The sequence below is a fragment of the Paraconexibacter sp. genome, assembly GCF_059438195.1.
Genome location: NZ_JBLKKY010000032.1, coordinates 1 through 49,693 on the forward strand (window position 1 = coordinate 1; position 49,693 = coordinate 49,693).

Sequence of the window (49,693 nt, forward strand, 5' to 3'; positions counted from 1 at the left end):
TCAGCGGCCCCGGTCCCCGGGGCCGCTACTGCTTCATGCAAGATCCGGGCTAGCCGCGCTGTGCCTCGAGATCCGCGCGGGCCTGCAGATGCCCTTGATGGGCGTCCTGGGCCGCGCACGGAACTCGGCGAGATCGAGCTCGTCGACGACATCGAGCACCAACCACGCCAAGTGATCGACCGGCAGCCACTCGCGCAGGCTCGGCGGGAGCAGCAGCTCCTGCTCGCGATCACACGCCAAGAAATTCTGCGGCATCAACCGATCGTCGTGACCGAGCCGGACGCATTCCGACCGGCCAAGCCACGGCTTTGCGCGACAGCCTCGGAGGGGGCGTCAGTTTTCACGAGGTTGTCCCGTGGGCTCGTGGAACTTTGTAGGCGGCGGTTCTCCCGCCTCGTCCGCTCGTTGCGCGAGCGTGACGGGTGCTTGAAGTCCATCCGAGACGAGGAGAACCGCCATGAAGAACGTAGAGCAGGATCCCGACGACCGCGAGCTCGCGCTGCCGCCCGTGGTGCAGGAGGCGCTCGGCGAGCTGGTGAATGCCGCCAAGGACGGGCTGCTGGCGTTGAGCGTCGGTGTCGGCCTCGGGGTGCTGGACACGCTGATGGAGGAGGAGGTCTGCGAGGTCGTCGGGCCGAAGGGCCGACGTGACCCGGACCGTGTCGCGGTCCGTCACGGCCACGAAGCCGGGGAGGTCACGCTCGGCGGGCGTCGTGTCGGTGTCCGGCGTCCGCGGGTGCGTGCCGCGGACGGCAGCGGCGAGATCGGCCTTCAGACGTACGCGCATTTCGCTGACCGCGACCCGCTCACCCGCGTGGTGCTCGAGCAGATGCTCGCCGGCGTTTCGACGAGGCGGTTCGCCAGGACGCGCGAGCCGGTCGGTGACGATGTCGCCGCGTCTGAGCGGTCGACCTCGAAGTCGGCCGTCAGCCGCCAGTTCGTCGGCCGCACGACCGAGCACCTGCGCGCCCTGATGAGCCGAGACCTCGCAGACGTCCGCCTGGCGGCGTTGATGCTCGACGGGATCGAGCTCAAAGGGCGCTGCTGCGTCGTCGCGCTCGGCGTCACGACCGACGGGGTGAAGGTCCCGCTCGGGCTCTGGGACGGCTCGACGGAGAACCAGACGGTCGCTCGGCACCTGCTCGCCGATCTCGTCGACCGCGGCCTCGATGTCGACCAAGGTGTTCTGGTCGTCCTGGACGGCGGCAAGGCGCTGCGCGCCGCGGTCGACCAAGTGTTCGGCGCCGTCCCGGTGCAGCGGTGCATCCGCCACAAGGAGAGAAACGTCCTGGATCATCTTCCCGAGCACGACCGGCCGGTCGTCAGACGCCGGCTTCGCGCCGCGTGGAAGACGGGTGATCACCAGCTCGCGCTCGACGAGCTGATCATGCTCGCCGACAAGCTCGCACGCTCGCATCCGGGCGCCGCGGCATCGCTGCGCAAAGGTCTCGAAGAGACGCTCACGCTGCAGCGCCTGGGCTGTCCGGAGCAGCTGCGCCGCACCCTCTCATCGACGAACCCGACCGAGTCGATGATCGAGTTCGTCCGCCGCACCTCACGCAACGTGAAGCGCTGGCAGTCCGGCGACATGTGCCTCAGATGGACCGCCGCCGGGATGCTCGAGGCCGAGCAGCAGTTCCGCAAGATCATCGGCGTCCAGCACCTCGCGAAGCTCACGATCGCGGTCGAGCGCGACGTTGCGGCACGCCGAGCCACGGCCATGCCGCCGACCGCGCCCACCACGACCCCCAAGCCGGCCGCTACGCTCGCCGCGACTCATTGATCACCGGGACCGCCGCCGAGAAGTTCCACGGCGAACGGGACATCCTCTTTTCACGCGGCGCCGACAGTGCGGAGGCCTCGTCCTGCTAGACCGCTTGGTCCGGTCACGAGCAGACTGGCCTCGTTGGGCTGACGCGGCGCCCGACGACCAAGCCCTGAGAGATCGGAAACAGCCGACGGAGGCCCGCGTGCTGAACGCCGCGGGCCGGCGGGCCGGCAGCCGGCGACGCGCGCGGATCAGTCGGCGGCATCGCTGCCGTGCGGCGCCCGGTGAGGGCGCGCCGAACGCAGCGGCGCGTTCCTCGCGAGCCACGTGGCTCGCAACGCTCGGGACCGCAGGAAGCTTACGTCTCAGCGGTGCCGACGCGCTGGGCGGGCGTGAACCTCGCGGGGAGCGAGATGTATCCGTTGGCGATCGCGATGTCGGGATAGTGCTGAACCCGATCGGAGTCGAGGCGATAGTCGCCGAGCCGCTTGATCACTTCTCGGATCATCACTTTGAACTGAGCGCGCGCCATGTGCGATCCGAGGCAGCGATGTGCGCCGAGACCGAACGCCGTATGCCGGTTCGGGAACCGGTCCAGCTTCACCTCGTCTGGGTCCTCGAACTCCGAAGGATCATGGTTCGCGCCGGCCCAGCCCATGAGGACATGGTCGCCCGGGCAGAGCTTCGCCGGCCCGATCTCGTACTCCTCTGTGACGGTTCGCGCAAGCGCCGGGATCGGAGAGAAGTAGCGGAGAAATTCTTCGCAGGCGAGATCCATCGCCTTCGGGTCGAGCAATCCCTCGCGAGCCTCAGGGTGCTCGTCGAGCCAGACCAGCGCGTTGGCCGCGAGGCTCGTGGTCGTGTCGAGGCCGCCGCCGAGCAGCGTCATGATGCATTCGAGAACCTGCTGGTCGCTGAGCCTCGAGCCGAGGACCTCGACTTCGCACAGGTGGCTCACCATGTCGTCCGTGGGCTTGGCGCGACGGTCCTTGATCGCTTCTTGGACCTCGCCGGCGACGAGCATCAGCAGTTCGACGACCTCTTGGAACTCTGGTTTCGTCGGTGTCGTGTAGAGCCACCTGTGGAACGCCTCGCCGTACTTGTCGGCACGGTCGAGCGGCAGGCCGATGACCGCAAGCGTCACAGCGGCCGGGATCCGTCCCACGACGTCGGCGATGAGGTCGCACTCACCCGCCTCGATGATGTCGTCGATGCATCGAGTCGTGTGTTCCTCGATGAGAGGGCTGAGCTTGTCGATAGCCCCGGGGGTGAACCACGGGGTGATCACACGCCGGAGAGCCCGGTGCTCAGGCGGGTCCTGCTCGATAATGAGCTGCCGAACCGGCCCCTGTGGGATCAAGATCCCCGTCCCGTTCGCTCCCCCGCCCTCGATGTCGTTGTAGGACGAGAAGTGGTCGTCGTCGCGCGCGATCTCCGCCACTTCGTTGTAGCCCGAGAAGACGTAGTACCCGCCGTGAGCTTCGGTGTACGCGACTGGGCACTGCGTGCGGAGCTCTCGCCAGATCCGCATCCAGTCCACTGCGAACTCCTCGGTGTGGTGGTCGAAGTCCACGGTCGGAACCCCGCGACCCTCCGACCCGGACAGCTCCGGTGACGTGCTCTCAGAGGACGACATGTCTCAGCTCCTTCGGCGATAAAGTCCGTGTACGGAGTACCGTATCGGCAGCGCGGCCGTTCGGTCAAGAGCACCGAGCATCGGCGTCGGCGCACGCGGTGACGGCCGAGCGCCGGCCTACTCGAAGTATTCAGCGTTTCGCTGGATGAAGCCTGCCCACTCGGACGGCACCCGATCGGCGGGATAACAAGCGTCGACTGGGCACGCCTCGGCGCACGCATCGCAGTCGATGCACTCCTCTGGATCGATATAGAGCTGCTCGGCCGACTTGTATGCCGGGTCGTCCGGTGATGGTTGGATGCAGTCCACTGGACAGACCTCGACGCACGAGCTGTCCTTCCGACCAATGCACGGCTGCGTGATGACGTAAGCCACTTCCTTGCGCTCCTTCGAAGGGGTGGGTCGAGTGAACGCAGTGGAGGATACTCCGTATACGTACTATATGTCTGATGAACTGAGTCAAGCTGGCTTGCTCTGCTGCGGCAGGGCGCGTCGGGGTCGGCCGTGACCGCGTCAGATGCGCGCCCACGGCCTGCAGGCTCGGGGTCGTCGCCCGGTAGTATGCGGTGGCGGTGCCGTGTGATGGCCGTCGCGGATGGCACCGTCCCGCGGACCATCCAGCTCCCGCTGTACGGTCGCCGTACGGTCAAACGTGTCGAAATCTGCGCCTACGTGACCACATACGTACCTCCGCGCAGGCCCGATTGCGGGCCTAGAAAGACCGCATTTGCGGGCTTATCGCTGCATATCGTGCCCAAGCCCTCTGCCGGACTCGAACCGGCGACCCCTTCCTTACCATGGAAGTGCTCTACCAACTGAGCTAAGAGGGCGCGTCCCGGGAGAGTAGCGCGCCCGGGCCCCGAGACGCGGAGCGCGGGCGGCGAGAACCCAGATCGTGCCGGTGAGGGACCGCCTTTGAGTTCTCGGCCGCTTGGGGGGGGGGCGCCTGGACGGCGAGCGGCGCGCGGGCGCACCCGCATCGCCCCGGGCGGGTACGGTCGGAGCCGGGAACCGATGACCGAGCCTCCGCACGACCACTCGTCCGCCCATCACGCCCCGGGGCTCAACCCGGCGCTCGCCCAGACCCGGTACTGCCCGCGCTGCGCGGCGGAGGTCGAGGTCGACTTCCCGCGGCTGCTGCGCTGCGCGACCTGCTCGTACGTCGAGTACTTCAACCCGAAGCCGGTGTCGTGCGCGATCCCCCGCCGCGCCAGCGACGGGCACGTGTGGCTGCTGCGCCGGGGCTTCGATCCGGGTGGCGGGCTGTGGACGTTCCCGGGCGGGTTCGTCGACCTCGGCGAGTCGACGGAGCAGGCGGCGCACCGCGAGACCCGCGAGGAGATCGACGTCGCGATCGAGCTCACGGGGCTCGTCGGCGTCTACTCGCGCCCTCAGGACCGGGTCGTCCTCGTCGTCTACTCGGCGACGACGGCCGAGACGCCGCGCACGACGCCGGAGGCGACGGAGGTCCGGTGCTTCGCCCCGGCCGAGATCCCGTGGGACGAGCTCGCCTTCTGGTCGACGGAGGACGCGCTCCGCGACCTCCTCGCGCAGGAGAGCTGAGGCGACGGCTACTCGAGGAGGCCGCGGCGCATCGCCCCGGCGACCGCGGCCGCCCGGTCGGCGACGCCGAGCTTCTCGTAGAGGCTCTTGAGATGCGTCTTCACCGTGCTCTGGCTGAGGTGCAGCCGCTCGCCGATCGCCGGCGCGCTCAGGCCGTCGGCGGTGAGCTGGAGGACCTCCCGCTCGCGCGGCGTGAGCACCGGGCGCTCCTCGCGCTCGCGCGTGACGATCTCGGTCGCCAGGCCGGCCTGCACCTCGGCCGCCAGGACGACCTCGCCCCGCGAGACCGCCGCGACCGCGTCGCAGATCCGCTCGCGGGTCGCGGACTTCGTGAGGTAGCCGCCCGCCCCGGAGGCGACGGCTCGATAGACGGTGTCGCTGTCGAGATGCGCGCTGAGGAGGACGACGCGCGTCGGCGTCCCGTCCCGGCGCAGCGCGTGGAGGATCTCGGGCCCCTGGAGGCCCGGCATCTGGACGTCGAGGATCGCGACCTCGGGACGCAGCGACTGGATCGCCGCGAGCGCCTCCCGGCCGTCCCCGCTCTCACCGACGAGCTCGAGGTCCGGCCGCGCCTTCACCGCACGCGAGACGCCCTCGCGGTAGACGGGATGGTCGTCGGCGACGTAGACGGTGGTGCGACAGGCGGTCATTCGGCTCCTCACCGCAGCGGAGTCTGAGGTTACCTGCCTGCGGTGAGTGGAGGGTAGGCGCGGGCCCGCCGGAAGTTCGACCCCCGGCGCAGGTGAACTTCATCACCCGCGCCAGGGGTCGGACGGCCTCAGCCGCCCTCGGCCGAGATGAGATCGACGACGAAGACGAGCGTCTCGTTCGGGAGGATGCCCGGCGGCGGCGTCTCGCCGTAGGCGAGGTCGGGCGGGATGACGAGGAGGCGGCGGCCGCCCTCCTTCATCCCGGCGATCCCCTGATCCCAGCCCGGGATGACCTCGCCGGCGCCGAGCGTGAACGTGAACGGCTCCCCGCGGTCCCAGCTCGCATCGAACTGCTCGCCGTTCGAGAACGACACGCCGACGTACTGCATCGTGAGGACGTCGCCGGCCTCGGCGACCTCGCCCTCCCCGTCGACGATGTCCCGCGTCACGAGCGTCGGCGGCGCGTCGCCGCTCGGCGTCTCGATCTCGGGCTTCGTCGAGGTGTCGGTCGAGATCTCGCCGACATCGACGTCCTCGGCCGGGCGCGGCTCCTCGGCCGCGGGCTCGCCGCCCGTCTCGCCGGCCTCCGCCGTCTCCTCGGTCTCCTCGCCCCGGACGTCCGCGACGGTGCGCTCGTCGTCGTCGCAGGCCGCGAACCCGACGGCGAGGAAGACGGCCGCGAGCAGGGCGCTCAGCTTCTTGAAAATCGTCTGCATGGGCGGCCGAATCTACCGATTGGCATCCTCCCTCGGGCCTTGCCGGCGCCGCTCGGACACCCGCTCCCCTCCCGCTCCGCCCTGCGCGCCGCGGGACTCTCGACGGGTCGTCGCCTCCGGGCGACGGCGCCCGCCGTCGCGCAGACGTCGCTCGCCGCCGCGCTCGCGTGGCTCGTGGCGGTGGAGGTCGCCGGGCACTCGGACCCGTTCTTCGCGCCCGTCGCCGCGATCGTCGCCCTCGGCGTCGTCGTCGGCGAGAGGGCGCAGCGCGCCGCCGAGATCGCGGTCGGCGTCGCGCTCGGCGTCGCGGTCGCCGAGGCCCTCGTCATCGCACTCGGGTCCGGCACCCTCCAGATCGCGCTCGTCGTCGCGCTCGCGATGGTCGCCGCGATCGCGCTGGGCGGCTCCCGGCTCGTCGTCGGCCAGGCGGCGTCGAGCGCCGTCCTCGTCACGACGATCGACGTCCCCACGGAGTTCGACTTCGCCCGGCCCGTGGACGCCCTCATCGGCGGCGTCGTCGCGATCGCCATCCACTACCTCCTGCCGATCGACCCCGTGCGCCTCGCACGCCGTCACGTGCGCCCGGTCCTCGACCGCTTCGCGGCGCTCCTCGACGCGACGGCCGACGCCCTCGCGACCGGTGACCACGACGAGGCGGTCGAGGCGCTTGCGGGGATGCGCGACCTCGAGCGGGCCGTCGGCGAGCTGCGCGCGGCCGTCGAGGTCGGCCGTGAGACCGCGCGCTTCGCGCCCCTGCGCCGCCGCGAGCGCGCGGTCGTCATCAGGTACGCGCACGCCGCGCCGCAGATCGACCTCGCGGTGCGCAACGGCCGCGTGCTCGCTCGTGGGGCCGTGCGCGCTGCGAACCTCGCCGCGCACGTCCCGCCCGAGGCCGCCGACGGTGTCCGCGAGCTCGCGGAGGCGGTCCGCGCGGTGCGCCGGGCGCTCGAGGACCCGGCTCTCGTCGTCGACGCCCGCGGCGCCGCGCTCGCCGCCGCGGCGGGCGCGACGCTCGCCCTCGAGAAGACCGGGAACCTCAGCGTGAGCGTCGTCATCGGGCAGGTCCGCTCGACGGCGAGCGACCTCCTCGTCGCGCTCGGCGCGACGCCGGAGGCCGCCGCGGACGCGATCCGGGAGGCGGCGGCGACGCCGGGCGCCGGCCGGCGCTGACGTCCGGGCGCGCTGCGAGCCTCCCCGCCGTGGCCGGCGCCCGTCCCCGCACCTACGTCGCCTCCCCGCACGGCTTCACCGAGGCGGGGCGGGCCTACTACCGGGAGACGCTCCTCCCCCGCCTCGACGACGTCGTCGACATCGTCGACCCGTGGTCGCTCACGCCCGCCGAGGAGGTCGCGGAGCTCGAGGCCGCCGGCCGCTTCGCGGAGCTCAACCGGCGCATCGGGCGTCGCAACGAGGAGGCGATCCGCTCGTGCGAGCTGCTCGTCGCGGTGCTCGACGGCCAGGAGCCGGACGCCGGCACCTGCGCAGAGGTCGGCTTCGCCGCGGCCCTCGGCCTCCGCATCGAGGCGATGCGCAGCGACTGGCGCGAGGCAGGGGAGCGCGGGGCGCTCGTCAACCTCCAGGTCGAGCACTTCGTCCGCGCCTCCGGCGGCGATGTCGTCGACCGCCTCGACGCGCTCGTCGAGCGCCTCCGCGTGCGCGCCGCGTCCTGACGCCGCGGCGGTCAGCCCGCGTGGTCGGCGGTCCCCCGCTCCCCTGCGGAGCCGGCGGTGACCGCCACCCGCTCGATCGCGACGATCGCCGTGTCGTCGGCCTGCGCGCCGGTCTGGAACGCGTCGAGGGCGGCCTCGATCGCCGCGACGGCGGAGGCGGCGTCCGTCGTGCCGGCGAGAGCCTCGTGGAGCCGCCGCTCACCGAAGCGCTCCGCGCCGCGGCGCGCGTCGAGGACGCCATCGGTGTAGAGGACGAGGACGTCGCTCTCGACGAGGGGGACCTCCGCCGCCCGGTAGCCGACCTCCCACGCGCCGACGATCGGGCTCGTCTCGGCGACCTCCGCGGTCACCCCGTCGCGGACGATGATCGGCCGCGGGTGTCCGGCGCTGACGACGCGGGCCGCTCCGGGCCCGCCGGCCGCGGGCAGCAGGACGGCGCACACCGTGCAGAGCGCGAGGCTCTCGCGCGGCAGGAGGAGCGCGTTGAGGTGCGCGATCGCCTCCGCTGGGTCGCCCGTGAGCATGCCCGCCGAGCGCAGCGCGTGTCGCGCCTGGGCGGTGAGGGCGGCGGCGGGCGCGCCCTGACCGGCGACGTCACCGATCGTCACCATCCACCCGGCCGGCGTCGCGAAGGCGTCGTAGAAGTCCCCGCCGACCCAGTTCTCCTCGCCCGCCGGCCGGTAGGCGCTCGCGAAGGCGACCCCGGGGACCGCTGGGAGCTGCTCGGGGAGGAGGCTGCGCTGCAGGGTCGAGGCGATCCGGCTGCGCTCGGTGTAGAGGCGCGCCGTCTCGATCGCCTGCCCCGCGCGGCGGCCGAGCTCCTCGGCGAGCGCGAGGTCGGCGGCCGTGAAGACCCGGCCGGACTCGGCGCTGATGAGGCTGAGGACGCCGACCGCGTCGCCGCCGCGGGCGAGCAGCGGCACCTGGACGACCGACCGGATGCCGACCGCGCGCACCGCCTCGAGCTGCTCCTCGTCGAGGATCGACGCGCTGAGGAGGTCGTCGGAGACGTCGCGGTGGAGCTGCGCGATCCCGGTGCGGACCACCTCCCCGGAGCCGGTCGAGGCGTCCACGCGAGCCGGGAACCGCTCCCCGTAGCGGCGTGCGAACGCGACCTTCTCCGGGTCGCGGTGCGCGACGGCTGCGAGCCGCAGCTCGGGGCCGTCGGTCCGCAGCGTCACGGCGCACCAGTCGGCGAGCTCGGGGACGGCGACCTGCGCGACGGCCTGCAGGGTTGCGTCGTCGTCCATCGAGGACGAGAGCGCCGCCCCGGTCTCGGCGAGGACGCGCTGCGTGAGCTCCGCGCGCTTGAGCGCGGTGATGTCCTCGGAGATGCTCACCGCCATCTCGACGCGGCCGTCGTCGTCGAGGATCGCCGTCGCCTTGACGAAGAGCCACTTCTCCTCGCCGGTGTCGCGGTGGATGCCGCGGCTGACGAGCGGGGGCGGCGCGAGGTTCTCACCGGTGAGGATCCTCCGGCTCGGGTACTCGTCGGGGCGCAGCGGCGTGCCGTCCTCGTGCCATGCGTGCCACCGGTCGGCGATCTCCTCGACCGTCGCGGCGACGACGGCCTCCGGCGAGGGGAGCCCCATCGCGAGCGCGGCCGCCCCGTTCGCGTAGACGATGCCCCGGCCCGGGCGCTGGATGAGCACGGCGGCGTCCATCGCCCCGAGCGCGACGCCGAGACGGTGCTCGGCGGCGGCGAGCTCGGAGGAGAGGCCCGCGTTCTCGAGGACGAGCGCCAGCCGCTCGCCGACCGTCTCGACGAACGGGATGTCGGCCTCGGCGAAGCTCCGGGTGGAGCGACTCGTGTGCACGAGCCGCACGATGCCCACCGGCCGCCCGCCGATCCGCAGGGGGAGGAGCGCCGCCGAGCGACCGCCGAGCTCGTGGAGGAGAGCGCGGTCGTTCGCACCCAGCGTGGCGTCGGTCGAGACGAGACGCGCCCGCGAGGTCGCCTGCGTCCCCGTGCCGAGCACCTCGGAAGCGGACACGGGCGTGCGCGCGACGGCGTGCGCGAGGGATTCGCCCTCCGGCCCCTCGACGCGGACGGCGAGACGGCGGGGGACGCCGTCGTCGACGATGTCGATGACGCACGCGTCGGCGATCTCCGGCACGAGGACGTCGGCGAGTCGTCGTGCGGTCGTCGCGAGGTCGGGGCGGTCTTCGGCGACCTCGGCGATCCGCGTGAGGAGCCCGAGCCGGGCGCGCGCGGCGTTCGCGCGACGGCGCTCGCGCACCCCGATGGCCGCCGCGACGGCCCATCCCCCGACCAGGCACGTGAGCCCACGCCGGCCGTCGAGGTCCGTCCGTCTCCGCAGTCGAGTTCCGATGCGCCACTCTATTCTGCGCGGCGCGTCGCGCGCCACTGGGTCGGCGCGTGTTCGACCGGCCTCACGCGTCGAGCACCATCCGCACCTCGAACCCCTCGTCGTAGGCGAGGCCGATGTCGGCGCAGAGCTGATGGGCGATCCAGAGGCCGCGACCGCCGTCGGCGAGCGGGTCGTCGGTCACCGGCGCGAGGCCGACGCACGGATCGACGGGTCCTTCGCCCTCGTCGGAGACGACCACGACGACGCGGTCGGGTTCCACCCACACGCGCAGCCGCGCGTGCCCGGCTCCGTGGAGGCCGGCGTTCGCGACGGTCTCGGAGACGACGAGCCGCAGTCGCGCGAGCGCCTCGGGCGACAGAGCCTCCCCGGCGCCCGCGACGGCCGCCCGCGCCTCCGCGGGCGTGACGCCGCGCCGGTCGAGGTCCGGCGGGCCGAGCTCCGCGCCGTCGCCGAGGAGGGGCCCGGGGGCGCGCTCACGCAGGTACGCGGCCGGATCGAGGAACCAGGGGTTGCGGCGCATCCCGCCCGGCTCGACGAGGTAGGGGTGGGTCGCGAGGACGTCGTCGAGGATCTCGGGCGGCGTGACTCGGCGGTCGTAGGTGCAGACGCCCCAGAGCGGGAGCTCGGCGAGGGCGCCGGTCACCGCCGCCTCGTAGCGCAGCCACGCCTCCCACGGGGCGCCGCGCCCGCGGTGGGGGACGTCCCCGACCACCCGGATCGCGGTGGCGCCGGCCCCGAGCAGCTCGGCGAACTGGCGTCGCAGGTCCGCGAGGGCCCGTGACGGGTTGTCCCTCCGCGCCGTCCCGTTCGGGAGGAGCACGCCCTCGAGGTCGCCGATCGCCTCGCGGACGACGCCGAGCGCGGGCTCGTCGAACGTGAGCATCGTCGCCTCGCCGGCGGCGAGCCCCTCGCGGACGAAGGGCTCGACGACGGCGACCAGCTCGTCGTCGCCCTCGTGGAGCGCCAGCGCGTGGAGGTAGCCGTCGTGATGGGCGGGGGGACCCGCCGTCACGCCCCGACCTCCACCTCGACCGAGTGCAGCTCGAGCAGCTCGGCGACGCGGCCGAGGGTCGGCGTCGCGCCGCGAAGGACGATCCGCGTCGCACGCTCGCGCGCGTGGCGCTCGAGGAGGAGCAGCGCCCGGTGGTCGGCGAACTCGAGGCCGTGGACGTCGATCTCGATGGGCCGACCGTCCGCGGGCGGCTCCGGCATCGCCGCGAGGGCACGGGCGAAGAGCTCGGCGCCGGCGAGGTCGAGCTCTCCGCGCAGGAGCGCGCCGTCCCCGCCGTCCGCGGCGAGAGCGAAGGGCGCCAGGCCGACCGGGCTGAGCGGGTGGACGCACGCGACCTCGGCGAGCGCCTCCGGGCCGAGCAGCCGGCGGTCGTAGGCGCACAGCGCGGAGAACGGGCGCCGCGCCATGAGGCGGTCGACGAGCAGCTCGTAGTGCGCGAACGGCCGGCGGGCCTCGGGGTCGACGACGAGCGTGCTCACGTCCGCGACGGCGCGGAGTCCCGCGAACCCGTCGGCGAGGGCCTCGTCGAGGACCTCCTCGCAGTGGGCGACCTGCGCGGCGGCGACGAACGACCGGCCGTCGGCGTACTGCGCGGCGAGCGGCTCGATGATGAGACGCCGGTCGGCGAGGAGCGCCTCGACGTCACCGAGGCCGCGGAGGAGCTCGCGGGCGGCGACCGGGTCGCCGGGCGCGACGACGCCGACCCTCAGGCCGGCCTCGAGCCCCTCGCCGAGGAACTCCGTCGCGACGGCCGCCAGCTCACGCTCGCTCGCGAACGTCCAGCAGAGGTGGTCGTGGAGCCCGCAGCCGCGCGCGCTCTCGATCTCCTCCGCTCTCCTCATGCCCCGATAGTGGGGGACGCGGGGGGCGCGCGTCAACCGTCGCGGGACGATCGTCGACGCGCGCCCGCTGATCGGGGTGTCACTCGGTCGTCGGCGTGATCTTCCGGGCCTGGGAGCCGGCGGGCGCCACGGGCACCTTCACCTCGAGCACGCCGTCCTTGTGGTGCGCCGAGATCGCCTCGGGATCGGCGCCGGCCGGGAGGGTGACGGACCGCTGGAAGTGGCGGGAACGCCGCTCGCGACGGACGAAGCGCTCCTCCTCCTTCTCCTCGGACTCCTCGTGCGAGCCGCTGATCGTGAGGATGCCGCGGTCGATCTCGACGGCGATCTCGTCGGCCGGGATGCCCGGCATGTCGGCGCGGATCGTGAGCCCGTCCTCGCCCTGGACGACGTCCATCTCGCCGAGCCCCGAGGGGACGCGGCCGAAGAGGTCGTCGATCATGCGGTCGAACGGGCCGAAGCGCTCGGGACGCGAGGCGCGACGCGGGGCGATGGTGGTGGAGGCCATGGCGAGGTCCTTTCCGGGAGGGGGACGGGCCGCGAGCGTCGCCCCTGCGCCCCGCCTGGCGCATCAGCAGTCGCGCGCCGACACGGTCCGTGATCTCCCGCAGGTCGATCCGCGCCGGTCGCGGTTCCGCGCGACCCGTGCAGCCGGGATCCTCGCCGCATGTCCCAGGGGTCGACGTTCCGCGCAGGCGACTGGATCGAGGAGCCCGCCACCGACGGGCCGCCGCGTCGCGGGCTCGTCCTGGAGGAGCTCGGGTCCGCCGCCCACCCCCGCTACCGGGTCCTCTGGGACGAGGAGCACGAGACGATCCACGTCCCCTCGTGCCATGCGCGGCGCGTCCAGGCCCACCTGCCGGCCGCGGGCTGACGCGGGCGGCAGGGCCGCGTGCACGCGCCACGCCGCGCTGCGGACTCTCCGCGACCCCGTTCCGGGGGGTCTGCGGTCGACGGCCGGGTCGTGCGACGCGAAGCTGCGGGCATGACGACGACCGACGCCCGCCCCGACGTCCAGCTCGACCCGCCCGCGGACCGCACGATGTCCGCGCTGCGGCTCGTCGGCTGGCAGGAGCCGCCGCAGCTCGTCGAGGCCCCCGTGCCGCGGCCGGGCCCCGGTGAGGTGCTCCTGCGCGTCGGCGGCGCCGGCGCCTGCCACTCGGACCTCCACCTCCTCGACTGGCCGGAGGGCACGCTGCCCATCGACCCCCCGTGGACGCTCGGCCACGAGAACGCCGGCTGGGTCGCCGAGCTCGGCGCCGGGGTGAGCGGCTTCGCGGTCGGCGACGCCGTCGCCGTCTACGGCCCGTGGGGCTGCGGGCGCTGCGCCTCCTGCCGACGCTCCAGCGAGAACTACTGCGAGCACGCCTCCGAGCTGCCCGCGATGGGCGGCGGCCTCGGGCTCGACGGCGGCATGGCCGAGTGGATGCTCGTCCCGTCGTCCCGTCTCCTCGTCCCGCTCGCCGACCTCGACCCGCGCGACGCCGCCCCGCTCACGGACGCGGCGCTCACGCCCTACCACGCGGTGCGCCGCTCGCTCCCCAAGCTCCTCCCGGGCAGCTCGGCGCTCGTCATCGGTCTCGGCGGCCTCGGCCACATGGCGGTCCAGATCCTCAAGGCGGTGTGCTCGGCGCAGGTCATCGGCGTCGATCGCGACCCGGCGAAGCGCGCTCTCGCCGAGCGCGTCGGCGCGGACCTCACCGTCGGGACCGACGGCGACGCGGCGGCCGAGATCCTCGAGGCGACGGGAGGTCGCGGCGCGGAGGTCGTGCTCGACATCGTCGGCGCCGACGAGACGCTCGCGCTCGCCGCCGCGTGCGGCCGCCCGGAGGGCGACATCGCGCTCGTCGGCCTCGCCGGCGGCACGTTCCCGGTGTCGTTCTTCAGCCAGCCCTACGAGTGCGCGATCGCGACGACGTACTGGGGGAGCGCGATCGAGCTCATGGAGGTCCTCGACCTCGCGCGCCGCGGGCACATCCACGCCGAGACCGAGCGGCATCCGCTCGGGGAGGCCGTCGCGGTCTACGAGAAGCTCCGGCGCGGAGAGGTGCAGGGGCGCGCGGTCGTCTGCCCGAGCGGGACGTAGGGCTTCTCCGGGATCCTGCCCCCATGCGCGCCGTCCTCTTCGACGGGCCCGGCCGCCCGCTCCGCGTCGCGGAGGTCCCACAGCCGACGCCGGGCCCCGGCGAGGTGCTGCTCCGCGTCCGCGCCTGCGGCCTCTGCCGGACCGACCTCCATCTCCTCGACGGCGAGGTGACCGTCCCGTCGCCGCCGCGCATCCTCGGCCATCAGGTCGTCGCGACCCGCGAGGGGGAGGACGCACGCGTCGGCGTGCCGTGGCTGGGCTGGGTGTGCGGGCACTGCGCCGCGTGCCGCCGCGGCGAGGAGAACCTCTGCCCGCAGGCGCGCTTCACCGGGCGCGACGTCGACGGGGGGCTCGCCGAGTGGATGGTCGCCGACGAGCGCGCGTGTCTCCCGATCCCGGAGGGCTACCCCGACGCGCAGGCCGCGCCCCTCCTCTGCGCGGGGCTCATCGGCCACCGGGCGCTGCGGATGTGCGGCGACGCCGAGCGGCTCGGCCTCTACGGCTTCGGCGCGGCGGCGCACATCCTCGCCCAGGTCGCCGCATGGGAGGGACGGCGGGTCTTCGCCGTCACGCGACCGGGGGACGATCTCGCGCAGTCGTTCGCCCGCGAGCTCGGCGCCGAGTGGGCCGGCGACGCCGGGGCGCGTCCTCCGGAGGAGCTCGACGCGGTCATCATCTTCGCGCCGGAGGGAGCGCTCGTCCCGCAGGCGCTGCGCGACATCCGCCCCGGCGGCGTCGTCGTCTGCGGGGGGATCCACATGAGCGACATCCCCTCGTTCCGCTACGAGCTGCTGTGGGGCGAGCGGACGATCCGCTCGGTGGCGAACCTCACGTTCGCGGACGGACGCGACTTCCTCGACATCGCCCCGCGCGTGCCGGTCCGCACGACCGTGACGACGTACCGGCTCGAGGAGGCGGCGGGCGGGCTCGACGACCTCCGTGCCGGCCGCCTCACCGGCGCCGCGGTCGTCACCGTGGACGAGGATCCGGGAACCGCGGCCCGAGGCTGACGCCGGGCGGCCGGAGGAGCCCGCGCGCCCGCGCCTCGCGCTCGAGGTCGTCGCGGTGCTCGGGCGCGGCGATCGCGATGAGGCTCCTCGCGCGGTCGCTCAGCGTCCGGCCGCGCAGCGTCGCGACGCCGTGCTCGGTGACGACGTGGTCGACGGCGTTCTTCGCCGTCGTGACGACCGACCCGGGCGTGAGCGTCGGGCGGATGCGGCTGAACCCGCCGCTCGTCGTGCTGTGCAGGACGACGAACGCCTCCCCGCCCGGGGACCACATCGCGCCGCGAGCGAAGTCCGCCTGGCCACCGGTCCCCGACCACGGCCGGCCGCCGATCGTCTCGGAGGCGCACTGCCCGTACAGGTCGACCTCGGTGGTGGCGTTGATCGAGACGACACCGGGCTCCTCGGCGATCGTGCGCGGGTCGTTCACCCAGTCGACCGGCTCCAGCTCGACGACCGGGTTCTCGTGGAGCCAACCCAGCAGGGCGTCGCTCCCGAGGGCGAAGGTGGCCGTGGCCCTCCCCGGGCGCAGTCGGCGCCGAGCCCCGGTGACGACGCCCCGCTCGATGAGCTCCATGATCCCGTCCGAGACGAGCTCGGTGTGGACGGCGAGGTCGCGGTGGCCGCGGAGGGCGGCGAGCACGGCTTCGGGGAGCGCGCCGATCCCGACCTGGATCGTCGCCTCGTCCGGGATGCGCTCGGCGATCGCGGCGGCGATCGCGTGATCGCGGTCGTGAGGGACGGGACGCGAGTGCACGACGAGCGGCCGATCGGTGGAGCACCAGCCCGCGACGTCGGAGAGGTGGATGCGGTGGTGCCGTCCCGCGGTCCGCGGCATCTGCGCGTTCACCTCCAGGAAGATCGGCGCCTCCCCGAGAAGGGCGGCGACGTACTCGGCGTTCGTCCCGAGGGTGCACCAGCCGTCCGCGTCGGGCGGGCTCGCCGCGGCGAGGAGGAGCGAGCAGCGCGTGTGGCGGCGCAGCACCTCGGGCACCTCGGAGAAGTTCGCGGGGAGGAACTCGCACCGGCCCGCGTGATACGCGGGCCGCGTCGCCTCGGAGAGGAAGAGGCTCACGTGCCGCAGCCCCGGCAGCTCGCCCTCGATCGACGGCCGCGGCCGCAGCGCGTGCATCTGGTGGATGCGAACCCCCGAGAGCCCGTCCGCGGCCTCCTCGAGCGCATCGAGGACCGCGACCGGCTCGCCGTTCGCCATCCCGACGACGAGGTCGTCGTCGGGTCGGACGAGCTCGAGGACGTCCTCCGGTCGACCCTCCGGGCGCGGCGTCGGCATCACCCTCGACGCTACCGGGGAGCGTCGGCGAGCGCCGACGGGCGCGAGAGCGCTGCGGAAAGCCCGCACCCGAGAAGGGGCTTCCCCCGATGACCACCGCGGCAGCGCCTGCGAGCGTGCACACGTGGCCCCCTGCAACGCGATGTCCCCCGCGCCGACACCACTCCCATCGCCGCTCCTGGACGAGCACCGCTCTGCCGCCGTCATGCGCGCCGCGCGCGACATCGCCGCGCGGCGCGACCCCGACGAGATCGTCCGCGCGCTCCTCGACGCCGCGCGCCGGCTCACCGGCGCGGGTGACGCGCGTGTCGAGGCCCCGAAGGACCGTCCCGCGGGTCCCTTCCTCGTCGAGCGCTCGCGCATGCGGACGTGCCTGCGCGTCCCCATCCGGGTCGACGGCGTGCCGTGGGCGACCCTCGTGCTCTCCGGTCGAGAGGACGGCGGGTTCGACATCCCCGACGAGGAGACCGCCGCGACGCTCGCCGACTGGGCCGCCCTGGCCCTCGCCAACGCCGAGCGGCTCGCCGAGAGCGAGCGCCGCCGGCGGGCCCTCGAGGACGCCGCCGCGGCGCTCGAAGGGACGACCGACATCGCGAGGGCGATCGGCGAGGCAGCCGACCTCGCCGCGGTCCTCGAGCTCACGGCGGATCGCGCCCGCGACCTCGTGGGCGCCCAGGTCGTCGTCATCTCGCTCGTCGAGGGCACCGACCTCGTCGTCGCGGCCGCCTCCGGCGAGCACCACGAGATCTCCGTCGGCGCGCGCCGCGCGCTCGCCGACACGACCGCCGAGACCGTCCTGCGGCGACGCCGCCCCATGAGGCTCGACGCGGGCGATCCGCGACTCGCGCCGCTGCAGAGCGCGCTCTCCGCCCCGGACACCATGAGCGCGCTCATCGTGCCCCTTCTCTGCCGCGGGAGGGCGCTCGGCGTGCTCGCCGCGATCGACCTCGACGGCGAGAAGCCGTTCACCGCGGCGCACCGCGAGCTCCTCGTCGCGTTCGCCGCGAGCGCCGCCATCGCGGTCGCCACCGCGAGCAGCGCGGCCGACGAGCGCGTCCGCGCGGTCGTCCGCGCCGAGGAGCGCGAGCGCGCCCGCTGGGCGCGGGAGCTGCACGACGACACGCTGCAGGAGCTCGCCGTCCTCGGCATCGAGCTCGCCGACGCGCACCGCGTCACGAGCGACCCCGCGGCGAGGTCGGCGCTCGAGCGTGCGATGAGCCACACGGTCCAGCAGGCCGACGGCCTGCGCCGGCTCCTCTCGGACTTCCGGCCACCCGATCTCGACGCGATCGGCCTCGAGGCGGCGCTCGCGACCCTGGTGCGGCGCGTCGAGGGTCGCGCCGGCGTCGTCGGCGAGCTCGACGTCGACCTCCCCACCTCCTGCGATCGCGAGGAGGGTGATCACCGCCCCGACGCCGAGGCGGCCGTGTTCCGGATCGTGCAGGAAGCGCTCACGAACGTCGCCCGCCACGCGGAGGCGACGACGGTGCGCGTCGTCGTCCGCGGCGACGGCGGCCGTCTCTCGATCGAGATCGCCGACGACGGCCGGGGCTTCGACCCGGGAGGTCGCGCCGACGGCTTCGGCCTCCTCGGGATGCGCGAGCGCCTCGAGCTTCTCGGCGGGCGCCTGCGCATCGAGACCGGCGGAGCAGGCACGACCCTGCGCGCCGAGATCCCCGCCCGCTGGGCGGTGTGAGCACCCGCGACCGCCGCGCTGCGGCCCGTGCGATCATCGACGCCGCGATGCGTCACGCGATGCGAGACCGCCGCCGGACCTCATGACCGTCACGCTCCTCGACGGCTCGGAGGCCATGATCCGCCCCGTCCGCGACGGCGACGACGACGTTCTCATCGGCCTCTTCGCGGGGCTGAGCGCGGAGAACCGCCACCGCCGCTTCTTCAGCGGCGGCGCGGACGCCCGCGCTGCCGGCCGCTGGGCCGCACACCCGCCCGAGGGGGCCCGCGGGCTCGTCGCCGAGCGCGCCGGCGTCGTGGTCGCCCACGGTGTCGGCGTCCCGAGGGACGACGAGTTCGCCGAGGTGGCCTTCGCGGTCGCCGACGACCTCCACGGCATCGGTCTCGGCACCGCGCTCCTGCACGAGCTCGCGCAGTGGGCGGTCGACGCGGGGATCCCCGTCCTCGTCGCCGACGTCCTCCCGGGGAACCGCGAGATGCTCGACGTCCTCCACCACGCCGGGTCGACGCACGACGCCCGCTTCGAGGACTTCGTCGAGGTCGAGCTCCACCCCGCGGACATCCTCGCCCGCCGCGCGGCGCCCGACGGCGCCGCGGGATCAGCGGACGAACGGTGAGGCGAGGATCTCGGGCTCGCGCGGCACGGCCGGCGGATCGAAGCGGACCTCGAGCCCCATCCCGGCTCGCGGCGGGGACGGCAGCTGGCCGCCGTCGCGCGCGTCGAGCCAGGGGGAGAGCCAGCGGCCCGCGATCTTCGTCTGCGGCCACCACAGGCAGTGGTCGGAGACGAGCGCGGCGTCCGGTCCCGTGCGGATCCAGAGGTCGTGGTCCCCGGTGAGGAGCCAGCCGCGAAGCACGGGGGTATAGGGCCACGGCCGCAGCTCGGGATGCACCCGGGCGGCGATCGCCTCGACGACCGCGTCGGCCTGCTGCGCAGCGAGACCGCCCTGCTTGAGGGTCCGCGCGGTGACGTCGCCGGCGGCGAAGACGTCGTCGAACCCGGCGACGCGACCGTGCGCATCGACCGGCAGCCAGCCGGTCCGGTCCCCCGGGATGCCCGGGATCTCGCGGGGACGCAGCGCGGGGAGCGCGACGACGGCGTCGACCTCGACGGTCCTGACGCCCGAGCTCACGCGGAAGCGGTTCGCGGCCGGCCACCCTCCGAGGAGGGTCTCGATGCCGGCCTCGTCGAGGAGACGCCCGACCGCCTTCGACGCCTCGGGTCCGAAGACGCGCAGCGGCGCCGGCTCCGGCGCGACGAGGGTGACGCCCGCGCCCTCGCGGGCGAGGAGGAGAGCGAGCTCGTAGCCGGGCATGGGCCACACGTGCTCGTCGGGGACGACGACGGCCACGCGGCCGATCTCGCCCGAGCGGACCCCGTCGACGATCTCGCGGACCGGGCCGAGGTCCTCGGGGCGGAACGTGACGATGTCGGAGAAGGGAGCGGTCTCCTGCGCGCCGACGGCGAGCACGAGGGCGTCGTACTCGTAGGCGGCGCCGCCGGTCGTCGTCACGGTGCGCTCCCGCGGCTCGACCGCGGCGAGCATGTCGCTGATGTGGAGGGCGCCCGCCTCGGCGAGGATCTGCTCGACGGGCATCGTCGTGCGCCTCGACTCGAGGAACGGCTCGGCGACCGACATCGCGCGCACGCTGAACGTCGTCGCGGTATCGATGAGCGTCGTCTCGACCCGGTCGCCGGCGAGGGCACGGAGACCCAGCGCGGTCTCGAGGCCCGCGACGCCGGCACCGGCGATGACGACGCGAAGAGGGTCGTGAGGCATGGTGATGACGGTAGGTCCAGCGGCGCGATGCGTCGTCCGCGCGGGTCACGGGACCGCCTGCGGCAAGTCCGCAGTCCGGGCCTCGGTCCGCCACGCGTCGATGAGGCGGGCGAGCCGCGCGGAGGCGAGCGCACCCGCCAGCGTGGGAAGCCAGAAGTTGAAGACGCGGTAGGCGAGGACCCCCGCGAGGGCCAGATCGGCGGGGACGCCGAAGGCGAGAAGGGCGAGGACCATCCCGCCCTCGACGCCGCCCGCGCCGCCGGGGAGCGGGAGGAGGTTGCCGGTCATGCCGACGAAGTAGGCGACGACGAGCCCGGCGAGCGGCGGGTCGGCCCCGACCGCCTGCAGGCAGCAGAAGAGCACCGCGGCGTCCGTCGCCCACCAGGTCGCCGCGAGCGCGACCGTGCGCGGGCGGTCCCGCGCGATCACTGCGGCGGTCCGCAGCCCCGGGGCGAGCGGCGTCCGGCGGGTCGCGGCGAGGAGGACCGCGAGGGCGACGATGACCCCGCCGATCGCGGCGGGGACGAGCGTCATCCCGAGCGGCGCGGGACCGGGGAGGAGGCCGGCCGCGAGGCCGGCGCCGACGGCGACGACGGCGAGGACGTACGGCGCGTAGAGGATCGTCATGAACGCGACGAGATGCCGGACGACGAGGCGCCGCGCGATGCCGGCCGTGTGGAGCGTCCAGCCGGTGAGGACGAGGCCACCCGCGCCGCCCGCGTTGAGGAGCCGGGTCGCGGCGACCCCGGCGAGCGTGATCGTCCACGACGCGCCGCGGTCGATGCGGTGGCTCAGCGGGCGGAACACCGCCCCGAAGAGCGCGGCGTAGGCGGCGAACGACGGCAGCTCGAGCGGGGCGGCGGCGGCGATCCAGAGGAGGTCGGCGTCGGCGAGGGCGTCGGTGGAGCCGAGCAGCCCGGGCACCACGAGGTAGACGAGGATGACCGCGGGGACGAGGAGCGCGGCGGACCGTGCCGCCGCCCTCGGGGATCTCACCCCTCGGCCGCTCGACGGACGGCGGCCATCATGTCCCGGCGCGCGAGCGCCGCAAGGGGCCCGATGAGCGGCCACACCGCGGCGAGCCGGCGCCGCGCGACGTCGTCGAGCGGCGTCGTGCGCGTCCGGCAGACGAGGTGCGAGCGGCGCGCGTCGAGACGGAGCACCTCGAAGCCCCAGAGCACCTTCGCGATGCCGCGGGCGGCGAAGCCGTCGAACTCGTCGGGACCGACGACGTCGCCCCCGACCGGGGGCCGCCAGAGGAGCCCGAAGACGACCTCGTGGCCGGGGCGGCCGGGCAGAGGGATCCACGGCGTCTCGCCCTCGGCGAGGACGCCGAGGGTCGCCGCGCCCCGGGCCGGCGACGGGTCGCCGCGGCGGCGCGCCGCCACCCGCTCGGGCATCATCGCCGCAGCGACGAGCCACCGTCCGAGGCGCCCCGAGAGGAGGTCGGCGCGCCAGAGCGCATCCCAGAGCTCACCGGCGGAGGCGGCGACGTCGAGGTGCTGCTCGGTCGCGACCGCCGGGCAAAGCGCGGCGCTCTCGATGAGGGGCGCCCGCGCGGCGGGCGTGTCGGTGGGCAGCGCGATCGCCGTCATGGGCGCATCGTCCGCGCAACGCGGCGGCGCGCCATCCGCAGACGGGCGCGGTCCTCCTACGGCCGTCTACGGAGGACGGGATCCGGTCGTGCGCCTAGGGTCCTGGCATGCCCCTCCCGCTGCAGCTCGTCGCTCACGACGGCACGGACCGGGGAGCGGACGCGCTCGCGCTGGGCCGTGCCCTCACGGACGGGGGCGAGGGATGTCGCCGGCGCGTCGTCCACGTCGAGGAGCCGCCCGCGCCGCACCTGCTCTTCGGTGACGAGGAGCGCCTCGAGACCGCACGCCGGACGGCGCACGAGAGGCTCGGGAGGGTGCGCAGGAGCCTGCGGCGCGACGAGGACCTGGCGGTCGTCGAGTCGGACTCTCCCGCCCGCGTCTTCCACGACATGGCGGAGGCCGACGACGCCGCGATGGTGGTCGTCGGGCCGAGCCGGCACGCGGGGGCGGCGCTCGCGGTGCTCGGCACCGTCGCCGACAGGCTCGTCCACGGGGGACCGTGCCCCGTCGCGATCGCTGCTCCCGGCTTCGCGTCCGGCCCCGGTGCGATCCGGCGGATCGCCCTCGCGTACGACGGCGGCCCCGAGGCCGAGGGCGCCCTCGAGCTCGCGCGCCGTCTCGCCCGCGACCTCCGGGCGGTCGTCGACGTCATCACCGTCCACGACCCGCCGGTGCCGATCGGCACCGCCGCGCTCGCCGGCATCCCGCTCGAGCCCGCGGACGAGGTGATGCGACGGGCGCTGCGGACGGCGACGCGCGCGCTCGACGAGCTCGACGACGAGATCGTCGGCGCGGCGCGGACCCCCGGCCCCCCGATCGGCCACGCCATCGTCGAGGCGGCGAGCGACGCCGACCTCGTGGTCTGCGGGTCGCGCGGCTACGGGCCGGTGCGGCGCGTGCTGCTCGGCTCGACCGGCCGGCACGTCGTCCATCACGCGCCCTGCTCGGTCGTCGTCGTCCCGCGCACGGCGGGCGACGACACGTCGTGAGCGCGTCGCACGCGGCCGTGCGGGAAAACCCTCACGCGCAGGCGGCATGAGTGCGGAGGCGCGGGGAGCCGAGGACCGCGACGATCGACGCATGCCCACCACGATCCTCGCCGGCGTCGACGGCCGCCCGGGCGGCCGCGACGCGATCGCCCTCGCCGCGCAGCTCACGCCCCCGGGCGGGCGCCTCGTCCTCGCCGGCGTGTGGCTCTCGAGCCACCTCCTCACGTTCACGTCCTACCCGGACGAGGCCGCCGCCGCGTGTCGCTCGACGCTCGAGAGCGAGCGTGAGCGCGCAGGCGTCGAGGCGGAGCTCGTCGACCGGGGCACGACATCGGTCGCACGCGGGCTCCACGAGCTCGCCGTCGACGAGGGCGCCGACGTCCTCGTGCTCGGGTCCGGCGGCCGAGCGCGCCCTGGCCGCGTCCTCCTCGGCGACGACGTCCGCTCCGCCCTCCATCACGCTCCGTACTCGGTCGCCGTGGCTCCCGCGGGATGGGCCGGGGCCGCCCGGCCGCTCGGCCGCGTCGGAGTCGCGTGGCACGCCGCGGACGACGCGACCCCGGCGCTCGAGACAGCCCGGGCGATCGCGGCGAACGCCGGCGCGACGCTCACCGCCATGACCGTCGTGCGCCACCTCACCGGCCCGACCGCCCCCGGGCCGTTCGTGCTCGCCGACCCCTCCTGGGAGGAGGTCGTCGACCGTGAGCTGGGCGAGGCGCGGGCGAGGCTGCAGGGCCTCGGCGTCGGCGCCGGCCGCGCTGTCGTCGGTGCGCCCGTCGAGGAGCTTCGCGCGTTCTCCGAGGACCTCGACCTGCTCGTCGTCGGCTCGCGCGGCTACGGGCCCGTCCGGCGTCTCGTCCTCGGGAGCACCGGTGACGGCCTCCTGCACGACGCCGCGTGCCCCGTCCTCGTCGTCCCGCGGCCGGCGGGCAGCCCCGATCGTGAGAACGAGGCCGAGGAGCCCGCCGCGGCCCCTGCGCCGGCAGGGAGCTGACGCAGGCCTGGCCCCGAACGACGACGGCCCGCCGGGAAGGCGGGCCGTGTCGTGAGTGGCGGGGGCAGGATTCGAACCTGCGAAGGCAGAGCCAAGCGGTTTACAGCCGCTCCCGTTTGACCGCTTCGGTACCCCGCCAGGGGATCGCGGACTATAGCGCGAGGCCGTCACCGGCAGCCGTGTCAGACCCGTCAGGCCGGCCGCTCCCGAGCGCGAAAGGGAGACCGGGATCGACCTCGTACGCTGCGTACTTCGGTCCGCCGAGGCGGATCCCCTGGCCCGCCTCGACTGCGCCTGATGGGATGCACCACCGGCGCCCGTCGGAGACGAGCACGAAGAGCAGATCACAGCGGTTCGGGGCGAACATCGTCGTCGTGCCGCTCCAGCTGCGGTTCCCGCCGCGCGTGCACAGGGTCACCTCGTACCGCCCCTTGCGGAACACGCGCGACGTCTTCACCTGCACGCGCCGCACCACGTCGCCGCGGGTGACGACGAGGTCGGCGTCCGGGCCGTGGGTCACCGGGAAGTACACCTGCCAGCCCTGGCGCCCGAACCACTCCATCGCCGACAGCTCGCCCAGCGAGCCCTGTTCCCGCGGAGAGATCACGAGGGGGGAACATATGTTCGTCAGCGGACGGACGTGCGGTCGGCCCCCCGGGTTTGCCGCAGCCGCTCTTCGGCTCGTCCCCGACGACGGGCCGGCCCGCGAAGAGGAGCCTTCACGCCATGCAACACGTCCTCTCCCCCGTCCGGCTCGAGGCCCGCCGCGATCCCTCGCTCAGCCGCTGGCTGTGGCTCGTGAAGTGGCTCCTCGCGCTCCCGCACTTCATCGTCCTCGCGTTCCTGTGGATCGGCGTCGTCGGCGCGAGCATCGGCGCGTTCTTCGCGATCCTCTTCACCGGCCGCTACCCGCAGTCGCTCTTCGACTTCAACCTCGGGGTGCTGCGCTGGTCGTGGCGCGTCGGCTTCTACACCTACGGGGCGCTCGGCACCGACGAGTACCCGCCGTTCAGCCTCGACGAGGAGCCCGACTACCCCGCCCAGCTCCACATCGAGCGGCCCGGCGAGCTCTCCCGCGGGCTCGTGCTCGTGAAGTGGCTGCTCGCCCTCCCGCACCTCCTCGTCATCGGCGTGCTCACCGGCGGCGGCGCATGGGTGATCCTCGGGCTCGGCGAGGAGGCCGCCGGCGGCGGGCTCATCTCGCTGCTCGTCCTCATCGCCGGCGGCTTCCTCCTCTTCACCGGCCGCTACCCGAGCGCGCTGTTCGACCTCATCCTCGGCCTCGACCGCTGGGTCGTGCGCGTCGGCGCGTACGTCGCGCTCATGACCGACGAGTACCCGCCCTTCCGGCTCGACCAGGGCGCCAAGGATCCCGCGACGCTCGTCGTCGGCGGCGAGGGCCGCGCGACGCCGGACGGCGCCTGACCCTCGTGCGTGCGCTGCGACGCGGGTCGGCGATGTCGCCGACCCGCGCCGTCGACGCTAGGACGCGTCCCGGAGCCGCTGCGCCTCGGGCAGCGACTCGAGCTTCTTCAGGGTGTGGTTCTCGATCTGGCGGATCCGCTCGCGCGTGACGTTGAACGCGCGGCCGACCTCCTCGAGCGTGCGCGGACGACCGCCGGTGAGGCCGAAGCGCATCTCGATGACCTCGCGCTCCCGCTGCGGCAGCGCGGCGAGCGCCCGATGGACGTTCTCCTTGCGGAGGTTCTCGCTCGCAAGCTCGAAGGGCGACTCGGCGGTCTGGTCCTCGACGAAGTCGCCGAGCTCGGACTCCTCCTCCTCGCCGATCGGCTTCTCGAGCGAGATCGGCTGCTGGCTCATGCGCAGGATGTCGCGCACCTCGCGCGGCGTGCACTCGAGCTCGGAGGCGATCTCCTCGGGCGAGGGCTCGCGGCCGAGCGCCTGGACGAGCTGACGCTCGACGTGCACGACCTTGTTGAGCTTCTCGACCATGTGGACCGGGATGCGGATCGTCCGCCCCTTGTCCGCGATCGCACGGGTGACCGCCTGGCGGATCCACCACGTCGCGTACGTCGAGAACTTGTAGCCGCGCCGGTAGTCGAACTTCTCGACCGCCCGGATGAGCCCGAGCGAGCCCTCCTGGATGAGGTCGAGGAACGACAGCCCGCGGCCGAGGTAGCCCTTCGCGATGGACACGACGAGGCGCAGGTTCGCCTCGACCATCTGCTGCTTGGCGTCCATGTCGCCGCGCTCGATCCGCTTCGCGAGCGAGACCTCCTGCTCGGCGGTGAGGAGCGACACGCGCCCGATCGACCGCAGGTAGAGCCTCAGGCTGTCGAGGCTCGGCTCGACCGTGAGGTCGATCTGCGGCTTCTTCTGGGCGGCCTGCGCCGCCTCCTGCTGCTCGCGGCGCGCCTCGGCGGCCGCCTCCACCTTCCCGTGCTCGCTGGTCGCGAGCTTGCCGTCGCTCCCGACGACGGCGACGCCGTGCTCCTCGAGCCACTGGTGCAGCTCGAGGACCTGCTCCTTGGAGACCTCGACTTCTTCGAGACGCTCCGCGATCTGTTCGAAGGTGAGGAGACCCTTCTCCTGCCCCTCCGCGATGAGCGGCTTCAGCTCATCCAGCTCGTGGATCGGCGCCTCGTCCGCCAGCAGACCTTCCGTCTTCGTACTCAACCCTCATCCTCGCTGTCGGCATCGTCGCCCAGCCGTCCCCCTGGTGGCCGGGCTCTTCTGCATTGCTGTTCAGCTTGGTGCACCGTGGTGCGGGCCGCGACGTCTGCCGCGAGGGGCTGAGCCTTCTTCGTCCCCGACACGTAGGTGGGGTGGCATCGAGCCGATGCCCTGAGTGATACCACAGCCCTCGCGGGGAGTCGCGCCTCATCGACGACCCACGTCGCGCTCGCGCGGTCCGTCCCGTGGGCGCGGGTCGCAGCCATTACCCTCGGAGAACGCATGGAACCCTCGAGCCTCCACCTCTCAAGCCCCGACGTCCAGAACGAGCGGCCGACGCTCCACGTCAGCCTGTCGCGCGTCGGCGTGACCGGCGTCGAGAAGATCATCCGGATCGACCGCGGCGGGGAGATCCAGCTCTTCTCGGCGACCCTCGAGTGCTTCGTCGACCTCGGCCCGAAGCAGAAGGGCGCGCACATGAGCCGCTTCGAGGAGGTCGTCAACGACGCCATCGGCGAGGTGATCCTCGGCGACTCCGCGTTCCGCGCCGAGACCCTCGCGCAGCGCATCGCCGAGCGCGTCCGCGAGCGGCAGGACGCCCTGCGCGCCGACGTGACGATCGCGGCCCGCTACCCGGAGGAGAAGCCCGCCCCGGTCTCCGGGATCCCCACGCAGGAGATCTACACGCTCTACGGGTCGGCGGTCGCGAGCGAGCACGGGACGCGCCGACTCGTCGGGGTCGCCGCCCAGGGCATGACCGCCTGCCCGTGCGCCCAGGGCCTCGTCGCCGCCTCCGCCCGCGAGCGCCTGGAGGCGGACGGCTTCGACGACGGCGAGATCGCGCGGATCTTCGAGGCCGTCCCCGTCGCGACCCACAACCAGCGCGGGCTGGGGACGCTCCACCTCGGCCTCCCTGAGCACCTCGACGTCGAGATCGAGGCGACCGACCTCGTCGCGATCGTCGAGGAGTCGATGAGCTCGGAGATCTACGAGCTCATGAAGCGCAGCGACGAGGGCTCCGTCGTCGAGAAGGCCCACCGCCGCCCCCGGTTCGTCGAGGACTGCGTCCGCGAGATGATCCGCGGCGTCGTCGACCGCTACGGCGAGCTCCCGGCGGAGGTCTTCGTCTCCGCGCGCCAGGAGAACCTCGAGACGATCCACCAGCACAACGTCGTCGCCGAGCGCTTCGGCCTCCTCGGCGAGCTGCGCGACGAGATCCGGACGGGCGAGCACCTCCCGCACCACACGTCGATGCGCGAGTGGATCGACGCGCCGTCCCGCCCCCGGTGAGTCAGCCCGTCACCTCGGCGCACGCCGAGAGCGCCCCCTGCACCGGATCGCGCTCGATCGCGACGACGCTGTAGGACGCCGCGTCCTCGAACGCTCGCCGCGGGGCCTCCGCGTCGAGCGGGTCGCTCCCGCGGCCCGCCATGATGAGGAGCCGGTAGCCCGTCCCCTCGTAGAGCCGGGCGTCGTTCCCGCCGATCCGGACGTCCTCGACGAGGCGGGGCCCGGCCCCGTTCGCGAGGTCCGCGCGGAGAGGACCGAGGACGTCGGGGCCGAGCACGTACTGCCCGTCGGAGTTCTCGATGCACGTCCGCAGGTCGGCGGGGACGTCGTCGTGGGTCCGGACGATCGCGATGACGAGCACCACGATCGTCGCGGAGACCGCGAGGAGGACGAGGGCGATCGATCCGCGCACGACGCCGACCGTATCCGAGCCCCGGCGCCGGCGGGCGCGCTCCCCGTCGGTCAGGCGCGCTCGGGCGGTGCCGGCGGTCCGGGCCTGCCGTCGAGGCGCCGCTCGGCCTCCTCGAGGCGGCGGCGGAGCCCGAAGAAGTAGTCGACGCCGCTCACGACGGTGATCCCGACGGCGGCATACACCCAGAGGTCGACCCAGAGGGGCGTCGGCGAGCCCATCGCGATGAGGAAGAAGATCGCCTGCACCTGCACGATCGTCTTCGCCTTGCCCCACCAGTTCGACGCGATGACGACGCCCTGCTGCGTCGCCGCCATCCTCGTCGCGGTCACGGCGAACTCCCGGGCGATGATGACCATCGCGACCCACGCCTCGAGGCGGTCGAGCGAGACGAGGGTGACGAGCGCGGCGATGATGAGGAGCTTGTCCGCCACCGGGTCCATGAGCTTCCCGAAGGTCGTGATCTGCCCGCGGGCCCGCGCGATGTAGCCGTCCATCATGTCGGTGAAGGAGGCGAGCGCGAACACCCCGGCCGCGATGACGTCTCCGCGATCGGTCTCGAGGAGGAGCGCGACGACGAGCGCGGGGACCAGCAGGATCCTCACGACGGTGAGGACGTTGGGCAGGTTGACCGGGAACACCTCGCTGTCCTATCACCACGAGGTACCCGGAGTTACCCCCGCCTCGCGCGCGCGTGCGGCGTGGGGCCGGTCATGAGAGGCTTGCGGACAGATGGACGACGACGCCGGTGCGACCGACTCGCTCTCCGCGACCCAGGAGCACATCCTCGCGATGGTGCGGCGCACGGGGATCCTCTCCGAGGAGGATCTGCCGGCCCTCGCCGACTTCGTCCGCCGCGCGGATCGCATCCCCGGAGGCATCGACGAGTGGACCCTCATCAGCTTCATCCAGGCCTACGGCCGCGGGGTCGAGCGGATCGCCGCCGCCGAGGCCGACCAGGGGGCACGCCGCCTCGCCGACGTCCCGCCCGAGCAGCTCGAGTCGGCGCTCGACGACTGGCTCGACGAGGTGGTGCCGCTCGCGCGCGACGCGTTCAACACCTTCCACGCCCACCGCGTCGAGCAGCTGCTGCGGCGGCGCCTCGACGGCGTCGACAGCGAGACCGGCCGCAGCCTCTCCGACGCGGAGACCGCGGTCGCTCTCGTCGACCTCCGCGGGTCGACCGCGTTCATGCTGGAGCGCTCGCCGACGGAGATCGAGGACCTCGTCGACGGCCTCTACTTCCTCGGCGCCGAGGTCGCGACCCGCCACGAGGTGTCGGCCGCCAAGTTCCTCGGCGACGGCATGATGCTCGTCTCGCGGGATCGCGCGCGCCTCGTCGCGGCGACGCGCGACGCGGTCGACACGCTCGACGCGCGGACCGCCCTGCGCGCGGCCGGCGGCGTCGCCCACGGACCCATCATCCGGCGCGCCGGCGACTGGTTCGGGACGCCGGTCAACCTCGCCTCGCGGCTCGTCGAGATCGCCGCGCCCGGCGAGATCCTCGTCGACGCCCCCGCGCTCCCCGGGGACACGACGGTCGCCCGCTGGAGGACGGTCGCCCTGCGCGGGCTGCCGGAGCCGCGCCACGTCGCCGTCGTGTGAGGCCGGGCACGCCGGTTCGAGCCCGCGCCGGGCGGGGTACGCCGAGCCCATGTCGCTCCCCACACGGACGCTCGGCGCCGGCGGCCCGGAGGTCGGCGCCCTCGGCCTCGGCTGCATGGGCATGTCGGAGTTCTACGGCGCCACCGACGAGTCCGAGGCGATCGCGACGATCCACCACGCGCTCGACATCGGCGTCACGCTCCTCGACACCGCGGACATGTACGGCCACGGCGACAACGAGCGGCTCGTCGGCCGCGCGATCTCCGGCCGCCGCGACGAGGTCGTCCTCGCGACGAAGTTCGGGATCGTCCGCGACGCGGCCGACCCTCGGCGCCGCGGGATCGACGGGAGCCCGGACTACGTGCGCTCGTGCTGCGAGGCGTCGATGCGCCGCCTCGGCGTCGACCACATCGATCTCTACTACCAGCACCGCGTCGACCCCGAGACGCCGATCGAGGAGACGGTCGGCGCGATGGCGGAGCTCGTGAAGGAGGGGAAGGTCCGACACCTCGGCCTCAGCGAGGCCGGCGCCGGGACGATCCGCCGCGCGGCCGCCGTCCACCCGATCGCGGCGCTCCAGAGCGAGTGGTCGCTGTGGTCGCGCGACATCGAGGAGGAGGTCGTCCCCGCGTGCCGCGCGCTCGGGATCGCGATCGTCCCCTACTCGCCGCTCGGGCGCGGCTTCCTCACCGGCGCCCTCCGCTCGCGCGAGGCCCTCTCCGAGGACGACTTCCGCCGCCACTCGCCGCGGTTCGCGGAGGGGAACCTCGACCGCAACCTCGCGATCGTCGAGGTCGTCGAGCGCTTCGCGGAGCGTCACCGCTGCACCCCGGCCCAGCTCGCGCTCGCGTGGGTCCTCGCGCGGGCCGATCCGCCCCCGCCCGCCCACGGCGACGTCGTCCCGATCCCGGGCACGCGCCACCGGGACCGCCTCGACGAGAACGTCGGCGCGCTCGAGGTGCGGCTCGGCCCCGACGAGGTGCGCGAGCTCGACGCGGCGCTCCCCGCGCCACGCGGGGAGCGCTACGACGAGCCGGGGATGAGCGTCATCGGCCGCTGAGCGCGGGCTGCCGCTCGGAGGCCTCGTCCGCGAGAGCGGCCCCGAGCGACGCGAGGCGCCCGGCGAGCTCGCCGTCCGCGAGGCTCAGCCCGTCCCCGGCGAGCGCGCGGTCGATCTCGGGCACGCTGACGGCGCCGTCGAGAGGCCGCGCCCCGGCGATCCGCAGGACGCGGACGAGGTCCTCTGCCGCCCAGAGCCCGCCGAAATGGCCGACGCTGTGGGACACGACGGCGACCGGCAGCGACGCCAGCGCGCTCGTCGCCCTCGGCCGCGACGCCCAGTCGATCGCGTTCTTGAGGACGCCGGGCACGGACCCGTTGTACTCCGGCGTGACGACGAGGAGCGCGTCGGCGTCCGCGATCGCCTCACGGAGGGCGCGCACGCCGGCGGGCGGCGCGTCCGCGACGTCGGCGTCCTCGTCGTAGGCCGGCACCGCGGCGAGGCCGTCGAACGCGACGACCTCGGCGCGGGACGGCAGCGCCGCGGCGGCAGCCCTGAGGAGCCGGCCGCTGTGCGAGCCGGAGCGGAGGCTGCCGGCGATCGCGAGGATGCGCATGGTCACGCCTCCTCGCGGTGGAGCTCGAGCGCGACGGAGACGCTGACGTCCCAGCCGACCGCGAGGCGGCCGCCCGGCAGCTCGGCGTTCCAGTCGAGGCCGAAGTCGCGACGGTCGATCGTCGTCGAGAGATCGACCGCGACCGCCTCCCCGCCCGCGAGATCCGGGCCGGGCTCGCCGATCGTCCCGGCCGCGACGACCGGCCGCGTGACGCCGCGGATCGTGAGCTCGCCCGAGACCTCCGCGGTGCCGTCCGCGGCGCGGCGGATGTCGGTCGAGGCGAACGCGACCTCGGGGTTCTCCTCGGCGCCGAAGAACTCCGGCGAGAGGAGGTGGGCGCGGAGATCGTCCTGGCGGACGTCGATCGAGGTGACGGGCACGGCGCCGCGGAGGACGCCGGCGTCGGCGTCGTAGCCGCCGGTGACGTCGGCGAAGCCGGCGCGGAAGGTCGCGACGAGAATGCCCGACCGAGAAGCCGATCGAGGAGTGGACGGGATCGACGGTCCAGCGGCCGGTGAGGCCTGCGGAGAGGGACGGGACGTGGGCGGTGGTGGACATGACGGGCTCCTTCGTGACGTAAGTGGACTGTGGTCCGAATGTATAGCACAGACGGACTGCGGTCCGTTTGACACACTCCGCCTCCACGTGTCCGACCTCCCCGTCCTCCCCTCCGCACCCCACGCGTGGCCGCGAGAGCGCGCCGACGCCGCGCGCAACCGCCAGCGGATCCTCGACGCGGCCGCCGCCCTCGTCGCCGAGCACGGGCCCGAGGGCGTGACGATGGACCGGATCGCCGAAGCCGCCTGCGTCGGCAAGGGCACGCTGTTCCGGCGCTTCGGGGATCGCGCCGGCCTCCTGCGGACGCTCGTCTCCGAGCGGGAGGGCGCCTTCCAGGACGAGCTCATCCGGGGAGCGCCGCCGCTCGGCCCGGGCGCGCGCGCCGCGGAGCGCCTGCGCGCCTTCGGCTCGGCGTACCTCGAGCTGCTCGCGTCCCACGCGCCGATCCTCGCCGCGGCCGAGAGCGGGCAGGCGCGGGGCGCGCGGCTGGCGAGTCCGCCGTCCCAGCTCTACCGGACGCACCTCGCCGTCCTCCTGCGCGAGGCGGCCCCCGCGCTCGATGCCGACTACTTCGCCGACGTCCTCTTCACGTCGCTCTCACCCGAGCTCTTCCTCCACCAGCGCGACGAGCGCGGGCTGGACGTCCGGCGCCTCACGGACGGCTGGCGGGCCCACGTGGACGCGCTCGTCGCCGCGGGCGGCGGACCGGCCTGACCGCGACGAGCCGGCGGCGCCTCAGCGCCCGGCTTCCCGCAGGAGCCGCGCGTACCCACGGCGGAACGCCTCCTGCGCTCCAGCCGAGCTCGTGATCCGCCAGTCGGCCTCCTTGTCGAGGTCGAACCAGATGAGGGTGCGCACCTCGGGCCGGTCACGTAGGTACCGGAACATCCGGTAGATCCACCCGCTCTTGCTGCCGCCCTCCTCGGCGCTGCCGACCTCCGAGATCTCGATCGGCCGGCCAGGCGCGAGCTCCTCGAGGCGCTCGATGCTCGCGCGGAACACGTCGGCGAACGGCCGCCACTCCCTCCCGAAGGTCACGGCGCCGCCGTTGTAGCCGGAGAGGCCGACGATCGTGACCTCGGAGCGCCCGGGGAAGAGGTCCCGCGGGATCCGACCGACCAAGGGGCTCCAGACCCACCGCACGTTCGTCGCCCCCTCCCTCTCGAAGATCCGCCGCACGCGCCGCCACATGCGGACGAACTCCCCCTCGCGGTTCCCGTTGGCCCCCTCGCCCCACGGGTACCAGTCGCCGTTCATCTCGTGCGCGAGCCGCAGGCGGACGGGGCCGCCGTACTCCGCGATCGCCCGGGCCCAGCGGCGGATCGTCGCGTCGTGGTCGCCGTCGATGATCTTCCGCAGCCGGTACTCGGGCTGGTTCGCGAGCCCGGGCGACAGAGCGTCCCACGGCTCCCACGTGATGTTCGGGGTCGCGCCCATGGCCCTCACCGCTCGCGCCTGCTCCGGGTCGAAGCGGCCGTTCTCCCAGTCGGCGAACCACGAGACGACGCGCACGCGCCCGTCGGCCGCGCGGGCGAAGCTCCGCACCTCGTCGAGGTCCGCCCGCGTCCACGGCACGTAGACGTTCCGCGCGAGAGCCGGCGTCGTCACGCCGAGGCGCAGGGCCTTCGCGCTCGCCGCCTCCGAGGCGACCGGGCTCGCCGCGAGCACGCAGACGGCGGCCGCGAGGAGAGCCGTCGGGCGGCGCGCGCCCGTGCACGGCGTCAGGAGCATGCCTCGAGGGTCGAGCACCCCCGAGCGTCAAGCGGGTGAGATCTCCTCCGGCTCGGCGTCGAGCGGAGTGCCCCGCCCGCGCGGCTTCAGCCCCCCGGCAGCGCGAGCCGGAAGACCTGCTTCACGACCGAGCGGTACTGCCGGCCGAGGCGGCCGCTGTTGTACGGCAGGCCGTGGCGCTCGCACACCTCGCGGACCCGCGGGGCGATCTCCGCATAGCGGCTGCTCGGGAGATCGGGGAAGAGGTGGTGCTCGATCTGGAACGAGAGGTTGCCGGTGAGCAGGTGGAAGAGCCGGCCGCCCTCGAGGTTGCACGAGCCGAGGAGCTGACGGCGGTACCAGCCCCCGCGCGACTCGGCCGCGAACTCGTCCTCGGTGAAGGTCTCTGCCTCCTCCGGGAGATGGCCGCAGAAGACGATCGTGTGAACCCAGACGCTGCGGGCGACGTTCGCCGTGAGGTTTCCGGCGAGCGCGCGCTTCCATCCCTTGCGCCCGGCCAGCGCGGGACCGACGAGGTAGTCCTTCACGACCTGGGCACGCGCCTTGCGCAGCAGGCCCATGACCTCCTCGCGCGCCTGCTCCTTCGACTTCTCGCCGCGGCGCACCGCGTCGAGCTCCATGTCGTAGAGCGCGATCCCCCACTCGAACGTGAGGGCCATGAGGAAGAAGTAGACGGGCTGCGTGAGGTAGACGGGATGCCACGGCTGCTCCGGCTCGACGCGCAGGGCCGAGTAGCCGAGATCGCGATCGAGCCCGAGCACGTTCGTGAACGTGTGGTGCTGGTAGTTGTGCGCGTGCTTCCACGAGGCCGCGGTCGAGACCGCGTCCCACTCCCACGTCGTCGAGTGGATGTGCGGATCGTTCATCCAGTCCCACTGACCGTGGAGGACGTTGTGCCCGATCTCCATGTTCTCGAGGACCTTCGCGAGCGACAGGGCGACCGTCCCGGCGACCGCGGCGGGACGCTTGCGGGAGCCGATGAGGAGCGCTCGGCCGGCGAGCTCGAGCACCCGCTGCGCCCGGATGACGCGCAGGATGTACGCGCGGTCGCGCGCGCCGAGGTCGGCGCGGACGTCGGCGGCGATCGCGTCGAGGTCGCGGGCGAGCTGCTCGAGGCGCTCGTCCTCGAGCAGCGGCGGCGCGGAGGCCGTGGACGGACGTGCCTCGTCGAGGCTGGCGGTGGGCGGGATGGGAGTGCTCCTCGTCCGGAAGGGTCGGGCGTGCGGACCGACGGCGGGCGGCGCGGACCCTAGCGGCCTCGGCACCGCCGTCGCGCAGCACCGGCGGCCAACCCCCCGAGGGGGCGGGTCCGCCGCTCCGCTAGGGTGCCCTCCATGCCTCTTGTCCCGACCGTGGTCGAGCGCTCCGCTCGCGGCGAGCGCGAGTACGACATCTTCAGCCGGCTGCTCAACGAGCGGATCATCTTCCTCGGGCAGCCGGTCGACGACACGATCGCCAACCTCGTCGTCGCCCAGCTCCTGCATCTCGAGTCCTCGGACCCGGAGAAGGACATCTCGCTCTACATCAACTCGCCGGGCGGGTCGGTGTCGGCGGGTCTCGCGATCTACGACACGATGCAGTTCATCAAGCCGGACGTCTCGACGATCTGCTGCGGGATCGCGATGTCGATGGGCTCGCTGCTCCTCATGGGCGGCGCCGCGGGCAAGCGCATGTCGCTCCCGAACAGCCGCATCCTCATCCACCAGCCGTCCTCCCCCGGCTACGAGGGCCAGGCGTCGGACATCGAGATCCACGCCCGCGAGATCCTCAAGACGCGCGCGACCCTCGAGAAGATCTACGAGAAGCACACCGGCCAGTCACTCGAGCAGATCCACACGGACATGGAGCGCGACCGCTTCTTCAAGCCCGAGGAGGCGAAGGAGTACGGCCTCATCGATCGGGTCATCACCGAGCACTGACCCGCCGCTCCGGGCGTGAGTGTGGATCGACCCGGCTGAGAGCCGGGTCGATCCACACTCACCGCCGCGGGCGCTCAGCCCGGGATGCGGACCGGGTGCTCGATCGCGCCGAGCGACTCGATCTCGATCCGCACGACGTCGCCGTCCTCGAGGAAGACCCGCGGGTCCATCGCCATGCCGACGCCACTCGGCGTCCCGGTGAGGATGAGGTCGCCCGGCTCGAGCGTGCAGGTCTCGCGGATGAACGCGACGACTTCCTCGACGCCGAAGATGAGGTCGTTCGTCCGGGCGTCCTGGCGCAGCTCGCCGTTCACCCAGGTGCGCAGGGCGAGGTCCTCCGGGTTCGGGACCTCGTCGGCCGTCGTCACCCACGGCCCCCACGGGCACGCGGTGTCGAAGCCCTTGGCGCGCGTCCACTGCGCCTCGCGGCGCTGGAGGTCGCGCGCGCTGACGTCGTCGGCGACGGCGTAGCCGGCGATCTCGCCGCCGGCGCCCATGACGATCGCGAGCTCGCCCTCGTAGTCGAGCCGGCGGACGACCGGCGGGCACACGACCGGGCCGGACGGCCCCACGGAGCTCGTGGGGAGCTTCATGAAGACGATCGGGCGCTCCGGAGCCTCCTTGCCCTGCTCGGCGGCGTGCGCGGCGTAGTTGAGGCCGATCCCGAAGATCGCGCGCGGACGCGGGACGGGCGCGAGGAGCGTCACCTCGGAGAGCGCGAACGACGCGCCGCTCGCCGACGTGCGGTCGCCGCTCGCGAGCCGGTCGAGGACCGTCGCGGAGTCGGCGAACGCGACGACCTCGTCGCCGCGCACCTCACCGGACACGGGGTCGCCGCCGGGCGGCGCGAAGGTCGCGAGCTTCATGGCCCGGCAGGCTAGTCGCGCGCGCGGGCGCGCGTCACGCGGCGAGGAGGTGGCTCCGGCGGCGCGGCGCGAGCGAGCGGCCGCGGGCGGCGTGGCGCTCGATGTACCGCGCGAGGTCGCCGGGGCGCTCGCGCTGCGGGTGGTGCCCCATCCCGTCCCAGATCTCGACGTGGGCCTGCGGCAGCGCGCTGCTCAGCGCGTCGGCGTGCGCAGGGTCGACGAGCGCGTCGTGCTCGCCCCACAGCGCGGCGACGGGGCCCGAGAAGGCGACCTGCCGCTTGAAGAAGGCGTTGTCCGATCGACCCGACGCGGCGATCGCCTGCGCAGCGGTCCGCACGCCGGGGCCCGAGCGCCAGGCCCGCCGGCGCAGCCGCTGCATGAGGTCGCCGGACGGCAGGCGCCGGTGGGCGACCATCGTCGAGTACGCCGCCGTGACGGCGAGCGGGTTGACGAGCGCGAGCGGGAGCGCGGCCTCGGTCACCTGCTGCACGCCGGGGAGCGTGACGAACTCCGAGAGCCGGATCCGGCCGTAGCCCGCGGGCGCGAGCAGGGCGAGGGCGTGGACGGCCGTCGTCCGCTCGGCGACGCCGGTCGCGACCGCGCCGCCGAGGCTGTGCCCGACGAGCGTGCAGCCGTCGACGTCGAGCTGCTCCAGGCCCTCGACGATCGCCTCGGCGTACGCGCTGATGCGCGGGCGCGTCGGCAGATCCGAGCCCCCGAAGCCGGGGAGGTCGATCGCGAGACACGGCCGGTGCGTCGTCCGCGCGAGGTCGGTCCAGCCCTCGCTGTCGTCCATGAGCCCGTGGAGGAGGACGAGGGGTCGCCCCGTGCCCTCCCAGCGCCGCACCCGGAGCCGATGACCCCCGTCGAGACGCAGGTCCTCGACGGTCGCTTCCCGCGGTCGAGCGACATGTGCTCGGAGGTCGGTCATCGCGTCCCTGTCATCGGCAGCTTGCCCTGCGGAACTGAACGCTGACGTCCAGTCATATTGAACGCTTCCCCAAACTCGTGAGGATCGCCACACGGTTGGGCGCGTCAACGCTCATATCCCTCTCAAGAGTCTCGCAGGTGCTGCCGATGGACCGTGGAGGATGCGCTTGCCGGCGGCCGCCCTCGCCCTTCTCCTCGCGCTCCTCCTCGGTCTCGTGGCACCCGGCCACGCCTCCGCCCGCGCCGCGATCCCGGCCGCATGGCCCTTCTCGACCCTCCAGCTCGGGATGCGCGACGCGGAGCACGGCGCCGCGGCGCTGCGCGACCGGATCCCGCTCGGCCTCCGCTACCACTACCTCTCGGGTGGCGCCAACACCGGTAGCGGCTGGCAGAGCTGGGCGCAGGGCGACGGGTCGTTCGTCGGCGGATTCGTCGAGGACAGCGCCGACCACGGGTTCACGCCGGTGTTCAGCCTCTACCAGCTGCGCGAGTCGCTCCCCGGCCGGGACCGGCCGGAGGTCGACGGCGTCTTCGCCAACCTCGCCTCGCGGGACACCATGCGCGCCTGGCTCCGCGACCTGCGGGTCGCCCTGCGGGAGATGGGCCGCACGCGGCGGACGACCGTCCTGCACGTCGAGCCCGATCTCTGGGGCTACCTCCAACGCGCCGCCCGCGACGACGACCCCAAGACGGTGCCCGTCGCCGTCTCGGCCACCGGGGTCCACGAGACCCGCGGGCTCCCGGACACGGCGGAGGGTCTCGCGCGGGCGGTCGTGCGCCTGCGGGACCGCCACGCGCCGAACGTCCTCCTCGGCTACCACCTCAGCGACTGGGGGACCGGCCACGACCTCGCCGACAGCGACCCCTCCGACGCTCGCATCGACGAGCTCGCGCTGCGCTCCGCGCGCTTCCAGCAGCGCCTCACGCGCGAGTGGGACCTCGTCGTCGCCGAGTTCGACGACGTCGACAACGGCTACGCGCGCGTCCGCGAGGGCGACGGCGGCCGCAGCGTGTGGGACGCCGAGGACTTCCGGCGTCACGCCCGCTACCTCGCCGGCGTGAGCTCGCGGACCGGCAAGCGCGTCGTCCTCTGGCAGATCCCGCTCGGGAACGAGAGCCTCGACGACACGCCCAAGCGCTACCGCGACAACCGCGTCGAGACGCTCCTCGGATCCGGCGGAGCCGAGGTGCGCCGCCGCTATCTCGACGCGGGCGTCGTGGCGCTCCTCTTCGGCAAGGCGTTCGGCGACGCGACCTGCGCGTGCGACGACGACGGCGACGGCCGCGACGACGACGGCGGGCTCTTCGCGCGTCTCGCGCGCGGCTACGCCGATCGCGGGGCCACCCGCCTCCCCGGCGCGACCCGCCGGCCGAGCCGCGTGAAGCGGCGCACGTCGACGCCGCGGATGCGCATCCGGTCCCGTCCTCGCTCCCGCTCCGTCCAGCGGGGCCGGACCCTCCGCGTCGACGTCCGCGTGACGGCGCGCGACACCGCGCGGGGCCTCGTCGCCGTGCAGCTCTACCGTCCCGGCGCCCGGACCCCGACCCGTCAGGTGCCCTTCCGGTCCCAGCGCCTGCGCCGGGGCAAGACGCGCCGCTACACCGCCCGCTTCCGGCTGCCCTCCGACGCGCCCCGCGGGACGTGGCGGGTGAAGGTCGGCGTCTTCGACCCGGACTGGCAGAAGCTGTGGGCGTGGCAGCCCGACGGCGGTCGGGTCTCCGTCCGCTAGGTGCGCCCGCTCTCAAAGCGCGGCGCCGGGTGCCGATAGGGGAGTCGATGTCGAGCGAGCGCGTCCATCTCATGATCGAAGGCGCCGGCCGGCGCGAGGCCGTCGTCGCGCGCGCGGTGCCGGGTGCGGCCGAGCTCGTCCTCACCCCGGTGGCCGCGGCGCCGCTCCCCGTCCGCTTCCTCCACGGCCGCCGCTGCCGCGTCCGTCCCGCCGGCGGCGACGGGAGCCTGTCGGTCGAGGGGACGCTGCGGGCCGTCCCCGACGAGGAGGGCTGCATCCGCGAGGGCGTCGTCCAGCTCCTCACCGACGTGCCCGAGCCCGCGGACGAGCCGGAGGCGCCGCCCGGGGTGCCGCCCCAGCGACGGCTCCACGACCGCGTCGACGCGATCCGTCCCGTCACGGTCGTCCCGGAGCGCTTCGGCGCGGGGTGGCTCGATCTGCGCACGCGCGACATCTCCGCCGGCGGGGTGCTCGTCGAGGACGACGGGAAGCTCCGGCCCGGCGAGCGCGTGCGGATCGTCCTCGAGCTCGGCTCCGGCGTCCCCCTCGGGGCGAGCGGGCGCGTCGTGCGGACCTCCGAGGACGGTCTCGCGGGCATCCGCCTCGACCCGCTCGGGGCCGTGGAGGCCCGCAGGCTCGAGCGGCATCTCGAGCTGCGCCGGCAGGGCGAGATCGCGGCGCGGCGAGCGGCCGAGCCCCACTGAGCCGCGCCCCCGCCGGACGTGGCAGGATCGCGTCATGCCCACGCTCGGCCTCGTCGGTCTCGTCCTCGCCGCCGCGGGCGGCGGCTCCTCCGGGTTCGGCGGCGGAGGGGGCGGCTTCAGCGGCGGAGGAGGGAGCAGCGGCGGCTTCGGCGGCTCGAGCGGCGGCAGCGGCGACTTCGGCCTCGTCGACGCGATCATCCTCGCCGGCATCTTCGGCGTCATCGCGCTCATCGCGGTCGTCGCCGTCATCCAGGCGATGCGCTTCCAGCGCAAGAAGCGCGAGCGGATCGAGGCGGTGACGCGCGCGAGCGCCGAGGCAGCGGAGGACGACGCGTACTTCGCCGCCGACGACGTCGTCGCCGCGGCGGCCACCCTCTTCCGCGACGTCCAGGGCGCATGGGGCCGTGACGACCGCGCGGCGCTCCGCCGGCTCGTCGGCGAGGACCTCATGGTCGAGTGGGAGCGCCGGCTCGACGACTTCGCGCGGAAGGGCTGGAAGAACGTCGTCGAGGTGCAGGACGGCCCGACCGTCGAGTACGTGGGGCTCGTCAACCGCGAGGACGACGCGGAGGACCGCGTCGTCCTGTGGATGTCCGCGACGCTCGTCGACAAGGTCATCGACCGCCACGGGGCGACGATCCTCCGCAACGGGGCGTCCTCCGAGACGGTGTCCCTCTCGGAGTGGTGGACGCTCGCGCGGGTCGACGACCGCTGGGTCCTCGTCGCGATCGAGGCCGGCAGCGAGGGCGTCCACCACCTCGACGCGGCGATCATCGCCTCGCCGTGGTCCGACGACGCCGCGCTCTTCGAGGAGGCGCGCGTCGAGGACGCCGTCGCGGCCGCGGCGCTTCCCGGCTTCACGACGAAGGAGCTCGTCGACGTCGACCTCGCCGACGACACGCGTGCGCAGGCGCTCGACCTCGCGCTCGCCGACGGGCGCTTCGCCCCCGACGTCCTCGAGATCGCCGCCCGCCGCGTCGTCGTCGCCTGGATCGAGGCCGTCGACGGCGACGACGGCCCGCTCCTCGAGATCGCCGACCCGGCCGCCGCGCGGGCGCTCCTCTACGGCGGTGACGAGAGCGAGCGCACGCGCGTCGTCGTCCGCGGGGCGACGATCGAGCGCGTGCACATCGACCGTCTCGACGCCGAGGCGGCGCCCGCGCGCATGCACGTCGTCCTCAGCGTCCGCGGCCGCCGGTACGTCGAGGACCGCGACACGCTCGCGCTCCTCGCCGGGAGCCGCGACCGGGAGACGACGTTCACCGAGCGCTGGACGCTCGCGCTCGACGGTCCCGACGAGCAGCCGTGGCGCCTCGCGGCCTCCGGCGGCCCGGTCACGGCGTAACCGGCTCTCGCCGCGCCTCCCCCGGGCGTTCCGGATCGCCGCGACCGCTGGGCGCATCCGCGTCGCACAGCGAAGCGGAGCGGACGTCGCGTTTCGGCGCTCAGGCGACCCGGTAGCGACCCGCAGCCCCGTAACCGACCAGGGAGCAAGCATGCACGAGCCGAACGAGCCGGGCCGGAAGGCCCTGCGGGACCGCCTGCCGCTCGGCGGCAAGGCGCCGCGCACCCGGGCCGTCGTGATCGCGACCGGCATCGCAGTCCTCGGGATCACGCCCTTCGGCGTCGCCGCCACCGGCGATCCTCTGCGCGAGGGCGTCCGCAACGGCACGACGACGTCCGAGACCGAGATCGTCGCGAACATCAACGCCTCGGGCGGCCAGAAGGGCGGCTACGCGACGCGCCAGTCGAACCTCTCGGAGTCCGGCGGCGGCGCGATCTACGGCTGCCGCTCGAAGGTCGGCGGCACCGCCGCCAACCCGCCGCAGGAGCCGTGCCTGCGCGCGAACAACCTCTCGACGGGCTACGCCTTCGAGTTCAACTCGGGGAACGGGCCGATCGTCGGCGCCATCACTGCCGGCACCGGCGGCGACACGAAGAAGCCGTTCGTCACGAACGCGACCGGCGTCGCGACCGGGCTCAACGCCGATCGCGTCGACGGCGCGAACGCCGAGGAGATCGTCGCCACGGCGCGCGCGAAGAGCGGCCTCGACGCCGACACCGTCGACGGCAAGGACTCGACCGAGCTGCAGGCGAAGTTCGCGCAGGTCGCGGGCGACGGCACGGCCGGCGAGACGCGCGGCGTCACGAGCGGCGGCGTCGCGAGGACCGGCACCGGCGTCTACACCGTCGGCTTCACCGGCGATCTGACGAAGTGCGGCTTCGGCTCGACGCTCGTGGGCACCGACCCGGGCGAGATCACGGTCGCGCAGGCGGTCGCCGGCGGCAACACGACCGTCACGGTCCGGACGTTCGACTCGACGGGCACCCCCGCCGATCGCTCGTTCAACATCGTCGGGCACTGCTGAGCGCGACGACAGCTCCGAGCACCGAGGGGGCGCCCGACGGCGCCCCCTCGTCGTGCTCGGGGGCCCCTGGCGCGCGCCGCCCGGCGCCCGGGCCGCACGCGCCCGTCAGAATGGCGGTGTGAGCGCCCGCTCCCTCCTCCTCGCGGTCGCGGCAGGCCTCGCCCTCGCCGACGCGTCGATCGTCACCCTCGCCCTCCCGGACGTCCTCGTCGAGCTCGACACGTCCGTCGAGGGCGTCGCCGCCGTCATCGGCGTCTACACCGTCGTCCTCGCCGCCGCCCTCGTCCCCCTCGAGCGGCTCCAGCGGCGCCTCGGCCCCGCGCACGTCGGCGCGGCCGGTCTCGCGCTCTTCGGCGCCGCCTCGCTCGCGTGCGGCGCCGCCGACGCGATGGGCGTCCTCCTCGTCGCGCGCGCTGTCCAGGCGATCGGCGGCGCGGCGACGCTCGTCGCCGTCTTCGCGCTCCTCGAGGGCGACATGGGCGCGCACCCGGCCGGGCACGCCCGCCGGCTCTGGCTCGGTGCCGCGGTGCTCTCCGCGGCGCTCGGACCCGCCCTCGGCGGCGCCCTCACCCAGGCCTTCGACTGGCGGGCGATCTTCTACGCGCAGGTCCCCGTCGTCGGCCTCGCCGCGCTCGCGTGCTGGAACGCCCGCGTGCTCCACCCCGCACGCCCCGGTGCGCTCGAGTCGGAGCGCCGCCCGGCGCCCGCGCCCGGCGTCCCGGCGTGGCGGGCCGCGCCGCTCGTCGGCCTGGCGCTCGTCTCGGCGGCGCTCAGCGCGGTCCTCTTCCTCCTCGTCCTCCTCCTCGTCGCCGGGTGGAGCGTCGAGCCGCTGCGTGCCGCGGTCACCGTCACCGTCCTCCCCGCGGCCGCCCTCGTCGGCTCGCGGTTCGGCGGGAGCGCCGCGCACCGCGCGATCGGCGGCTGCCTCCTCGTCGGCGCCGGGACGCTCTCGCTCGCCTTCCTCCCCGACGACCGGCTGCTCTGGACGGTCCCGCCCCAGATCCTCGCCGGCCTCGGCATGGGCCTCGCCCTCCCGGCGCTCGGCGGCGAGCTGCTGCCCGAGCGCGACGCGCGGGACGCGGCCCGCCTCCTCACCGCCCGCCACGCGGGCATCGCGATCGCGCTCGCGATCCTCGCGCCGATCACCGCCGAGCGCCTCGAGGACGCGACGCAGACCGCCCGCGAGCGCGGCGTCGCCGTCGCGCTCGACGCCCGGCTGCCGCCGCAGGACAAGCTCACGCTCGCCCCGGCGCTCCTCGGCTCGGTCGACAGCGCCGACCCGCGCGGGGAGCTCCTCGCGGCCCTCGACCGCGAGCGGCCGAGCGTCCTCGACGAGAACGTCGGCGAGTTCGACGTCATGGCCGCGCAGATCGACGAGACGCTCATCGCCGCGGTCGGCGAGTCGTTCGAGGTCGCGTTCCTCGTCACCGGCGCCTTCGCGATCCTCGCGGCGCTCGCGCTCGCCCCGGTCGCGCCGCGGCCGTCGACGGCGGCGGGCGCGGCGCTCGGCGTCTCCGTCGCGCTGGCGGCGATCGCTCCCGCGGTGTACGCGAGCGAGCGCGATGCCCGTGAGCCGGCGCCCGTCCGGCTCCAGGACCCCTGCGAGGAGCGCGAGCTGCCCGAGACGGGCGGTCTCAGCGGCTTCGTGCAGGACCGCGCGATCGAGGCCCTCGACCGCACCGCGTGCGGCTACGGGTCGAGCCGCGAGGAGCTCGTCCTCGCCCTCGCCCGCGGCGAGGACGCCGACCGCTTCGAGGACCGCTACGGGGAGAACCCGAGGTCGCTCGGGAGCATCGTGCAGTCGTTCCTCTTCGGCGGCTGAGGGACGGCCGCGCGACGGGGGTGGGGACGCCGGACCGCCCGCCCTTCGTAGAATGCCCGCGATCGTGAGTGCCAGTCTGAAGGGCAAGCTCCTCGTCGCGTCCCCGACGCTGGGGGACCCGAACTTCTCGCGGTCGGTCGTCCTCGTCGCCGAGCACGGAGAGGACGGCGCGCTCGGCCTCGTCCTCAACCGCCCGGCGGAGGCGCTCGTCGCCGAGGCCGTCGAGGACCTCGAGGCCCTCGTCGGCGACGACGAGCCGATCTTCGTCGGCGGACCCGTCGGCGACCAGGCGGTCATGGTCCTCGCGGAGTTCAACGACACGTCGCTCGCGGCCGACGTCATCCTCGGCGATCTCGGCTTCCTCCCGGCCGACGGGGACCTCGCGGTGCTCGTCGGGGCGACGCGCCGGGCGCGGGTCTTCGCCGGGCACAGCGGCTGGGGTCCGGGTCAGCTCGACTCCGAGCTCGACGACGGCGCGTGGATCGTCGTCGACGGCCGGCCGGACGACGTCTTCGCCGGCGATCCCAAGCATCTGTGGTCCGAGGTGCTCGAGCGCAAGGGCGGCGCCTACGCCGTGCTCGCCCGCCAGCCCGAGGACCCGTCGGTCAACTGACGCCGGGCGGACGCCCGCGGCGCCCGACGTGCCCCATCCTCCCTGACGTTCCTCACGCCAGGCGTGAGGAACGTCAGGAGGGATGGGCGCGACGTGCGCTCAGAGCCCGTCTCTGACGGGCTCGCGCGTCTCGTCGTCGCCGGGCGCGGAGCTCTCGACGGGCTCGCGCTGCTCGCCGGTCGTCGCGCGGTCGATCGCCCGGACGACCTCCTGGGGGTTCTCGACCCCCGAGAACTTGAAGAGCCCGGCGCGCTCGTCGCTCGCGACGTCGAAGTCGACCGTGCCCACCTTGAGGAGGCGCTGGAGCAGCGACTGCGACGTGTTCGTGTTCTGCACCCGCTCGACCCGCGTCTCCTCGGTCGTGCGGTTGAGGATGCCGCGGCGGATGTGGAGCCGGCGGGTCGTGATCGTGTACTCGGTCGCCATCCGCTTCACGTAGCCGAGGACGAGGAGCACGACGAGCGCCGCGCCCGCGACGATGACGACCCAGCCGACGCTCACCTCGTCGTCGACGACGGCGGTGACGGCCGCGGCGATCGCCCCGAGCAGCGCGCAGACGAGCAGCCCCTTGATGTAGAGGCCGAGCGTCGATCGCCAGGACGGATGCCCGCGGTAGATGATCGACTCACCGGGACTGAGGTCCATGCGGGGACTGTACCCCGGCGCGCCCGGCCCGCGCGAGGGGAATCTCCCCCGCTCACCCGATCCGGCGCGCCCCGGGCGGGAGGGACGGACCGTCGTCGCCGACCCCCTCGAGGGCGGACTGCAGCCGCGCCATGTACTGCCAGCGCGAGATCGCGCGCGCTCCGAGGCGCTCGGTGTGCGGGGTCGTCATCTGGATGTCGCACAGCTCCGCGCCGCTGCGGGAGAGCAGCTCGAGGGCCCGGACGAGCATGACGTTCCCGGCGTGCGGGCGACGGTGGAACATCGACTCGAGGAACGCGGCGCGGCCGAGCATCACGGCGACGGTCCCGGCGAGGAGCCCGTCCTCGGGGTCCCAGAGCTCGATCGAGTGGCAGGCGCCCGCCGCGTGCAGGCGGCTGTACAGCCGCGCCATCCGCGGGGTGAGCCAGACCCCGTCGTCCTCCCCGCGCGGGACCGAGCAGCGCGCGATGGTCTCCGCGAAGGCGCCGTCGAGACGCAGGCGCCACCGCTCCGCCTCCGGGCGGCGGAGGCTGCGGCGGACCGCACGGCGCGCGACGTCGAGCGACGCCTCGTCGAGATCGAACACGCCGCGCTCCTCCGGTGCGTACCACGGCAGCGGCTCGCCGGGCCGCTCCTCGTCGTCCATCGGGAACCAGCCGGAGGCGTACATCGAGAGCACGTCGTCGAGCGGGAGCTCCTCGTCCACGTCCCCCATGATCGCGAGCCGTACGATGAAGGTCATGGTCGACCCCTCCCACGTCGCGCTCGGCACCTGGAGTGGCGGGCGCTTCATGCACTTCGGCGAGCCCCTCGACGACGAGCGCCTCGAGGCGCTCCTGCGTCCCGACGCGCGCATCCCCGCGGTCATCACCGCCGACGCCTACGGCGCCGGAGAGGCCGACAGCGTGCTCGGGCGCGCGCTGCGCGGCGTGCCGCGCGACTCCGTGTGGATCGCGGGCGCGATCGGCCACGACTTCTACGAGGGCGAGCGCGAGGGGGCCAAGGGCTTCCCGCGCTTCACCGACCCCCGGCTGCGCGCGCCGGAGGAGTGGAGCGGCTACGTGCGGATGGCGACGGAGCGCTCGCTCGAGCGCGTCGGCGTCGACCGCTTCGACCTCCTGATGCTCCACAACCCCGACCACTCGGGCTACCACGACGAGCGGGTGTGGGAGGGGATGGCCGCCGTCAAGGAGGCCGGACTCGCGACGCAGATCGGCGTCGCCCCGGGCCCGGCCAACGGCTTCACCCTCGACGTCCTGCGCTGCTTCGAGCGCTTCGGGGACGTCATCGACTGGGCGATGGTCATCCTCAACCCGATGGAGCCGTGGCCCGGCGAGTACGTCCTCGAGGCCGCCGAGCGCCACGGGATCCGGCTCATCACGCGCGTCGTCGACTTCGGCGGCATCTTCTGGGACGACGTGAAGCCCGGCCACCCGTTCCGCGACTTCGATCACCGGCGGTTCCGTCCGGAGGGCTGGATCGAGCAGGGCTGCGAGCGCCTCGAGCGCATGCGCCCGATCGCCGAGCGCCACGACCTCACGCCGCTCCAGCTCGCGGCGCAGTGGAACCTCGCGCACCCGGCCGTCGACATGGTCGCGCCGACGCTCATCCAGGAGGCCGCGCCGTCGCTCCTCGCCGCGCCGCGGCCGGTCGAGGACAAGCGCGCCGAGCTCGCCGCGACGCCCGCGGAGGTGCGTCTCTCCGCCGAGGAGATCGCGGAGATCCGGCGCATCGGCGACAACACCGGCTGCATGGCCCTCAAGGGCGGCAACCCCGAGCACACCGACGTCGCGGCGGACCGCTGGCCGGTCGACGACGACCTCGCGGCCGCCGGTCGCCGCTGGGGCGTCTCCGTCGACGAGCTGCGGCACGTCCACGCGACCGCGTGAGCGTGGCGCCGCTCGACGTCACGCACTACTCCGACCCCGGCTGCCCGTGGGCGTACTCCGCTTCGCCCTTCCACACGGCGATGCGGTGGCGCTACGGCGAGGGGCTGCGCTGGCGCCACGTGTGGATCGGCCTCGCCGAGGACGCCGCCCAGTACGTCGCGCGCGGGTACACGCCCGAGCGCATGGCGAAGGGCTACCGGTCGTTCCGGCGCCGGGGCATGCCCTTCCAGACGGCGCCGCGTGAGCGCCCGATGGCGACCTCACCCGCGTGCCGGGCGCTCATCGCGATCCGCATGCGCCAGCCCGCCCACGAGCTCGCGGCGTTCCGCGCGCTGCAGTTCGGCTGGTTCACGACGTCGCTGCTCATGGACGACCCCGCCGCGCTGCGGGTCGCGCTCGCCCGCGTGGCGGGCCTCGACGCCGACGCAGCGGTCGACGCGATCGACGATCCCGAGGTGCGGGACGCCTACGAGGCCGGGCGCGAGGAGGCGCGCGGCGCCGAGGGCGGGCCGACGCACGCGCAGGGCAAGGCGGCGCAGACCGACGGGCCGGTCCGCTTCACCGCGCCCTCCCTCGTGTTCACGGCCCCCGACGGGCGCCGGCTCGAGGCCGGCGGATTCCAGCCGCTCGAGGCCTACGACCTCTGCGTCATGAACCTCGACCCCGGCCTCCCGCGCCGGCCCGCGCCGGCGGATGTCGGGGAGATCCTCGAGGCCTTCCCGCACGGCGTGACGACGCGGGAGGTCGCGCAGATCCTGGCGCCCGAGAACGCCGCGCCGGACGACGCGTCCGCGGAGGACCTGCTCATCGAGGCGGCCGTGGCGGGCCGGGCGCACCGGGAGCCGATCGGCCAGGACGCGCTCTGGTCGCGGCCTCGCATCTGACGCGCGAGAGAGCCGCGCCCCGGCCGGCACGCTCGGGGAGGGGGGCAGAGAGGTGCCGGCCGGTCGACGCGGAAGTTGGGAGACCCGGCCGCGTCCGCCCGGGGGACCGGAGGGCGGTTGCACGGCGGGCCTCCCTCCGTCGCACGCGAGGTGCGACGGTATGTCGGGATTACCCGTGGTCCCGAGGGGCCACACATGGAGAAGCGCCCCTCCGGGGCTCGCCCGGATCGGCAGCGACCCGGTTAGTGTGCCGCCGGAACCATGGAACGCGATCAGAGCATCGAGCAGGTCGCCGGCATCCTCGTCCGCGAGGGCCTCGGTTTCGAGACCCGCGACGACGGCCAGGGATACCGGCTCATCTTCGACTCCGCCGCTGTCTTCATCGGCTTCTCACCGTGGCGCGACGGCACCGTCATCACGCTGTCGAGCCCGATCCTCCAGGGCATCGACGAGGGCGGCCCCGGCGGAGCCGCCGCGCTCAACCGGCTCAACACCCTCAACAAGAACTCGTTCTTCACGAAGTTCACGTTCGAGGACGGCACGCTCATCGTCGAGTACGACCTCCTCGCCGACCGCCTCCAGGCCGACGAGCTCATGAACGCCCTCAGCGTCGTCGCGACCTCGGCCGAGGTCCTCGACGACGAGCTCGTCCACGAGCTCGGCGGCAAGCCCTTCCGCCAGGTCCTCGAGGAGCGCGAGGCGCGCGGCGAGCGCGGCGGCGACGAGGGCGAGGGCGACTGAACCCGGATCCCGGCTGAGCCGCTCGCGACTCAGGCGGCCCGGATGCCGAGCCGCCGCGCCGCGACCTCCGCGGGGACGAGGTCCGGAGCGGCCCGTCGCGCGTACGCGCGCTGCACGCCCTTGAGGACGCTGAGGACGGCGAGCGCGCGGCCCGCCGGCACGCTCGGTCGCAGCTCCCCCGCGCGCAGCGCCGCGGCGGCGTCGAGGTCGCCGCGCAGGAGACGGTGCGCGTCCTCTGCGCGGCACCGCAGCTCGATGGCGTCCTCGCCGGGAGCAGGCTGCGCGACCTCGCCGAGACGCAGCACGGGCGCCTCGCCGCGGAGCTCGATCGTGACGCGGCCCTCGGGCTCGGAGACGACGAACGAGAGCGTCGTCCCCAGCGCGCAGAGGCGCGCGCCGAGCGCCGGGTCCTCGTGCAGAGCGCACCCGAGGTCGACGCCGAGCCGGTCGTAGAGCTCGGCGGTGGACCGGAACCTGGGGGTGGGACGGTCGCGGGCGGCGCGCAGAGCCTCGCCGACCTCGGCCCACGAGCCGACCGACGGGAGCGCGCGGATGCGCTCGGCGCGGACGTCGGCGAAGACGTCGAGCCCGGGATGCGAGCGGCCGGCGGTGAGGAGGTACTCGCGGCGCGCCCCCGGCCCCCAGAGGAGGCTCTCGGCGTCCGTCGCCCACGCCGTCGGGCGCAGCCGCGCGAGCCAGCCGTGGCCCTCCGGCGCGACGAGGAGGCGCTCGCCGGGATCGACGGCCTCGACGACCTCGCCGCCGACCGGCGCCCACACGAGGAAGGTGCGGTCACCCGCCCGGACCCGGGCGAGGACGTCCCCGGCCGCGACGTGATCGCCGGGCGCGAGGCTCGCCACGGTGACGCGGACGTCGGCCTCGGCGATGAGCGCCGCGAAGGCGCGGGTCACCCCGACGACGACGTGGTCGACCGCGGTCTCCACCCACACGTGCGACGCGCGCTCGTAGCCGATCGCGCCGCCGGGCGCGAGGTCCGGCGCGACCGGCCGCGCCCAGGGCGGACGCTCGCCGAGCCCGGCGCGACGGCGGCGCAGCGGGAGCCGCGCGAGCTCGGGCAGCGGCGCCCCGTGGGCCGCGGCGGCCTCGGCGAGG

Annotated in this window: 52 protein-coding genes and 2 tRNA genes; 26 read left to right on the forward strand and 28 right to left on the reverse strand. The window is 74.2% G+C overall.

Annotation, left to right across the window (positions count from 1 at the left end):
* Positions 1–33: 33 nt before the first annotated feature.
* Entirely contained in the window at positions 34–255 is a 222-nt protein-coding gene (locus ACME2J_RS12105) for a hypothetical protein (RefSeq protein ID WP_495545225.1), read from the reverse strand.
* A 202-nt stretch (positions 256–457) separates the two neighbouring features.
* Between ACME2J_RS12105 and ACME2J_RS12110 the strand changes: the two genes are divergently transcribed.
* Entirely contained in the window at positions 458–1,783 is a 1,326-nt protein-coding gene (locus tag ACME2J_RS12110; protein WP_495545174.1) for an IS256 family transposase, read from the forward strand.
* A 343-nt stretch (positions 1,784–2,126) separates the two neighbouring features.
* Here ACME2J_RS12110 and ACME2J_RS12115 read toward each other — a convergent pair whose 3' ends face one another.
* The 3 genes from ACME2J_RS12115 to ACME2J_RS12125 all read right to left on the reverse strand — a co-directional run bounded on the left by ACME2J_RS12115 (position 2,127) and on the right by ACME2J_RS12125 (position 4,234).
* Positions 2,127–3,404 (reverse strand): cytochrome P450, encoded by a 1,278-nt coding sequence (locus ACME2J_RS12115; protein WP_495545175.1) that lies wholly within the window; start codon positions 3,402–3,404, stop codon positions 2,127–2,129.
* Positions 3,405–3,521: 117 nt separating this feature from the next.
* Positions 3,522–3,779, reverse strand: a complete 258-nt coding sequence (locus ACME2J_RS12120) for a 4Fe-4S dicluster domain-containing protein (RefSeq protein ID WP_495545176.1) — start codon at positions 3,777–3,779, stop codon at positions 3,522–3,524.
* A gap of 382 nt (positions 3,780–4,161) precedes the next feature.
* Positions 4,162–4,234 (reverse strand) — tRNA-Thr (locus tag ACME2J_RS12125).
* Positions 4,235–4,418: 184 nt separating this feature from the next.
* Here ACME2J_RS12125 and ACME2J_RS12130 point away from each other — a divergent pair.
* Entirely contained in the window at positions 4,419–4,967 is a 549-nt protein-coding gene (locus tag ACME2J_RS12130; protein ID WP_495545177.1) for an NUDIX domain-containing protein, read from the forward strand.
* An 8-nt stretch (positions 4,968–4,975) separates the two neighbouring features.
* On the opposite strand, the gene ACME2J_RS12135 is transcribed toward ACME2J_RS12130, so the two are convergent.
* Entirely contained in the window at positions 4,976–5,617 is a 642-nt protein-coding gene (locus ACME2J_RS12135) for a response regulator (RefSeq protein ID WP_495545178.1), read from the reverse strand.
* A gap of 128 nt (positions 5,618–5,745) precedes the next feature.
* Positions 5,746–6,132 carry an FKBP-type peptidyl-prolyl cis-trans isomerase gene (locus ACME2J_RS12140; RefSeq protein WP_495545223.1) on the reverse strand — a complete coding sequence of 129 codons (387 nt, stop codon included), beginning with the start codon at positions 6,130–6,132 and terminating at the stop codon, positions 5,746–5,748.
* Between the two features lie 240 nt (positions 6,133–6,372).
* Here ACME2J_RS12140 and ACME2J_RS12145 point away from each other — a divergent pair, with 240 nt between their 5' ends.
* On the forward strand, positions 6,373–7,503 hold the full coding sequence (locus ACME2J_RS12145) for an FUSC family protein (RefSeq protein ID WP_495545179.1): 1,131 nt from the start codon (positions 6,373–6,375) through the stop codon (positions 7,501–7,503).
* Positions 7,504–7,532: 29 nt separating this feature from the next.
* Positions 7,533–8,003, forward strand: coding sequence for a nucleoside 2-deoxyribosyltransferase (locus tag ACME2J_RS12150; RefSeq protein ID WP_495545180.1), 471 nt, complete (start codon positions 7,533–7,535; stop codon positions 8,001–8,003).
* An 11-nt stretch (positions 8,004–8,014) separates the two neighbouring features.
* On the opposite strand, the gene ACME2J_RS12155 is transcribed toward ACME2J_RS12150, so the two are convergent.
* From ACME2J_RS12155 to ACME2J_RS12170, 4 genes are all read right to left on the reverse strand, one after another.
* Positions 8,015–10,243 carry a SpoIIE family protein phosphatase gene (locus ACME2J_RS12155; RefSeq protein ID WP_495545181.1) on the reverse strand — a complete coding sequence of 743 codons (2,229 nt, stop codon included), beginning with the start codon at positions 10,241–10,243 and terminating at the stop codon, positions 8,015–8,017.
* Positions 10,244–10,397: 154 nt separating this feature from the next.
* Complete coding sequence (locus tag ACME2J_RS12160) at positions 10,398–11,348, reverse strand: anti-sigma factor RsbA family regulatory protein (protein ID WP_495545182.1); 951 nt, start codon at positions 11,346–11,348, stop codon at positions 10,398–10,400.
* The gene (locus ACME2J_RS12165) at positions 11,345–12,190 is read right to left on the reverse strand and encodes an MEDS domain-containing protein (RefSeq protein ID WP_495545183.1); all 846 of its coding nucleotides are present in this window, start codon (positions 12,188–12,190) and stop codon (positions 11,345–11,347) included. The genes ACME2J_RS12160 and ACME2J_RS12165 overlap by 4 nt, the downstream gene beginning before the upstream one ends.
* 79 nt (positions 12,191–12,269) lie before the next feature.
* Positions 12,270–12,698 (reverse strand): Hsp20/alpha crystallin family protein, encoded by a 429-nt coding sequence (locus ACME2J_RS12170; RefSeq protein ID WP_495545184.1) that lies wholly within the window; start codon positions 12,696–12,698, stop codon positions 12,270–12,272.
* Positions 12,699–12,857: 159 nt separating this feature from the next.
* Here ACME2J_RS12170 and ACME2J_RS12175 point away from each other — a divergent pair, with 159 nt between their 5' ends.
* The 3 genes from ACME2J_RS12175 to ACME2J_RS12185 all read left to right on the forward strand — a co-directional run bounded on the left by ACME2J_RS12175 (position 12,858) and on the right by ACME2J_RS12185 (position 15,286).
* Positions 12,858–13,064 carry a DUF1918 domain-containing protein gene (locus ACME2J_RS12175; RefSeq protein ID WP_495545185.1) on the forward strand — a complete coding sequence of 69 codons (207 nt, stop codon included), beginning with the start codon at positions 12,858–12,860 and terminating at the stop codon, positions 13,062–13,064.
* A gap of 168 nt (positions 13,065–13,232) precedes the next feature.
* Complete coding sequence (locus tag ACME2J_RS12180; protein WP_495545224.1) at positions 13,233–14,276, forward strand: NAD(P)-dependent alcohol dehydrogenase; 1,044 nt, start codon at positions 13,233–13,235, stop codon at positions 14,274–14,276.
* A 23-nt stretch (positions 14,277–14,299) separates the two neighbouring features.
* Positions 14,300–15,286: a zinc-dependent alcohol dehydrogenase family protein gene (locus ACME2J_RS12185; RefSeq protein WP_495545186.1), complete on the forward strand. Its 987-nt coding sequence runs from the start codon at positions 14,300–14,302 to the stop codon at positions 15,284–15,286.
* On the opposite strand, the gene ACME2J_RS12190 is transcribed toward ACME2J_RS12185, so the two are convergent.
* On the reverse strand, positions 15,246–16,571 hold the full coding sequence (locus ACME2J_RS12190) for an acetyl-CoA hydrolase/transferase family protein (RefSeq protein WP_495545187.1): 1,326 nt from the start codon (positions 16,569–16,571) through the stop codon (positions 15,246–15,248). The two genes, ACME2J_RS12185 and ACME2J_RS12190, sit on opposite strands and share 41 nt — an antisense overlap.
* A gap of 124 nt (positions 16,572–16,695) precedes the next feature.
* On the opposite strand from ACME2J_RS12190, the gene ACME2J_RS12195 reads away from it, so the two are divergent.
* Positions 16,696–18,267: a GAF domain-containing sensor histidine kinase gene (locus tag ACME2J_RS12195; protein ID WP_495545188.1), complete on the forward strand. Its 1,572-nt coding sequence runs from the start codon at positions 16,696–16,698 to the stop codon at positions 18,265–18,267.
* An 82-nt stretch (positions 18,268–18,349) separates the two neighbouring features.
* Entirely contained in the window at positions 18,350–18,883 is a 534-nt protein-coding gene (locus ACME2J_RS12200) for a GNAT family N-acetyltransferase (RefSeq protein ID WP_495545189.1), read from the forward strand.
* Here the strand turns inward: ACME2J_RS12200 and ACME2J_RS12205 are convergent.
* From ACME2J_RS12205 to ACME2J_RS12215, 3 genes are read right to left on the reverse strand one after another with little or no spacing between them, the layout of a single operon-like run.
* A complete protein-coding gene (locus ACME2J_RS12205; RefSeq protein ID WP_495545190.1) occupies positions 18,866–20,047 on the reverse strand; it encodes an NAD(P)/FAD-dependent oxidoreductase in 1,182 nt (393 codons plus the stop codon). The genes ACME2J_RS12200 and ACME2J_RS12205 overlap by 18 nt on opposite strands.
* A gap of 45 nt (positions 20,048–20,092) precedes the next feature.
* Positions 20,093–21,043 carry a flippase-like domain-containing protein gene (locus tag ACME2J_RS12210; protein WP_495545191.1) on the reverse strand — a complete coding sequence of 317 codons (951 nt, stop codon included), beginning with the start codon at positions 21,041–21,043 and terminating at the stop codon, positions 20,093–20,095.
* The gene (locus ACME2J_RS12215) at positions 21,040–21,642 is read right to left on the reverse strand and encodes a hypothetical protein (RefSeq protein ID WP_495545192.1); all 603 of its coding nucleotides are present in this window, start codon (positions 21,640–21,642) and stop codon (positions 21,040–21,042) included. Before ACME2J_RS12215 ends, ACME2J_RS12210 begins: the two co-directional genes overlap by 4 nt.
* Positions 21,643–21,749: 107 nt before the next feature.
* On the opposite strand from ACME2J_RS12215, the gene ACME2J_RS12220 reads away from it, so the two are divergent.
* Positions 21,750–22,631: a universal stress protein gene (locus tag ACME2J_RS12220; protein WP_495545193.1), complete on the forward strand. Its 882-nt coding sequence runs from the start codon at positions 21,750–21,752 to the stop codon at positions 22,629–22,631.
* A 91-nt stretch (positions 22,632–22,722) separates the two neighbouring features.
* Entirely contained in the window at positions 22,723–23,625 is a 903-nt protein-coding gene (locus ACME2J_RS12225) for a universal stress protein (protein ID WP_495545194.1), read from the forward strand.
* Positions 23,626–23,681: 56 nt separating this feature from the next.
* On the opposite strand, the gene ACME2J_RS12230 is transcribed toward ACME2J_RS12225, so the two are convergent.
* Positions 23,682–23,763 (reverse strand) — tRNA-Tyr (locus ACME2J_RS12230).
* Between the two features lie 13 nt (positions 23,764–23,776).
* On the reverse strand, positions 23,777–24,232 hold the full coding sequence (locus ACME2J_RS12235) for a group I intron-associated PD-(D/E)XK endonuclease (RefSeq protein ID WP_495545195.1): 456 nt from the start codon (positions 24,230–24,232) through the stop codon (positions 23,777–23,779).
* 119 nt (positions 24,233–24,351) lie between these two features.
* Here ACME2J_RS12235 and ACME2J_RS12240 point away from each other — a divergent pair, with 119 nt between their 5' ends.
* Positions 24,352–25,050 (forward strand): DUF4389 domain-containing protein, encoded by a 699-nt coding sequence (locus ACME2J_RS12240; protein ID WP_495545196.1) that lies wholly within the window; start codon positions 24,352–24,354, stop codon positions 25,048–25,050.
* Between the two features lie 57 nt (positions 25,051–25,107).
* Here the strand turns inward: ACME2J_RS12240 and rpoD are convergent, their stop codons facing one another.
* Complete coding sequence (gene rpoD / locus ACME2J_RS12245) at positions 25,108–26,262, reverse strand: RNA polymerase sigma factor RpoD (protein WP_495545197.1); 1,155 nt, start codon at positions 26,260–26,262, stop codon at positions 25,108–25,110.
* A gap of 279 nt (positions 26,263–26,541) precedes the next feature.
* On the opposite strand from rpoD, the gene mptA reads away from it, so the two are divergent.
* Positions 26,542–27,549 (forward strand): GTP cyclohydrolase MptA, encoded by a 1,008-nt coding sequence (mptA, locus tag ACME2J_RS12250; protein WP_495545198.1) that lies wholly within the window; start codon positions 26,542–26,544, stop codon positions 27,547–27,549.
* 1 nt (position 27,550) lies between these two features.
* Here mptA and ACME2J_RS12255 read toward each other — a convergent pair whose 3' ends face one another.
* Complete coding sequence (locus ACME2J_RS12255; protein ID WP_495545199.1) at positions 27,551–27,961, reverse strand: hypothetical protein; 411 nt, start codon at positions 27,959–27,961, stop codon at positions 27,551–27,553.
* 50 nt (positions 27,962–28,011) lie between these two features.
* A complete protein-coding gene (gene pgsA, locus ACME2J_RS12260) occupies positions 28,012–28,599 on the reverse strand; it encodes a CDP-diacylglycerol--glycerol-3-phosphate 3-phosphatidyltransferase (RefSeq protein WP_495545200.1) in 588 nt (195 codons plus the stop codon).
* Positions 28,600–28,690: 91 nt separating this feature from the next.
* On the opposite strand from pgsA, the gene ACME2J_RS12265 reads away from it, so the two are divergent.
* Positions 28,691–29,563, forward strand: a complete 873-nt coding sequence (locus ACME2J_RS12265; protein WP_495545201.1) for an adenylate/guanylate cyclase domain-containing protein — start codon at positions 28,691–28,693, stop codon at positions 29,561–29,563.
* 49 nt (positions 29,564–29,612) lie between these two features.
* Entirely contained in the window at positions 29,613–30,623 is a 1,011-nt protein-coding gene (locus tag ACME2J_RS12270) for an aldo/keto reductase (RefSeq protein WP_495545202.1), read from the forward strand.
* Here ACME2J_RS12270 and ACME2J_RS12275 read toward each other — a convergent pair.
* Complete coding sequence (locus ACME2J_RS12275; protein WP_495545203.1) at positions 30,610–31,179, reverse strand: NADPH-dependent FMN reductase; 570 nt, start codon at positions 31,177–31,179, stop codon at positions 30,610–30,612. The genes ACME2J_RS12270 and ACME2J_RS12275 overlap by 14 nt on opposite strands.
* A 2-nt stretch (positions 31,180–31,181) precedes the next feature.
* Positions 31,182–31,811: a YceI family protein gene (locus ACME2J_RS12280; protein ID WP_495545204.1), complete on the reverse strand. Its 630-nt coding sequence runs from the start codon at positions 31,809–31,811 to the stop codon at positions 31,182–31,184.
* A gap of 13 nt (positions 31,812–31,824) precedes the next feature.
* On the opposite strand from ACME2J_RS12280, the gene ACME2J_RS12285 reads away from it, so the two are divergent.
* Entirely contained in the window at positions 31,825–32,451 is a 627-nt protein-coding gene (locus tag ACME2J_RS12285) for a TetR/AcrR family transcriptional regulator (RefSeq protein WP_495545205.1), read from the forward strand.
* Between the two features lie 21 nt (positions 32,452–32,472).
* Here the strand turns inward: ACME2J_RS12285 and ACME2J_RS12290 are convergent, their stop codons facing one another.
* Entirely contained in the window at positions 32,473–33,468 is a 996-nt protein-coding gene (locus ACME2J_RS12290; protein ID WP_495545206.1) for a glycoside hydrolase family 26 protein, read from the reverse strand.
* 86 nt (positions 33,469–33,554) lie between these two features.
* Positions 33,555–34,733: a fatty acid desaturase family protein gene (locus tag ACME2J_RS12295; RefSeq protein WP_495545207.1), complete on the reverse strand. Its 1,179-nt coding sequence runs from the start codon at positions 34,731–34,733 to the stop codon at positions 33,555–33,557.
* Positions 34,734–34,802: 69 nt separating this feature from the next.
* Here ACME2J_RS12295 and ACME2J_RS12300 point away from each other — a divergent pair, with 69 nt between their 5' ends.
* Entirely contained in the window at positions 34,803–35,387 is a 585-nt protein-coding gene (locus ACME2J_RS12300; RefSeq protein ID WP_495545208.1) for an ATP-dependent Clp protease proteolytic subunit, read from the forward strand.
* A gap of 74 nt (positions 35,388–35,461) precedes the next feature.
* Here ACME2J_RS12300 and ACME2J_RS12305 read toward each other — a convergent pair whose 3' ends face one another.
* Together ACME2J_RS12305 and ACME2J_RS12310 are read right to left on the reverse strand one after the other, a co-directional pair.
* Positions 35,462–36,253 carry a fumarylacetoacetate hydrolase family protein gene (locus ACME2J_RS12305; protein WP_495545209.1) on the reverse strand — a complete coding sequence of 264 codons (792 nt, stop codon included), beginning with the start codon at positions 36,251–36,253 and terminating at the stop codon, positions 35,462–35,464.
* Positions 36,254–36,287: 34 nt separating this feature from the next.
* Positions 36,288–37,184: an alpha/beta fold hydrolase gene (locus ACME2J_RS12310; protein WP_495545210.1), complete on the reverse strand. Its 897-nt coding sequence runs from the start codon at positions 37,182–37,184 to the stop codon at positions 36,288–36,290.
* Positions 37,185–37,350: 166 nt separating this feature from the next.
* On the opposite strand from ACME2J_RS12310, the gene ACME2J_RS12315 reads away from it, so the two are divergent.
* The 6 genes from ACME2J_RS12315 (at position 37,351) to ACME2J_RS12340 (ending at position 44,421) form a co-directional block, all read left to right on the forward strand.
* Entirely contained in the window at positions 37,351–38,913 is a 1,563-nt protein-coding gene (locus ACME2J_RS12315; protein ID WP_495545211.1) for a hypothetical protein, read from the forward strand.
* Between the two features lie 47 nt (positions 38,914–38,960).
* Positions 38,961–39,617: a PilZ domain-containing protein gene (locus tag ACME2J_RS12320; RefSeq protein ID WP_495545212.1), complete on the forward strand. Its 657-nt coding sequence runs from the start codon at positions 38,961–38,963 to the stop codon at positions 39,615–39,617.
* Positions 39,618–39,651: 34 nt separating this feature from the next.
* Entirely contained in the window at positions 39,652–40,962 is a 1,311-nt protein-coding gene (locus ACME2J_RS12325; RefSeq protein WP_495545213.1) for a TIM44-like domain-containing protein, read from the forward strand.
* Between the two features lie 151 nt (positions 40,963–41,113).
* Positions 41,114–41,986, forward strand: a complete 873-nt coding sequence (locus ACME2J_RS12330) for a hypothetical protein (protein ID WP_495545214.1) — start codon at positions 41,114–41,116, stop codon at positions 41,984–41,986.
* A 118-nt stretch (positions 41,987–42,104) separates the two neighbouring features.
* A complete protein-coding gene (locus ACME2J_RS12335) occupies positions 42,105–43,808 on the forward strand; it encodes an MFS transporter (protein ID WP_495545215.1) in 1,704 nt (567 codons plus the stop codon).
* Positions 43,809–43,872: 64 nt separating this feature from the next.
* On the forward strand, positions 43,873–44,421 hold the full coding sequence (locus ACME2J_RS12340) for a YqgE/AlgH family protein (RefSeq protein WP_495545216.1): 549 nt from the start codon (positions 43,873–43,875) through the stop codon (positions 44,419–44,421).
* Positions 44,422–44,520: 99 nt separating this feature from the next.
* Here ACME2J_RS12340 and ACME2J_RS12345 read toward each other — a convergent pair whose 3' ends face one another.
* Together ACME2J_RS12345 and ACME2J_RS12350 are read right to left on the reverse strand one after the other, a co-directional pair.
* A complete protein-coding gene (locus ACME2J_RS12345) occupies positions 44,521–45,066 on the reverse strand; it encodes a PH domain-containing protein (RefSeq protein ID WP_495545217.1) in 546 nt (181 codons plus the stop codon).
* Between the two features lie 52 nt (positions 45,067–45,118).
* Positions 45,119–45,808 (reverse strand): leucyl/phenylalanyl-tRNA--protein transferase, encoded by a 690-nt coding sequence (locus ACME2J_RS12350; protein WP_495545218.1) that lies wholly within the window; start codon positions 45,806–45,808, stop codon positions 45,119–45,121.
* Here ACME2J_RS12350 and ACME2J_RS12355 point away from each other — a divergent pair.
* The 3 genes from ACME2J_RS12355 to ACME2J_RS12365 all read left to right on the forward strand — a co-directional run bounded on the left by ACME2J_RS12355 (position 45,807) and on the right by ACME2J_RS12365 (position 48,580).
* On the forward strand, positions 45,807–46,955 hold the full coding sequence (locus tag ACME2J_RS12355; RefSeq protein WP_495545219.1) for an aldo/keto reductase: 1,149 nt from the start codon (positions 45,807–45,809) through the stop codon (positions 46,953–46,955). The genes ACME2J_RS12350 and ACME2J_RS12355 overlap by 2 nt on opposite strands.
* Positions 46,956–46,957: 2 nt before the next feature.
* On the forward strand, positions 46,958–47,839 hold the full coding sequence (locus tag ACME2J_RS12360) for a DsbA family protein (RefSeq protein WP_495545220.1): 882 nt from the start codon (positions 46,958–46,960) through the stop codon (positions 47,837–47,839).
* A 261-nt stretch (positions 47,840–48,100) separates the two neighbouring features.
* Positions 48,101–48,580 (forward strand): T3SS (YopN, CesT) and YbjN peptide-binding chaperone 1, encoded by a 480-nt coding sequence (locus ACME2J_RS12365; RefSeq protein ID WP_495545221.1) that lies wholly within the window; start codon positions 48,101–48,103, stop codon positions 48,578–48,580.
* 29 nt (positions 48,581–48,609) lie between these two features.
* Here the strand turns inward: ACME2J_RS12365 and ACME2J_RS12370 are convergent.
* Positions 48,610–49,693 (reverse strand): glycine cleavage system protein H (locus tag ACME2J_RS12370; protein ID WP_495545222.1); only part of this gene is annotated, 1,084 nt, incomplete at its 5' end.

What these genes read in the sequence shown, in the direction of transcription:
- ACME2J_RS12105 (WP_495545225.1), bottom strand. Translation starts at nt 255, where the DNA reads ATGCCGCAGAATTTCTTGGCGTGTGATCGCGAGCAGGAGCTGCTGCTC.
- ACME2J_RS12110 (WP_495545174.1), top strand. Translation starts at nt 458, where the DNA reads ATGAAGAACGTAGAGCAGGATCCCGACGACCGCGAGCTCGCGCTGCCG.
- ACME2J_RS12115 (WP_495545175.1), bottom strand. Translation starts at nt 3,404, where the DNA reads ATGTCGTCCTCTGAGAGCACGTCACCGGAGCTGTCCGGGTCGGAGGGT.
- ACME2J_RS12130 (WP_495545177.1), top strand. Translation starts at nt 4,419, where the DNA reads ATGACCGAGCCTCCGCACGACCACTCGTCCGCCCATCACGCCCCGGGG.
- ACME2J_RS12135 (WP_495545178.1), bottom strand. Translation starts at nt 5,617, where the DNA reads ATGACCGCCTGTCGCACCACCGTCTACGTCGCCGACGACCATCCCGTC.
- ACME2J_RS12165 (WP_495545183.1), bottom strand. Translation starts at nt 12,190, where the DNA reads ATGAGGAGAGCGGAGGAGATCGAGAGCGCGCGCGGCTGCGGGCTCCAC.
- ACME2J_RS12170 (WP_495545184.1), bottom strand. Translation starts at nt 12,698, where the DNA reads ATGGCCTCCACCACCATCGCCCCGCGTCGCGCCTCGCGTCCCGAGCGC.
- ACME2J_RS12175 (WP_495545185.1), top strand. Translation starts at nt 12,858, where the DNA reads ATGTCCCAGGGGTCGACGTTCCGCGCAGGCGACTGGATCGAGGAGCCC.
- ACME2J_RS12180 (WP_495545224.1), top strand. Translation starts at nt 13,233, where the DNA reads ATGTCCGCGCTGCGGCTCGTCGGCTGGCAGGAGCCGCCGCAGCTCGTC.
- ACME2J_RS12185 (WP_495545186.1), top strand. Translation starts at nt 14,300, where the DNA reads ATGCGCGCCGTCCTCTTCGACGGGCCCGGCCGCCCGCTCCGCGTCGCG.
- ACME2J_RS12190 (WP_495545187.1), bottom strand. Translation starts at nt 16,571, where the DNA reads ATGCCGACGCCGCGCCCGGAGGGTCGACCGGAGGACGTCCTCGAGCTC.
- ACME2J_RS12200 (WP_495545189.1), top strand. Translation starts at nt 18,350, where the DNA reads ATGACCGTCACGCTCCTCGACGGCTCGGAGGCCATGATCCGCCCCGTC.
- ACME2J_RS12205 (WP_495545190.1), bottom strand. Translation starts at nt 20,047, where the DNA reads ATGCCTCACGACCCTCTTCGCGTCGTCATCGCCGGTGCCGGCGTCGCG.
- ACME2J_RS12215 (WP_495545192.1), bottom strand. Translation starts at nt 21,642, where the DNA reads ATGACGGCGATCGCGCTGCCCACCGACACGCCCGCCGCGCGGGCGCCC.
- ACME2J_RS12220 (WP_495545193.1), top strand. Translation starts at nt 21,750, where the DNA reads ATGCCCCTCCCGCTGCAGCTCGTCGCTCACGACGGCACGGACCGGGGA.
- ACME2J_RS12225 (WP_495545194.1), top strand. Translation starts at nt 22,723, where the DNA reads ATGCCCACCACGATCCTCGCCGGCGTCGACGGCCGCCCGGGCGGCCGC.
- ACME2J_RS12240 (WP_495545196.1), top strand. Translation starts at nt 24,352, where the DNA reads ATGCAACACGTCCTCTCCCCCGTCCGGCTCGAGGCCCGCCGCGATCCC.
- mptA (WP_495545198.1), top strand. Translation starts at nt 26,542, where the DNA reads ATGGAACCCTCGAGCCTCCACCTCTCAAGCCCCGACGTCCAGAACGAG.
- ACME2J_RS12265 (WP_495545201.1), top strand. Translation starts at nt 28,691, where the DNA reads ATGGACGACGACGCCGGTGCGACCGACTCGCTCTCCGCGACCCAGGAG.
- ACME2J_RS12270 (WP_495545202.1), top strand. Translation starts at nt 29,613, where the DNA reads ATGTCGCTCCCCACACGGACGCTCGGCGCCGGCGGCCCGGAGGTCGGC.
- ACME2J_RS12275 (WP_495545203.1), bottom strand. Translation starts at nt 31,179, where the DNA reads ATGCGCATCCTCGCGATCGCCGGCAGCCTCCGCTCCGGCTCGCACAGC.
- ACME2J_RS12290 (WP_495545206.1), bottom strand. Translation starts at nt 33,468, where the DNA reads ATGCTCCTGACGCCGTGCACGGGCGCGCGCCGCCCGACGGCTCTCCTC.
- ACME2J_RS12300 (WP_495545208.1), top strand. Translation starts at nt 34,803, where the DNA reads ATGCCTCTTGTCCCGACCGTGGTCGAGCGCTCCGCTCGCGGCGAGCGC.
- ACME2J_RS12305 (WP_495545209.1), bottom strand. Translation starts at nt 36,253, where the DNA reads ATGAAGCTCGCGACCTTCGCGCCGCCCGGCGGCGACCCCGTGTCCGGT.
- ACME2J_RS12310 (WP_495545210.1), bottom strand. Translation starts at nt 37,184, where the DNA reads ATGACCGACCTCCGAGCACATGTCGCTCGACCGCGGGAAGCGACCGTC.
- ACME2J_RS12320 (WP_495545212.1), top strand. Translation starts at nt 38,961, where the DNA reads ATGTCGAGCGAGCGCGTCCATCTCATGATCGAAGGCGCCGGCCGGCGC.
- ACME2J_RS12325 (WP_495545213.1), top strand. Translation starts at nt 39,652, where the DNA reads ATGCCCACGCTCGGCCTCGTCGGTCTCGTCCTCGCCGCCGCGGGCGGC.
- ACME2J_RS12330 (WP_495545214.1), top strand. Translation starts at nt 41,114, where the DNA reads ATGCACGAGCCGAACGAGCCGGGCCGGAAGGCCCTGCGGGACCGCCTG.
- ACME2J_RS12345 (WP_495545217.1), bottom strand. Translation starts at nt 45,066, where the DNA reads ATGGACCTCAGTCCCGGTGAGTCGATCATCTACCGCGGGCATCCGTCC.
- ACME2J_RS12355 (WP_495545219.1), top strand. Translation starts at nt 45,807, where the DNA reads ATGGTCGACCCCTCCCACGTCGCGCTCGGCACCTGGAGTGGCGGGCGC.
- ACME2J_RS12350 (WP_495545218.1), bottom strand. Translation starts at nt 45,808, where the DNA reads ATGACCTTCATCGTACGGCTCGCGATCATGGGGGACGTGGACGAGGAG.
- ACME2J_RS12365 (WP_495545221.1), top strand. Translation starts at nt 48,101, where the DNA reads ATGGAACGCGATCAGAGCATCGAGCAGGTCGCCGGCATCCTCGTCCGC.